Source organism: Luteococcus sp. Sow4_B9, from assembly GCF_052116585.1.
In the GTDB taxonomy this organism is placed as follows: Bacteria; Actinomycetota; Actinomycetes; order Propionibacteriales; family Propionibacteriaceae; genus Luteococcus.
This window is the reverse complement of record NZ_JBQKKT010000017.1, coordinates 1-57,054: the sequence shown is the minus strand read 5'-3', so window position 1 is coordinate 57,054 and position 57,054 is coordinate 1. Positions and strand designations below refer to the sequence as shown.

53 protein-coding genes and 2 tRNA genes (1 of these 55 only partly in view) are annotated in these 57,054 nt (G+C 67.7%); 13 read left to right on the top strand and 42 right to left on the bottom strand.

What is annotated here, in order from left to right; translation table 11 throughout:
* Positions 1–2,048: the 5' portion of a methionine synthase gene (gene metH / locus ACTQ49_RS10950; RefSeq protein ID WP_441827877.1), read on the bottom strand. The gene continues 1,468 nt to the left of window position 1, outside the view; 2,048 of the gene's 3,516 nt are visible here — the first part of the coding sequence; the start codon lies at positions 2,046–2,048; its stop codon lies off the left edge, out of view.
* Positions 2,049–2,227: 179 nt separating this feature from the next.
* Here metH and ACTQ49_RS10945 point away from each other — a divergent pair, with 179 nt between their 5' ends.
* Positions 2,228–3,064 carry a PAC2 family protein gene (locus tag ACTQ49_RS10945; protein WP_441827876.1) on the top strand — a complete coding sequence of 279 codons (837 nt, stop codon included), beginning with the start codon at positions 2,228–2,230 and terminating at the stop codon, positions 3,062–3,064.
* Positions 3,065–3,077: 13 nt separating this feature from the next.
* Here the strand turns inward: ACTQ49_RS10945 and ACTQ49_RS10940 are convergent, their stop codons facing one another.
* From ACTQ49_RS10940 to ACTQ49_RS10915, 6 genes are read right to left on the bottom strand one after another with little or no spacing between them, the layout of a single operon-like run.
* Positions 3,078–3,422, bottom strand: coding sequence for an SdpI family protein (locus ACTQ49_RS10940; protein WP_441827875.1), 345 nt, complete (start codon positions 3,420–3,422; stop codon positions 3,078–3,080).
* A 38-nt stretch (positions 3,423–3,460) separates the two neighbouring features.
* Positions 3,461–4,126: a ribulose-phosphate 3-epimerase gene (gene rpe / locus ACTQ49_RS10935; protein WP_441827874.1), complete on the bottom strand. Its 666-nt coding sequence runs from the start codon at positions 4,124–4,126 to the stop codon at positions 3,461–3,463.
* Positions 4,127–4,168: 42 nt separating this feature from the next.
* Positions 4,169–4,837, bottom strand: a complete 669-nt coding sequence (locus ACTQ49_RS10930) for a helix-turn-helix domain-containing protein (RefSeq protein WP_441827873.1) — start codon at positions 4,835–4,837, stop codon at positions 4,169–4,171.
* A gap of 3 nt (positions 4,838–4,840) precedes the next feature.
* Positions 4,841–6,211, bottom strand: coding sequence for an RsmB/NOP family class I SAM-dependent RNA methyltransferase (locus tag ACTQ49_RS10925; protein WP_441827872.1), 1,371 nt, complete (start codon positions 6,209–6,211; stop codon positions 4,841–4,843).
* Positions 6,208–7,173 carry a methionyl-tRNA formyltransferase gene (fmt, locus tag ACTQ49_RS10920; RefSeq protein ID WP_441827871.1) on the bottom strand — a complete coding sequence of 322 codons (966 nt, stop codon included), beginning with the start codon at positions 7,171–7,173 and terminating at the stop codon, positions 6,208–6,210. The genes ACTQ49_RS10925 and fmt overlap by 4 nt, the downstream gene beginning before the upstream one ends.
* Positions 7,174–7,229: 56 nt before the next feature.
* Positions 7,230–9,212, bottom strand: a complete 1,983-nt coding sequence (locus ACTQ49_RS10915; RefSeq protein ID WP_441827870.1) for a primosomal protein N' — start codon at positions 9,210–9,212, stop codon at positions 7,230–7,232.
* A 71-nt stretch (positions 9,213–9,283) separates the two neighbouring features.
* Between ACTQ49_RS10915 and ACTQ49_RS10910 the strand changes: the two genes are divergently transcribed.
* The gene (locus ACTQ49_RS10910) at positions 9,284–10,585 is read left to right on the top strand and encodes a threonine/serine ThrE exporter family protein (protein WP_441827869.1); all 1,302 of its coding nucleotides are present in this window, start codon (positions 9,284–9,286) and stop codon (positions 10,583–10,585) included.
* 117 nt (positions 10,586–10,702) lie between these two features.
* Here ACTQ49_RS10910 and metK read toward each other — a convergent pair whose 3' ends face one another.
* The 11 genes from metK to efp form a co-directional block, all read right to left on the bottom strand.
* Positions 10,703–11,890 carry a methionine adenosyltransferase gene (gene metK, locus ACTQ49_RS10905; RefSeq protein ID WP_441827868.1) on the bottom strand — a complete coding sequence of 396 codons (1,188 nt, stop codon included), beginning with the start codon at positions 11,888–11,890 and terminating at the stop codon, positions 10,703–10,705.
* A 106-nt stretch (positions 11,891–11,996) separates the two neighbouring features.
* Positions 11,997–13,259, bottom strand: coding sequence for a bifunctional phosphopantothenoylcysteine decarboxylase/phosphopantothenate--cysteine ligase CoaBC (gene coaBC, locus ACTQ49_RS10900; protein WP_441827867.1), 1,263 nt, complete (start codon positions 13,257–13,259; stop codon positions 11,997–11,999).
* A gap of 11 nt (positions 13,260–13,270) precedes the next feature.
* Complete coding sequence (rpoZ, locus tag ACTQ49_RS10895) at positions 13,271–13,615, bottom strand: DNA-directed RNA polymerase subunit omega (RefSeq protein ID WP_441827866.1); 345 nt, start codon at positions 13,613–13,615, stop codon at positions 13,271–13,273.
* Positions 13,616–13,679: 64 nt separating this feature from the next.
* Positions 13,680–14,255, bottom strand: a complete 576-nt coding sequence (gmk, locus tag ACTQ49_RS10890) for a guanylate kinase (protein ID WP_441827865.1) — start codon at positions 14,253–14,255, stop codon at positions 13,680–13,682.
* A 40-nt stretch (positions 14,256–14,295) separates the two neighbouring features.
* Positions 14,296–14,610: an integration host factor, actinobacterial type gene (gene mihF / locus ACTQ49_RS10885; protein ID WP_441827864.1), complete on the bottom strand. Its 315-nt coding sequence runs from the start codon at positions 14,608–14,610 to the stop codon at positions 14,296–14,298.
* Between the two features lie 225 nt (positions 14,611–14,835).
* The gene (pyrF, locus tag ACTQ49_RS10880; RefSeq protein ID WP_441827863.1) at positions 14,836–15,636 is read right to left on the bottom strand and encodes an orotidine-5'-phosphate decarboxylase; all 801 of its coding nucleotides are present in this window, start codon (positions 15,634–15,636) and stop codon (positions 14,836–14,838) included.
* A gap of 46 nt (positions 15,637–15,682) precedes the next feature.
* The gene (locus ACTQ49_RS10875; protein WP_441827862.1) at positions 15,683–16,792 is read right to left on the bottom strand and encodes a quinone-dependent dihydroorotate dehydrogenase; all 1,110 of its coding nucleotides are present in this window, start codon (positions 16,790–16,792) and stop codon (positions 15,683–15,685) included.
* Positions 16,789–20,157 (bottom strand): carbamoyl-phosphate synthase large subunit, encoded by a 3,369-nt coding sequence (carB, locus tag ACTQ49_RS10870; protein ID WP_441827861.1) that lies wholly within the window; start codon positions 20,155–20,157, stop codon positions 16,789–16,791. The genes ACTQ49_RS10875 and carB overlap by 4 nt, the downstream gene beginning before the upstream one ends.
* The gene (gene carA, locus ACTQ49_RS10865; RefSeq protein ID WP_441827860.1) at positions 20,157–21,383 is read right to left on the bottom strand and encodes a glutamine-hydrolyzing carbamoyl-phosphate synthase small subunit; all 1,227 of its coding nucleotides are present in this window, start codon (positions 21,381–21,383) and stop codon (positions 20,157–20,159) included. The genes carB and carA overlap by 1 nt, the downstream gene beginning before the upstream one ends.
* Before the next feature lie 277 nt (positions 21,384–21,660).
* The gene (gene nusB / locus ACTQ49_RS10860; protein ID WP_441827859.1) at positions 21,661–22,152 is read right to left on the bottom strand and encodes a transcription antitermination factor NusB; all 492 of its coding nucleotides are present in this window, start codon (positions 22,150–22,152) and stop codon (positions 21,661–21,663) included.
* Positions 22,152–22,715 carry an elongation factor P gene (gene efp / locus ACTQ49_RS10855; RefSeq protein WP_441827858.1) on the bottom strand — a complete coding sequence of 188 codons (564 nt, stop codon included), beginning with the start codon at positions 22,713–22,715 and terminating at the stop codon, positions 22,152–22,154. Before efp ends, nusB begins: the two co-directional genes overlap by 1 nt.
* Positions 22,716–22,820: 105 nt before the next feature.
* Between efp and ACTQ49_RS10850 the strand changes: the two genes are divergently transcribed.
* The gene (locus tag ACTQ49_RS10850; protein ID WP_441827857.1) at positions 22,821–23,495 is read left to right on the top strand and encodes a pentapeptide repeat-containing protein; all 675 of its coding nucleotides are present in this window, start codon (positions 22,821–22,823) and stop codon (positions 23,493–23,495) included.
* Positions 23,496–23,501: 6 nt separating this feature from the next.
* Here the strand turns inward: ACTQ49_RS10850 and ACTQ49_RS10845 are convergent, their stop codons facing one another.
* The 16 genes from ACTQ49_RS10845 to ACTQ49_RS10770 form a co-directional block, all read right to left on the bottom strand.
* Complete coding sequence (locus ACTQ49_RS10845; protein ID WP_441827856.1) at positions 23,502–23,687, bottom strand: hypothetical protein; 186 nt, start codon at positions 23,685–23,687, stop codon at positions 23,502–23,504.
* Between the two features lie 162 nt (positions 23,688–23,849).
* Positions 23,850–23,925 (bottom strand) — tRNA-Ala (locus ACTQ49_RS10840).
* Between the two features lie 102 nt (positions 23,926–24,027).
* Positions 24,028–24,103: transfer RNA gene (locus ACTQ49_RS10835), tRNA-Ala, on the bottom strand.
* Between the two features lie 75 nt (positions 24,104–24,178).
* A complete protein-coding gene (locus ACTQ49_RS10830; protein WP_441827855.1) occupies positions 24,179–24,826 on the bottom strand; it encodes a histidine phosphatase family protein in 648 nt (215 codons plus the stop codon).
* Positions 24,827–24,833: 7 nt separating this feature from the next.
* Positions 24,834–25,235, bottom strand: coding sequence for a ribosome silencing factor (gene rsfS / locus ACTQ49_RS10825; RefSeq protein ID WP_441827854.1), 402 nt, complete (start codon positions 25,233–25,235; stop codon positions 24,834–24,836).
* On the bottom strand, positions 25,232–26,002 hold the full coding sequence (gene nadD / locus ACTQ49_RS10820; protein WP_441827853.1) for a nicotinate-nucleotide adenylyltransferase: 771 nt from the start codon (positions 26,000–26,002) through the stop codon (positions 25,232–25,234). Before nadD ends, rsfS begins: the two co-directional genes overlap by 4 nt.
* 10 nt (positions 26,003–26,012) lie before the next feature.
* Complete coding sequence (locus ACTQ49_RS10815) at positions 26,013–26,135, bottom strand: hypothetical protein (protein WP_441827852.1); 123 nt, start codon at positions 26,133–26,135, stop codon at positions 26,013–26,015.
* A gap of 18 nt (positions 26,136–26,153) precedes the next feature.
* Positions 26,154–27,401, bottom strand: a complete 1,248-nt coding sequence (locus tag ACTQ49_RS10810; RefSeq protein WP_441827851.1) for a glutamate-5-semialdehyde dehydrogenase — start codon at positions 27,399–27,401, stop codon at positions 26,154–26,156.
* A 42-nt stretch (positions 27,402–27,443) separates the two neighbouring features.
* Positions 27,444–29,123 (bottom strand): vWA domain-containing protein, encoded by a 1,680-nt coding sequence (locus ACTQ49_RS10805; protein ID WP_441827850.1) that lies wholly within the window; start codon positions 29,121–29,123, stop codon positions 27,444–27,446.
* Positions 29,124–29,252: 129 nt separating this feature from the next.
* Entirely contained in the window at positions 29,253–30,380 is a 1,128-nt protein-coding gene (gene proB, locus ACTQ49_RS10800; RefSeq protein ID WP_441827849.1) for a glutamate 5-kinase, read from the bottom strand.
* 4 nt (positions 30,381–30,384) lie between these two features.
* The gene (gene obgE, locus ACTQ49_RS10795) at positions 30,385–31,986 is read right to left on the bottom strand and encodes a GTPase ObgE (RefSeq protein WP_441827848.1); all 1,602 of its coding nucleotides are present in this window, start codon (positions 31,984–31,986) and stop codon (positions 30,385–30,387) included.
* 230 nt (positions 31,987–32,216) lie between these two features.
* Entirely contained in the window at positions 32,217–33,794 is a 1,578-nt protein-coding gene (locus ACTQ49_RS10790) for a DUF3352 domain-containing protein (RefSeq protein WP_441827847.1), read from the bottom strand.
* 218 nt (positions 33,795–34,012) lie between these two features.
* Entirely contained in the window at positions 34,013–34,279 is a 267-nt protein-coding gene (gene rpmA / locus ACTQ49_RS10785) for a 50S ribosomal protein L27 (RefSeq protein WP_441827846.1), read from the bottom strand.
* Positions 34,280–34,289: 10 nt separating this feature from the next.
* The gene (gene rplU, locus ACTQ49_RS10780) at positions 34,290–34,598 is read right to left on the bottom strand and encodes a 50S ribosomal protein L21 (protein ID WP_342101151.1); all 309 of its coding nucleotides are present in this window, start codon (positions 34,596–34,598) and stop codon (positions 34,290–34,292) included.
* A gap of 178 nt (positions 34,599–34,776) precedes the next feature.
* Complete coding sequence (locus tag ACTQ49_RS10775) at positions 34,777–37,632, bottom strand: Rne/Rng family ribonuclease (protein ID WP_441827845.1); 2,856 nt, start codon at positions 37,630–37,632, stop codon at positions 34,777–34,779.
* Between the two features lie 233 nt (positions 37,633–37,865).
* On the bottom strand, positions 37,866–38,591 hold the full coding sequence (locus ACTQ49_RS10770) for a TIGR03936 family radical SAM-associated protein (RefSeq protein WP_441827844.1): 726 nt from the start codon (positions 38,589–38,591) through the stop codon (positions 37,866–37,868).
* Between the two features lie 181 nt (positions 38,592–38,772).
* On the opposite strand from ACTQ49_RS10770, the gene ACTQ49_RS10765 reads away from it, so the two are divergent.
* Entirely contained in the window at positions 38,773–39,909 is a 1,137-nt protein-coding gene (locus tag ACTQ49_RS10765) for a hypothetical protein (RefSeq protein WP_441827843.1), read from the top strand.
* A gap of 97 nt (positions 39,910–40,006) precedes the next feature.
* Here the strand turns inward: ACTQ49_RS10765 and ACTQ49_RS10760 are convergent, their stop codons facing one another.
* From ACTQ49_RS10760 to ACTQ49_RS10740, 5 genes are all read right to left on the bottom strand, one after another.
* A complete protein-coding gene (locus tag ACTQ49_RS10760; RefSeq protein WP_441827842.1) occupies positions 40,007–41,959 on the bottom strand; it encodes a TIGR03960 family B12-binding radical SAM protein in 1,953 nt (650 codons plus the stop codon).
* A gap of 83 nt (positions 41,960–42,042) precedes the next feature.
* Positions 42,043–43,170, bottom strand: a complete 1,128-nt coding sequence (locus ACTQ49_RS10755; protein ID WP_441827841.1) for a CPBP family intramembrane glutamic endopeptidase — start codon at positions 43,168–43,170, stop codon at positions 42,043–42,045.
* Positions 43,167–43,589 (bottom strand): nucleoside-diphosphate kinase, encoded by a 423-nt coding sequence (gene ndk / locus ACTQ49_RS10750; RefSeq protein WP_441827840.1) that lies wholly within the window; start codon positions 43,587–43,589, stop codon positions 43,167–43,169. The genes ACTQ49_RS10755 and ndk overlap by 4 nt, the downstream gene beginning before the upstream one ends.
* A 52-nt stretch (positions 43,590–43,641) precedes the next feature.
* On the bottom strand, positions 43,642–43,992 hold the full coding sequence (locus ACTQ49_RS10745; protein ID WP_441827839.1) for a DUF4233 domain-containing protein: 351 nt from the start codon (positions 43,990–43,992) through the stop codon (positions 43,642–43,644).
* A complete protein-coding gene (locus ACTQ49_RS10740; RefSeq protein WP_441827838.1) occupies positions 43,989–45,395 on the bottom strand; it encodes a bifunctional folylpolyglutamate synthase/dihydrofolate synthase in 1,407 nt (468 codons plus the stop codon). The genes ACTQ49_RS10745 and ACTQ49_RS10740 overlap by 4 nt, the downstream gene beginning before the upstream one ends.
* Before the next feature lie 129 nt (positions 45,396–45,524).
* Here ACTQ49_RS10740 and ACTQ49_RS10735 point away from each other — a divergent pair, with 129 nt between their 5' ends.
* The 4 genes from ACTQ49_RS10735 (at position 45,525) to ACTQ49_RS10720 (ending at position 50,585) form a co-directional block, all read left to right on the top strand.
* A complete protein-coding gene (locus ACTQ49_RS10735) occupies positions 45,525–46,112 on the top strand; it encodes a MauE/DoxX family redox-associated membrane protein (RefSeq protein WP_441827837.1) in 588 nt (195 codons plus the stop codon).
* Positions 46,109–46,921: a DsbA family protein gene (locus ACTQ49_RS10730; RefSeq protein WP_441827836.1), complete on the top strand. Its 813-nt coding sequence runs from the start codon at positions 46,109–46,111 to the stop codon at positions 46,919–46,921. Before ACTQ49_RS10735 ends, ACTQ49_RS10730 begins: the two co-directional genes overlap by 4 nt.
* Positions 46,922–47,069: 148 nt before the next feature.
* A complete protein-coding gene (gene valS / locus ACTQ49_RS10725; protein WP_441827835.1) occupies positions 47,070–49,733 on the top strand; it encodes a valine--tRNA ligase in 2,664 nt (887 codons plus the stop codon).
* A 51-nt stretch (positions 49,734–49,784) separates the two neighbouring features.
* Positions 49,785–50,585 carry a Cof-type HAD-IIB family hydrolase gene (locus ACTQ49_RS10720; protein ID WP_441827834.1) on the top strand — a complete coding sequence of 267 codons (801 nt, stop codon included), beginning with the start codon at positions 49,785–49,787 and terminating at the stop codon, positions 50,583–50,585.
* A gap of 23 nt (positions 50,586–50,608) precedes the next feature.
* Here the strand turns inward: ACTQ49_RS10720 and ACTQ49_RS10715 are convergent, their stop codons facing one another.
* Complete coding sequence (locus ACTQ49_RS10715) at positions 50,609–50,953, bottom strand: zf-HC2 domain-containing protein (protein ID WP_441827833.1); 345 nt, start codon at positions 50,951–50,953, stop codon at positions 50,609–50,611.
* A gap of 6 nt (positions 50,954–50,959) precedes the next feature.
* On the opposite strand from ACTQ49_RS10715, the gene ACTQ49_RS10710 reads away from it, so the two are divergent.
* The 3 genes from ACTQ49_RS10710 (at position 50,960) to ACTQ49_RS10700 (ending at position 53,317) form a co-directional block, all read left to right on the top strand.
* Positions 50,960–51,541, top strand: coding sequence for a sigma-70 family RNA polymerase sigma factor (locus tag ACTQ49_RS10710; RefSeq protein WP_441827832.1), 582 nt, complete (start codon positions 50,960–50,962; stop codon positions 51,539–51,541).
* Positions 51,542–51,676: 135 nt separating this feature from the next.
* Complete coding sequence (modA, locus tag ACTQ49_RS10705) at positions 51,677–52,519, top strand: molybdate ABC transporter substrate-binding protein (RefSeq protein WP_441827831.1); 843 nt, start codon at positions 51,677–51,679, stop codon at positions 52,517–52,519.
* 9 nt (positions 52,520–52,528) lie between these two features.
* Complete coding sequence (locus ACTQ49_RS10700) at positions 52,529–53,317, top strand: ABC transporter permease (protein WP_441827830.1); 789 nt, start codon at positions 52,529–52,531, stop codon at positions 53,315–53,317.
* On the opposite strand, the gene ACTQ49_RS10695 is transcribed toward ACTQ49_RS10700, so the two are convergent.
* Positions 53,314–54,507 (bottom strand): MFS transporter, encoded by a 1,194-nt coding sequence (locus ACTQ49_RS10695; RefSeq protein WP_441827829.1) that lies wholly within the window; start codon positions 54,505–54,507, stop codon positions 53,314–53,316. The two genes, ACTQ49_RS10700 and ACTQ49_RS10695, sit on opposite strands and share 4 nt — an antisense overlap.
* 66 nt (positions 54,508–54,573) lie before the next feature.
* On the opposite strand from ACTQ49_RS10695, the gene ACTQ49_RS10690 reads away from it, so the two are divergent.
* Complete coding sequence (locus ACTQ49_RS10690) at positions 54,574–54,894, top strand: hypothetical protein (RefSeq protein WP_441827828.1); 321 nt, start codon at positions 54,574–54,576, stop codon at positions 54,892–54,894.
* 48 nt (positions 54,895–54,942) lie between these two features.
* Here the strand turns inward: ACTQ49_RS10690 and ACTQ49_RS10685 are convergent, their stop codons facing one another.
* Positions 54,943–55,506 (bottom strand): hypothetical protein, encoded by a 564-nt coding sequence (locus tag ACTQ49_RS10685; protein WP_441827827.1) that lies wholly within the window; start codon positions 55,504–55,506, stop codon positions 54,943–54,945.
* Between the two features lie 309 nt (positions 55,507–55,815).
* Between ACTQ49_RS10685 and ACTQ49_RS10680 the strand changes: the two genes are divergently transcribed.
* Complete coding sequence (locus tag ACTQ49_RS10680; RefSeq protein ID WP_441827826.1) at positions 55,816–56,727, top strand: DUF2382 domain-containing protein; 912 nt, start codon at positions 55,816–55,818, stop codon at positions 56,725–56,727.
* Positions 56,728–57,054 lie beyond the last annotated feature (327 nt).

The following is a 57,054-nucleotide window of genomic DNA, read 5'->3' as shown; positions in this document are numbered from 1 at the left end:
ATGCCCGCCAGCAGGTCATCGTTGATGATGTCCAGCGCCGGCTTGGTCTGCATCGCCTCGTCCAGGTCCGCCTCCAGACCCTTGGCCTCGCCGTCGATGATGCGGCGCTGCAGGCGCTCCGCGAGCGGCAGGGCCGCCAGTTCTGCGGCGCGACTGGCCCGCATGTCTGCCGCCTTGACGCCCTCGAAGAGCTGCAGGAACCTCTGCAGCGGGTCGTAGGCCGCCTCCGTCTCGGTGGCCGGCCGACGACGGTCGTACACCAGGTCCAGCGCCACCTGCCGCTGCTCGTCGGGGATGCGGTCCATCGGGACGATCTTGGCCGAGTGCACGATGGCGGAATCGAGCCCGGCCTGGACGCACTCGTGCAGGAAGACCGAGTTGAGCACGATCCGGGCCGCCGGGTTGAGTCCGAAGGAGATGTTGCTGACACCGAGCGTCGTGCGAACCCCCGGGTAGCGCCGCTTCAGCTCGCGGATCGCCTCGATGGTCTCGATGCCATCGCGCCGGGTCTCCTCCTGACCGGTGGCGATCGGGAAGGTCAGGCAGTCGACGAGGATGTCGCCCACCTCCATGCCCCAGTTCTGGGTGAGGTCCTCGATCAGACGGCTCGCGACGCGCACCTTCCACTCGGCCGTGCGCGCCTGCCCCTCCTCGTCGATGGTCAGCGCCACCACGGCGGCGCCGTGCTCCCGCACCAATGGCATCACGCGGGCATAGCGGCTGGTGGGCCCGTCGCCGTCCTCGAAGTTCACCGAGTTGATGACACAGCGCCCCGCGAGCGTCTCCAGACCGGCCTCGATCACCTCCGGCTCGGTGGAGTCGAGCATGATCGGCAGGGTGACCGCGGTGGTGAATCGGCTGGCCAGCTCACGCATGTCCGCCGCGCCGTCGCGCCCCACGTAGTCAGTGCAGAGGTCCAGCAGGTGCGCACCGTCGCGGATCTGCGCCTTCGCGATCTCGACGCACTCGTCGATCTTGCCGGCCAGCATCGCCTCGCGGAAGGCCTTGGACCCATTCGCATTCGTGCGCTCACCGATGCTCAGGTAGCTGGCGTCCTGGGCAAAGGGCACCTCGCTGTAGAGCGAGCTGGTGGCATTCACGTGCTCCGGTGACCGTGGCGCCACCTCCCGCCCCCCGACCGTCTCGTTCAGCAGTCGGATGTGCTCGGGCGTGGTGCCGCAACAGCCGCCCACCACGCTGAGGCCGTAGTCCTGCGTGAAGCGGTCCAGTGCGGTGGCCAGGCCTTCCGCGTCCAGCGGGTAGCTGGCACCGTCGGGGCCCAGCACCGGCAGACCGGCATTGGGCATGCACCCCACCCCCACCGAGCAGAACTTGGCCAGATGGCGCAGGTGCTCGCTCATCTCCGCCGGACCCGTGGCACAGTTCAACCCGATCACGTCGACGCCCAACGGCTCGATGGCGGTCAGCGCCGCGCCGATCTCACTGCCCAGCAGCATGGTGCCGGTGGTCTCGACGGTGATGTTGACCAGGATCGGCAGGTCAACCCCGGCCGCGGCGCGGGCTCGCTTGGTGGCGATGATGGCCGCCTTGGCCTGCAGCAGGTCCTGACAGGTCTCGATCTGGACGGCGTCGATACCGCCGGCGATCATCGCCTCCACCTGACGCTGGTAGGCGTCGCGGATGGCGGCGAAGGTGATGTGGCCCAGGGTGGGCAGCTTGGTGCCGGGACCCATCGAGCCCAGCACGAAACGCGGCTTGTCCACGGTGCTGAACTCGTCGGCCACCCGACGAGCGATCCGAGCACTGGCCTCGGCCAGTTCCTCGATGCGATCGGCGATGCCGTACTCCCCCAGCGCGGCCAGATTGGTACCGAAGGTGTTGGTCTCCACCAGGTCCGCCCCCGCGGCCAGGTAGGAACGGTGGATCTCCTCGATCACGTCGGGCCGGGTCACCGAGAGCACCTCATTGCAGCCCTCGAGGTTCTCGAAGTCGTCGAGCGAGAGGTCAACTGCCTGCAGCATCGTGCCCATCGCTCCGTCGGCCACGAGAACTCGGCGGGTCAACAGGTCACGAAGAGAAGAAGTCATGGTCTCCACCCTACGGGGCTGTGAGCAAGCTCACGCTCCCCAGACGGTGGGTGGACTCGTCTGAACGGCTGGACCCTCTGAAGCATTCGAGCATCGCACGCCAGACTGCGATGGACGAGCCGCCATCGATGGAACGCGCAATCCGGACCGTGGATGCGGGACGGACTAGTCTGGTGCGCATGGCTGAATCCCTCTCGCACCTGCGCCACCCCGTGGTCGTGATGGCCTTCGAGGGCTGGAACGATGCCTCCGACGCCGCGACGAATGTGGTGGACCATCTGGGTCTCACCTACGAGGCCGACGTGATCTTCGAGATCGACGGCGAGGACTACTACGACTTCCAGATGAACCGTCCGCGCGTGAGTGGCACGGGTGAGGAGCGACGGGAGATCGAGTGGCCCTGCGTGCAGATCGCCGTCGCCGAGCTCCCGGAACGCGACGTGGTGCTGGTCAGCGGCCCCGAGCCCAATCTGCGGTGGCGCTCGTTCAGCGCCGCCCTGGTCTCCGCCCTGCGCAGTGTGCGCCCAGAACTCGTCGTGGTGCTCGGCGCCATGCTCACCGATTCACCCCACTCGCGTCCCCTGCCCGTGAGCGGAACGTCCAATGACCCGGAGCTCGCCGCCAAGCTTGGCCTGGAGCCCTCCAACTACGAAGGCCCCACCGGCATCGTCGGAGTGGTGGCCGAGGCGGCGCTTGCCGCCGGCATGCCAGTGGTCTCCCTGTGGGCCCAGGTGCCCCACTATGTATCGGACCCGCCCAATCCCAAGGCCACCCTGGCGCTGCTGGTGCGGATCGAGGACCTGCTGGAAGCTCCGCTGGAGCTGGGCGACCTGCCGGAACTGGCGCAGGCCTGGGAGCGCGGCGTCAACGAGCTGGCCAGCGAGGATCCGGACATCGCCGAATACATCTCCCGTCTGGAGGCAGCCCAGGACGAGGAGGACCTGCCGGCCGCCACGGGAGATTCCATCGCCGCGGAATTCCAGCGCTACCTGCGCCGCCGGGACCAGGGCAACTGAGCCGGGGCGGCGTTCAGTCCGTCTGCTTGCCCGCGGCCTCGTCGGCCGACTGAACGGCCCGCACGAAGCACCACGCGACCAGCCCGAACAGGGGCAGGGCGACGATGTTGACCCCCACCGGGGTGGCACCGGAGACCACCATGGCCAGCAGCACGAGACCACCCACCATCATCACGGCTGATGCGCGCCCCAACCAGCGGGAGGCCGCCTCCTGACCCGCGTGCCACGCCTCCTGCGAACGCTGGGTACGGGGCGTGCGGATGCCCAGCAACGAATTCGGACTTACTCGACGGCTGCTCCCCTGCCAGGACATCACCCACAGCAGGGTGCCCAGGACGAGCATCACGCTCGCCAGCATCACACCACTTCCCATACCGAGCAGACCTTCCGTGCCGGTCAGTGCTGGCAGGCCGCGACGGCCCGGGTGCGCAGATCATTGACCATCACGTCCGGATCATCGGCACGGTAGACGGCCGATCCGGCGACGAAGGTGTCCGCACCCGCCTCGGCGCACCGCTCGATGGTCTCCAGCGACACTCCGCCGTCCACCTGCACCCAGATGTCCTGCCCGGTCCGCTTCACCAGTTCACGGGTTCGACGGATCTTGGGCAGCACCAGGTCCAGGAACTTCTGGCCACCGAAGCCCGGCTCCACCGTCATCAGCAGCACCATGTCCAGTTCCGTGAGCATGTCCGCATAGGGCTCGATCGGGGTGGCCGGCTTGAGCGCCATCGACGCCCGCGCTCCGAGTGCCCGGATCTCGCGTGCCAGACGGATCGGGGCATTCGACGCCTCGACGTGGAAGGTGACGCTCTCGGCGCCTGCTTCGGCATAGGCCGGTGCCCAGCGGTCCGCATCGGCAATCATCAGGTGGATGTCCAGGAACTGGTCGGTCTGCTTGCGGATGCTCTCCACCACCGGGAGCCCCAGGGTGAGGTTGGGGACGAAGTGGTTGTCCATCACGTCCAGGTGAACGGCATCCGCGCTGGGGATGCGGGCGATCTCGCCGCCCAGGTTCGACAGGTCGGCGTTCAGGATGGAGGGTGTGATGCGCATGGCCATGGCATCCAGCCTATCGATCCGCTCCGGTGACCCATGACCGGGCTAGCTGGGCGACGCGTCGTCGCCCCAGCTCCACGCGACCTCGTACATCCCGGGTCCCGGATCCCTCAGGACGGCCTGCACACAGTGGGCTCCGCGGCGCAGCAGTCCCGCACGCTCCACCGGCTCCGCGTCGCCGGGCGTCTGGACGGTGGCGACGAAGTCGCGCGGCATCGTGCCTTCGAAGTCCACCTGGACCACCAGGTTCCTGATCTGCTGTTTGAGGGCATAGCCGGTTCCGGTGCTGCGCTGCCACCCATCGGATTCCACCGTCACCGTGTAGTTCACCGCGATGGTGCGCCAGTCGGCGGAGGTGGCCAGGGCATGCTCCTGGACGGCCTGCTCCAACAACTGGTGCCGGCTGATGACGCCCGCCAGGGAGTGGACCCCCTTCCCGCTGGGCAGGGCCGCGACGAGCCACCCCGGCTCCGTGCCCAGGATGATCTCCAGCGCACGCACCACTTCCAGCGAGCTCGCCCGGATCGGCCGTGACCGCCCCGTGCACCAGTAGCTCAGCGTCGCCTCGGAGACCGAGAGCCCCATCTCCTCCACACGACGGCGAATCCGCGACAGCGACAGTCCCCGCTGCTGCACGGATGCCGCCAGCCGCGCGGCGAAATCGGCCTCGCCCGGCTGGTCGGCGCCCTGCGCCTGCGTTCTCCCCTGCCCCATGGTTCAGTCCTGGCGTCGCCTCATCAGGACCAGGAACATCGCGTCGGTCCCGTGCCGGTGCGGCCAGAGTTGGACGAAGCGCTCGTCGGTCAAGGCACGGCAGTCGGGCACCTCCGTCAGGAAGGACGGCGCGTCCAGGATCTCGACGCGCTCGTCGGCCACCTGCTGCACGATGGCCGCGGTCTCCGCCCGGTGCGGCGAACAGGTCACATAGGCGAGAACGCCGCCCGGGGCCGTCGACGTGATGGCCGAGTCCAGCAGAGCGGCCTGCAACTCGTGCAGCTCGTGCACGTCCTCGGGGGTCCGGCGCCAGCGGGACTCCGGACGGCGACGCAGTGATCCCAAGCCGGAGCACGGCACATCGGCCATCACCCGGGTGAAGCTGCCGGGTTCCCACGACGGGCGGGTGCCGTCACCGGTCTGCACCTGCCAGGTGTTGACGGGGTAGCCCATCAAGGCCTTGCGGACCAGTTCGGCCCGGTGCTGGTGCGCCTCATTGGCCAGCAGCGTGGATCCCTGCTGTCCCGCCAGCCCTGCCAGCAGCGCCGCCTTGCCGCCGGGCCCGGCGCACAGGTCCAGCCAGCGGCCGGCCGGCGCGTCCACCCGCGTCAGGGCCAGCGCCACCAGCTGGGAACCCTCGTCCTGCACTCCGGCGCGACGCTGGCGCACCGCCGCCAGCTGGGCGGGATTGCCCTCCCGCACCACGCCGTGGGGCGAGTACTCGGTGGGGCGTCCACCGTCCGTGAGCAGTTCGTCGCGTTCGGCCAGCCCGGGCCGCACGACCAGGGTGGGCACGGGGGGCTCATTGTCCGCCAGGAGTGCGGCCTCCAGTTCATCGTCGGGCAGCACCGCCGCCCAGGCGTCCACGATCCACCGGGGATGCCCGGTGCGCAGCGCCAGGGCCCCGCGCTCCCCCATCCCGGCGGTCAGCTCGTCGAGCCACTCGTCGAGGGACTTCTGGGCCACCTTGCGGATGATCGCGTTGACCACGCCGGTGGTGCGCTCACCCAGCGCGATCCCGGCCAGGTCCACCGACGTGGAGACGGCCGCGTGCGTGGGGGTGCGCATGCCCAGCAGCTGGTGGGTCCCCAGGCGCAACACGTCGACGATGGCGGGTTGCAGGGTGCCGAGCGCGCGCCCGCCCGCGGCCTCGATGATCCGGTCATAAGTGCCCTCCCAACGGCAGGTGCCGTTGACGAGCTCCGTGCACAGCGCGGCCTCCTGCGCGTTGAGGTCGTGCTCGCGCTGCTGTTCGGCCAGGGCCAGATTGGCATAGGCGTCGCTGGCGTGCACGTCGCGCAGGGTGTCGAAGGCTGCCATCCGCGCCAGGTCGATGAACCGCTCCGGGGGACGGCGGACGTCACGTGGGCTCATGCTCGTGCCTCCTCGTGCTGCCCGGTGGACTGTCCCGCAGGATCGTCGAAGGCGGTGGGCAGCTCGTGCATGCCCCGCGCCCAGTCGGCCCCGGCCATCTGCTTCTTGCCGAAGGCCTGCACCTGCAGCAGTTCGACCACGCCGTCGCCCGTCCCGGCGACGAGCTGTCGCTTGGTGGCCGCCAGCTGGCCGGGGCGCAGCGGCTGCTCCCAGCCCACCGGCCGGGCCAGCAAGACCTTGAACCGCTGGCCCTCCAGGACTGTCCACGCCCCCGGGTTCGGATTGGCTCCGCGCACCAGGGCCGAGATCTCGTCGGCCGGTCTGCTCCAGTCGATCCGGGTCTCCTCCACGGTGATCTTGGGAGCGAGGCTGACACCCGTCGGTGCCTGTGCGGTGGGGCGCATGCCGCGGCCGATGTCCGTCAGGGTCTGCACCAGCAGATCGGCGCCGCGCCGGGCCAGCCTGTCCAGGAGATCGGCCGAGGTGTCCAGAGCGCCGATGGGCTCCTGGATGGTGCCGTAGACCGGGCCGGCGTCCAGCTCCGGGACCAGCTCAAAGGTGGTGGCTCCGGTGACCTGCTCCCCCGCCATGATGCTGCGCTGCACGGGGGCTGCACCGCGCCAGGCCGGCAGCAGCGAGAAGTGCAGGTTCACCCAACCATGGGTGGGAATCGCCAGCACGTGCTGCGGCACCAGGGCTCCATAGGCCACGACGGGGCACACCTCGGGCTGGCGCTCGGTCAACCAGGCCACGAACTCCTCATCGCGCGGATGATGTGGCTTGACCACCTCCAGGCCCAGCTCCTGCGCCTTGGCGGCCACGGGCGAGGCCGTCAGACGCTTGCCCCGGCCGGCGGGTGCGTCCGGTCTGGTCACCACCCCGACCACGTCGTGGCCAGCGGCGACGATCGCCTCCAGGCTGGGGACGGCGGGTTCCGGTGTGCCGGCAAAGACAACTCTCACGGCGCAAACCTATCCTGTCTGGCCTAGTGCCCCATCCCATCCGAGCGAATCCCGGCTCACGCCAGCGCCGCGGGATCCACCCGCACCCGCACAGCGCCCTCCGCCTTCTTGGCGGATCGCACCGCACTCGCTGCCTTCACCGCGGCGGTGAGCTCCCGGCCGTGGGAACCGGGCGTGCGCAGCGTCAGCCGGTGGATCTCCTCGTCCGGGTCAAGACCGCCTCCCGGACCGGAACCCCCTGCGGGCACCGGCCCCAGGACGTCCACGACCTCGGGCAGTTCACTGGCCTGGACCATCTCGTCGAGGGCGCGTGTGTTCCCCTCCAGGGTGATGAACTTCGCGGCCGGTGGGAAGCGGGCCTCGAAGCGATCCGCCAGCTCCCGTTCGGCGAAGCCACCCGGATCCGTGCGGACCAGGGCCTGGATCGTGCGGTCATCGCTGGGGCCCACCACCGCCACGCTGCCGCCGTCAGCCCCGGGCCGCACCAGCCCCAGGACATTCATCCAGCGACGCAGCGCCTCCTCGGCCACCCGCAGGTCAGGCCGGGAGAGCTGCATCACGGTGTCCAGGAGTACGGCCGCTGCATAGCCGCCCTCGGCCACCGGTTCCGCTCCCGGTGTGGCAATCACCAGCGCTGGTTCGCCCCCCACCTGGCTGCGCACGCACTCCCCCGACGAGTCGATCACCAGCGTCCCGGGAAAGGCGCGGCCGAGCTCCTCACCGGTCCGCACCGAACCGACGACCGGCGCCCGCAGCCGCCGGTCCCCGCAGGTGCCGCACTGCCATCCGACCACCAGACGCCCACACCACCGGCAGGACAACTGCTGTTCGCCGTCGCGGCGCCGCGACTGCACCGGACCGTGACAGGCAGCGCAGCGCACCGGGGTCCGGCAGGTCTGGCAGGCCAGTGCCACCAGGTAGCCGGCGCGCGGCACCTGCACCAGCACCGGACCCTGCGGCAGGGATCGCCGGATGGTCTCGAAGACCAGGTTCGGCAGGCGGACCGAGGCGGCCAGGGGATCTCGTTCCAGCGCCAGATCCGAGTCTGCGGCCACCCGCACGGCCGGTGAGAGGCGACGGATCTCGGCCGACGGCATCTCGATCGGCAGCAGCCAGCTGCGTTCGATCCAGTGCTGCACCTCACAGCTGCGTCCGCGGGCAGCATAGAGCAGGGCCGCCTTCTGCTGGGTGGCCCGCAGGGCTGCCACGTCCCGGGCGTGGAAGTAGGGAGCCCGCGGCTCGGCCCACAGGTCATCGCCGTCGTCCCACAGCGCCACCAGCCCCAGGTCACGCACCGGTGCGAAGGCCGCCGCCCTGGTGCCGATCACCACCCGGGCCTGCCCGCGGGAGGCGGCCAGGAAGTTGCGATAGCGAGCCGCTGGCCCCAGGTCATTGTGGAGGACGGCCACGCAACCGGCCCCCAGCGTCTCGCCCAGTCGTTCGCGGAGTCTCTCCAGGTCCTTGACGTCTGGCACCAACAGCAGCACGCCCCGCTGTGACCGCAGCGTGGCGGCGCAGGCCTGGACCAACCCCTGCCACGGATCCTGCGCAGCGCTGGCCACCACCTGCCAGAAGGCCCGGGGCGACTCGCCGGCTGCCAGGTGCTCCAGGAACTGGGCCCCGTGGGGATAGTCCGAAAGGGGTCCCGCCACGAATTCCGGGATGGACGGTTCGGGCCAGGGCTTGGGCTGCGCCTTCTCCGTGGCGGCATGCCGCGGTGGGATGGCCAGCCGCATCACGTCGCTGAAGGTGCCCGCACAGTGATCGGCCACCGCACGGATCAACGTCACCTGCTGTTCTCCCAGCACCGGTTCGCTGCTGATGACCTTCTCCAGCCGGGACAGCTTCACCCCGGCGTCGCTGACGGCCAACCGTTCGACGACGAAACCGTCGCGCAGGCGGCCCGCAAAGCGCACCCGCACCCGGGCCCCAGGACAGGCTGCTTCATCCAGGGCCTCGGGAACCTCGTAGTCGAAGAAGCGATCGAGGTGCGGCAGGGGCACGTCGATCGCGCAGCGGGCCACGGGCAGTTCGATCACCCTGACGATGGTAGGCGGTGCCTCCGACACTGCTGCCCCGGGCAGGGCTGGCGGCTCGCTAGTGTGTCGCCGTGACCTGTCGTGATGACGCCCCTCCCGCCCACCAGGGCCAGGCCGAAAGCCCCCGCGATGACGTCGCGACGCGTCGCCTGCTGACCTATGTGGGCGCGGGGCTGGTGGCCGGTGGGGCCACCGTGACCGACGCCGAGACCGAGGTGCGTCGGCTGGGTGCCCATCTGGGACACCAGCACATCCAGGTCTCCGCCACACCCACCGCAGTCACCCTGGCACTGGCCTCAGGGGAACCCGCCACGATCGAACGGGTCGAGGGCGGCATGCGCCTGGACCAGTCACTGCGGGTGGGCGAGGTGCGGCGGGACCTGCTGGCCGGCCGGCTGGACGTGGACCAGGGCGTGGCCGCCATGGCCGCCGCCCGCAGGATCCCCCACGCCTACGGCGCCTGGGGCTTCTACCTGGGACTGGTGATGGTCTCCATGGGCATCTGCCTCATCATGCAGCCCTCCGCGATCAACGTGCTGCTGGCCGGATTCTGCTCCCTGCTGGTGAGCTTCCTGATGCGCGCCTCCACCCGCCACGCATTGCTCGCGGCCCTGCTGCCCAGCGTGGCGGCGCTGGTGGTCTCGCTGGTGGTGATGGGGGCCGACCAGCTGGGCCTGGTGGAGGGCCCCCTGCGGACGCTGATCTGCCCGATCGCCGTGCTGCTGCCCGGCGCCCTGCTGAGCACCGGGATCGCCGAACTGGCCACGGGCGCCATCGTCTCCGGCACCGCACGCTTTTTCAACGGGCTGGTGCAGTTGCTCCTCTTCGCGCTGGGGGTGGTGGCCGCCAGCCTCCTGCTGGGGCTGCCCACCTCCGAGCTGACCAACACCCGCCTGCATGACCTGGGCATCTGGTCCTTCCCGGCAGGACTGGCCCTGATCGCGCTCGGCATCACCCTGTCCGAGTCCGTGCCCTGGCGGCTCTTCGGCTGGACGACGCTGGTGCTGGTGTGCACCTTCATCACCCAGATGACCGGCCAGACCTATGGCGGTTCGATGCCGGTGGGTGCCTTCTGCGGGGCCGTGGTGGCCAGCTTCCTCTCCACCGCCATCGAGTCCACCAGGGCCAATGTGCCCAGGCTGGTGACCTTCCTGCCCAGCTTCTGGCTGCTGGTGCCCGGGACGCTAGGTCTGATGGGCGTGACCACCGTCGGTCTGGGCACCGGACAGGCCGATGCCGTCTACGGCGTGATCACCTTCGTCACCGCCATCGCCCTGGGCCTGCTCGTCGGGTCAGCACTGGCACTGCCCCTCAAACGAATCGCGCGACGGATGCACCACCTGACCCGGCTGCGTCGCTCCACGACCACCTGATCCCCGGACCCGCCACCAACACGAACTGTGCCCAACACGAACTGTGGCCAACACGAACCGAGGGTGCCGACGCTCCCCGTGGAGCACCGACACCCTCGGTGAGGTTCTACCGCACGATCAGCGGATGGCGGCCTTCAGCGCATCCACCCGGTCAAGCTTCTCCCAGTTCATGCCGGGCAGCTGACGGCCGAAGTGCCCGTAGGCGGTGAAGGTGGAGTACTTCACGTTGAGCAGGTCCAGGTCTCGCACGATCGCGGCCGGGCGCAGGTCGAAGACCTCAAGCACGGCATCGCGGATCTGGTCCTCCCCCACGGCCCCCGTGCCAAAGGTGTCGACGTAGAAGCCCACCGGTGCGGCCTTGCCGATCGCATAGGCCACCTGCACCTCACACTTCTCGGCCAGCTCGGCGGCCACCACATTCTTGGCCACCCAGCGCAGCGCGTAGGCCGCGGAACGGTCCACCTTCGACGGATCCTTCCCGCTGAAGGCACCGCCACCGTGACGGGCCATGCCGCCATAGGTGTCGACGATGATCTTGCGGCCGGTCACTCCGGCATCACCCATCGGACCACCGATGACGAACTTGCCGGTGGGGTTCACGAAGGTTTTCAGATTGTCGGTGCGCAGGTCATAGCTCGCCAACACCGGATCGATGACGTGCTTGGCCAGGTCCGGGGTGATCGTCTGCTCGATGCTGATGCCCTCGGCGTGCTGGGTGCTCACGACGATCGTGTCGACGCCCACCGGGCGACCCTTGTCGTCGTACTCGATGGTGACCTGGGTCTTGCCGTCGGGGCGCAGGTAGTCGAGGATGCCGTCCTTGCGCACCTTCGTGAGTCGCTCGGAGAGCCGGTGGGCCAGGTCGATCGGCAGGGGCATGAAGGAGGACGTCTCGCTGCACGCATATCCGAACATCAGGCCCTGGTCACCGGCGCCCTGCAGGTCCAGCGCGTCACCGGAGCCTTCGCGGTTCTCGAAGGCCTTGTCGACGCCCTGGGCAATGTCGGGCGACTGGGAGCCGATCGCGACGCTGACGCCGCAGGAACGACCGTCGAAACCCTTGTCCGACGAGTCATAGCCAATGTCCAGCACGGTCTGGCGTGCCAGCCCGGAGATGTCTGCATAGGCCTCGGTGGTGACCTCACCGGCCACGACGACCAGACCAGTGGTCACGAGCGTCTCGACGGCCACGCGCGAGCCGCGGTCCTGTTCCAGCATCGCGTCGAGGACGGCATCGCTGATGGCGTCGGCCACCTTGTCGGGATGGCCCTCGGTGACGGATTCCGAGGTGAAGAGCCTGCTCATGGGGATACTCCATTCTGTCCGGGCGACAAGCCCGGCCCTGTGACGTGTTCAATCGTCGGGCCACATGCCCGACCACGGCCCCTGGACGTGCGGGGCACCACCCACTCTAGACGCCCTGGGACAAGCGTCCGCTGAGCGCGTCGACGATGGCGACGGCGGCCTCGGACTTGGTGCCCGCCACCTCGGCGACGGGTCCGTCTGGGCTGATCACGGTGATCTGGGTGGTGGAGTGGCCAAAGACCTTGCCACCTGAGACGTCGTTGAGCACCAGCAGGTCGCAGCCCTTGCGCGCGAGTTTGGCGGCGCCGATGCGCAACAACTCGTCGTGGTCGGGAGCCGTCTCGGCCGCAAAACCGACGATGACCTGACCCGTGCGTTCGCCATCCTGTGCGCGCGCTGCGGTGAGCGACTTCAGCACGTCGGTGGTCTGCACCAGGTGCAACGTCAGACCGCCGTGGCCGTCCTTCTTGATCTTCGAGTCGGCCTGCTGTTCGGGGGTGAAGTCCGCCGGAGCTGCGGCCATCACGATGGCATCGGCGGCCGGTGCCAGCTCCCCCATCACCCGGGCCAGGTCGGCCGTGGAGACAACGGGGCGCACTTCGACGCCGCTGGGCGGGGTGGCCTGCATGTTGGCGGCCACCAGTGTCACCCGAGCACCGCGCAGCGCCGCCTCGCGGGCGATGGCCACCCCCATCAGACCGGATGAGGAGTTGCCCAGGTAGCGCACCGGGTCGAGTGCCTCATGGGTGCCGCCCGCGGAGACGACGACGTGACGACCAGCCAGGTCCTGGCCTGCCGCAGCTGCCGAGGCCTCGGCCCCGCCGGCCATGATCCGCAGGGCGATCTCGGTGATCTCGTCGGGTTCGGGCAGCCGTCCGGGGCCGGAATCCGCACCGGTCAGCCGGCCGGACGCCGGGTCCTTGACGACCACTCCCCGACGACGCAGCGTCGCGACATTCTCCACGGTGGCGGCGTGTTGCCACATCTCGGTGTGCATCGCCGGGAACATCACCACCGGACAGTGGGCGGTGAGCAGGACATTGGTGAGGAGGTCGTCGGCGCGGCCGGTGGCGGCGCGTGAGAGGAGGTCCGCAGTGGCGGGCACCACCATCACCAGATCGGCCGTCTGTCCCAGCCGGACGTGGGGCACCTCGGTGACGTCACTCCAGACGTCGGTGTTGATCTTCTTGCCGCTGAGGGCGGCCCAGGTGGTCTCCCCCACGAACTTGAGGGCATTGGCGGTGGGCACCACCGTCACATCGCAGCCGGCATCCCGCAGGCGCCGCACCACCTCACACGCCTTGTACGCAGCAATGCCACCGGCAACGCCGAGGACTACTCGGCGGCCGGTGGCATCGGGCTGGACCACGACGGGCTGGGTCAGGCCGGGTCGATGTCGCCGAAGGGATCGGCGATCATGGCGAAGTCGGGATCGACGGCAGCCTCGGCGCGGGCAGCTGCCTCGGCCTCAGGATCGATCTCGGTGCACTCCAGGACGTCGGCCTGGATCTCACGCATGGCGATCGACAGCGGCTTCTCCTGCACGCCGGTCTCCACCAGGGGGCCGACATTCTCCAGCAGGCCCTCGCCCAGCTGCGAGTAGTAGGCGTTGATCTGGCGGGCGCGCTTGGCGGCGAACAGCACCAGGCGGTACTTGGAGTCGACCTTGTCGAGCAGCTCGTCGATCGGAGGGTTGGTGACGCCCTCGGGGATGTTTGTGGTCAAGATGAACCTTCGTTCTCGTCCGGAAGTCCGACGGCGATGACACCATCGGTTCTGTGGCCAGAGGTCACAAGCCCATCAAGCCTACCAAATCATGCACGGTTTCATCGATCTGCGTGTTGGTGACGACGTGGTCGAACTCCTCCATCCTCGCCAACTCCTCCCGGGCGGTCACCAGACGACGCTCCTGCTGCTCCGCAGTCTCGGTTCCACGGCCCACCAGTCGGCGCACCAGTTCATCCCAGCTGGGAGGCTGCAGGAAGATGTGCTGCGCCTGCGGGTAGGTCTCGCGCACCTGACGCGCACCCTGCAGGTCAATCTCCAGGATGACGGCCTGGCCCCGGGCCACGGCCTCATCCACCGGAGCGCGCAGCGTGCCGTACCGGTGCCGGCCATGCACCACGGCCCACTCAAGCAGGCCATCGCCCGCCACCAGATCGTCGAACTGCTCGTCGGTGAGGAAGTGGTAGTGCACCCCGTCCACCTCACCCACCCGAGGCGGCCGCGTGGTTGCGGAGGTGGAGACGTAGACCTGCGGGTACAGCTCGTGCAGCCGCGCCACCACCGTCCCCTTGCCCACGGCGGTGGGTCCACTGATCACGCTCACCCGCGGCGTGGCCGTTCCAGGTTCTTGCTCGGTCACGCTGCTGACTACTCCTAGCTCCTGATGACCCTTGCGGGGTCTACTGCTCGAACTCCGCCTTCAGACCGGCCACCTGGTGTCGTCCCAGGCCCCGGACCCGACGGTTGGAAGCGATCTCAAGCCGCTCCATGATCTCGGCCGCTCGCTTGTCGCCCACTCGCGGCATCGCCTTGAGCAGGTCCACCACCTTCACATGGGCCAGGACGTCGTCCTTGGCTGCGATGTCGAGTGCCTGCCCCAAGGTGAGGGTGCCTGCACGCACCTTCTCCTTCAGCTCGGCCCTGGCCCGGCGGGCCTGGGTGGCGGCCTCACGCGCCGCCTGCAGCTGTTCCGGTGACAGTGTTGGAATCGCCACGACAGGTCTCCATTCCTAGTTTCCGAACATACCCCGATGCTCGGTCCGTCAATACCACGCTACCGTCGAAAACTGCTTGCCGCAGCCGAATCTACCCTGCCCAGATGCCATTTCGGCACCCGGGGTTGCTGTGATGAAGGCAATATCGTGTCGGGCACCGCTGGCACACCCGAGATGCTTGCACGGTGCATTCTGCAAGGGGGCGCGGTCCGCACGGACAATGCATCAGACGATGCTGTGGAAGGCCGCGCGCAGACCCTCCGCCGAGGGACCTCCCTGCATCACCTGGCGGCTGGCAGACGGCAGCAGCAGGCGGGTGGCGTCACCAAAGATTGCCCGCAAGCCCTCGACCGTACCGCCCTGGGCACCAATGCCCGGAACCAGGATGGAGCCGTTGAAGGCGCTGACGTCACATCCGGGATCCGCATGGGTCCCCCCAACCACCAGGCCGATCGCATTCTGGCCCGAGCGGGTGTTCTCCTGTGCAGCCAGGTCCACCATCATCTGGGAAACCGACCCGCCGCGAGTCGCGGTGGCCAGCTGCACGTCGCCACCTTCCGGGTTGCTGGTGCGCGCCAGCAGGTACAGACCCCGCTCCGTCTGGTGGGCCAGATCAATGGCAGGACGCAGCGACTCGAAACCCAGGTAGGGGCTGAGCGTCACCGCGTCGGCCCGCAGGCTCGAGTCGTCGGACAGATAGGCACGGGCATAACCCGCCATCGTGGAGCCGATGTCGCCGCGCTTGACGTCCAGAATGCTGAGGGCGCCCGCCTGACGGATGTCCTCCAGGACGCGCTCCAGCACGGCGATGCCCGCGGAGCCGTACACCTCGTAGAAGGCGGACTGGGGCTTGAAGACCGCCACCTCGGCCCCGATGGCCTCCACCATGCCGCGGGCACAGGCCTCCAGGCCCGCCACGTCGTCGTCGAGACCCCAGGCCGCGAGGATCTGCGGATGGGGATCGATTCCGACGCACAGGGCACCACGTTCGGCGGTGAGGCGCGCGAGTCGTTCGGCGTAGGTCATGGGGAATCCTCCTGTGGCCTCGACAGGCTCGGCCGGGTGTGATGGGTCAGCGGTGGAGCTGGTTGATGCCCCGCACCAGGGCGGGACCGTTGTAGATGAAGCCGGTGTACACCTGCACCAGCTGCGCGCCGGCGTCGAACATGGCCTGGGCATCGGCGGGGGTCATGATGCCCCCCACGCCCATCACGGGCAGCGAGGACTGCTGCACGATGCGCGCCACCATCTCGCGCGAGCGAACCGTCAGGGGCGCACCGGACAGGCCACCGGCCTCGGTGGCCAACCTCGCGTCACTGCCCCGCAGCCCCTCCCGGGCCAGCGTGGTGTTGGTGGCGATCAGACCACTGATGCCGGCCTCCTCGCAGGTCTGGAGTACCTCGTCCAGGGCCTCCCAGGTCAGGTCCGGCGCCACCTTCACGAAGATCGGCACTGGATTGCCGGGGTTGAGCACCGCGGCCTCCACCACCAGCGCCCGGGTGAGCTCACGCAGGGCCTCGCCGTCCTGCAGGCTGCGCAGTCCCGGCGTATTGGGGCTGGAGATGTTGATCGCGAGGTAGTCCGCCTTGTCGGCCAGCAGACGCAGGCTGGTCAGATAGTCCTCGACGGCCCCGTCCAGCGGCGTGACCTTCGTCTTGCCGATGCTGATGCCCACCGGAATGCCCAGCGCCTGGTTGCCCCGCTCCACGCCCCAGCCGGCCAACCGATCCGCGAGCGTCTGGGCACCTTCATTGTTGAAACCCATCCGGTTGATGATCCCCCCGGACTCCTTGGCCCGGAAGAGCCTCGGCCGCGGATTGCCCGGCTGGGCCTGCGCTGTGACGGTCCCGAGCTCGGCGAAGCCAAATCCCAGACCGGCCCAGGCGCGCGCGGCCACGCCATTCTTGTCCAGCCCCGCGGCAACGCCCACCCGCCCCGGGAACCTGATCCCGGCCAGCGTCGTCCCCTGTCTGCGGCCCAGGGCCGACGCCGAGAGCCGGGCGACGGGCACGGGAACGCTCCCCGCCACGCCCAGGGCACGGATCAGATCCTCGTGGATGGCCTCCGCGTCGCCACCGTGGGCCCGGAAGAGACCCGGCCGCACCACCTGCTGGTACCCGGCGAGCAAACCGCGGGTGACCAGCTCGCTGCCCGTCGCCCGGGCCTGCTCGCCGGCGCTCATGCCCGCTTCTCCAGCGCCTCGGCGACGTCGGCAGCCCACTCCTGCAGCGACTTCACGCCGATGGCATCGGCCACCTGCTCCCCCTGAGCGGCCCGGGCCGTGCGTGCCTCCTGGGCACACAGCGCCTCCACGCCCTGGACGGCGGCGGCCAGTCCCTGCCCGGTGGTGATACAGGGGGCATTCAGCCGCACGGCGGAACTGCGGATCTCGTAGCCGTCGGCCCGCTCACTGCCTCCCGCCTGGCCCGGGGTGTTGAAGACCACGTCCACCTCACCGTCGCGGATCAGATCCACGATGGTCGGCTCGCCATTGGGACCACGGCCCTCCGAGTGCTTGCGCACCACGGTCGACTCGACGCCCTGACGGGCCAGCACCGCGGCGGTGCCCTGCGTCGCCAGGATGGTGAAGCCCAGATCGGCCAGTCGCTTCACCGGGAAGATCGCGTGACGCTTGTCCCGGTTCGCCATCGCGACGAAGAAGGTGCCCGACGTGGGAAGGAACTGCCCCGCCGCGATCTGGCCCTTGGCGAAGGCGACGCCGAAGGTATTGCTCAGGCCCATCACCTCGCCCGTCGAACGCATCTCCGGGCCCAGGATGGTGTCCACATTCTGGCCGGACTCGGTGCGGAAACGGTTGAAGGGAAGCACGGCCTCCTTCACCGCCACCGGGGCGCCGTGCCAGGTGTAGTCACCGTCCACCTCGGCTCGCAGGATGCCCTGGTCACGAAGGTCCTGGATGGAAGCCCCCATCATGATGAGCGTGGCGGCCTTGGCCAGCGGAGTGGCCGTCGCCTTGCTGACGAAGGGAACCGTGCGGCTGGCGCGCGGATTGGCCTCCAGCACGTAGAGGGTGTCGCCGCCGGCCAGGGCGAACTGGATGTTGATCAGGCCCTTCACCCCAACGCCCTTGGCAATGGCCTCGGTGGAACGGCGGATCTCGTCGATGATCTCCTGGCCCAGGGTGATCGGCGGCAGCGAGCAGGCAGAGTCACCGGAGTGCACACCCGCCTCCTCGATGTGCTCCATCACGCCGCCCAGGTAGAGCTCCTGCCCGTCGTACAGCGCGTCCACGTCGATCTCGATCGCATCCTGCAGGAAACGGTCCACCAGCACCGGCGAGGTGGGGCTGATCAGCGTCGAGCTGGCGATGTAGCGCTGCAGGCTGGCCTCGTCATAGACGATCTCCATCCCGCGACCACCCAGCACATAGCTGGGGCGCACCAGCACCGGGTAGCCAATGGACTGCGCGACGCTGCGGGCCTGCTCGAAGCTGACGGCCATGCCGTGCGCCGGAGCACGCAGGCCAGCGTCGGCCAGGACCGCCTCGAAGGCGCCGCGCTCCTCCGCCAGGTGAATCGCCTCCGGGCTGGTGCCGACGATGGGAACGCCGGCGTCCTTGAGCTGCTGGGCGAGCTTCAACGGGGTCTGGCCACCGAGCTGCACGATGACACCGGCGACGGGGCCGGCCTGGCACTCGGCGTGGTAGATCTCCAGCACGTCCTCCAGCGTCAGCGGCTCGAAGTACAGACGATCAGAGGTGTCGTAGTCGGTGGAGACCGTCTCCGGATTGCAGTTGACCATGATGGACTCGTAGCCCGCCTCGGTCAGCGCCATCGCGGCGTGCACACAGGAGTAGTCGAACTCGATGCCCTGACCGATGCGGTTCGGGCCCGAACCCAGGATCAGCACGGCCGGCTTCTCGCGCGGCGCGATCTCGGTCTCCTCGTCATAGGACGAGTAGTGGTAGGGGGTCTTGGCGGCGAATTCGGCGGCGCAGGTGTCGACGGTCTTGTACACCGGGCGGATGCCCAGCGCCCAGCGAACGCCGCGCACCACGTCGGTGCTCATGTTGCAGGCGGCGGCGATCTGGGCGTCCGAGAAGCCGTGCCGCTTGGCCTTGCGCAGCAGTTCCGGCGTGAGCTCGCTGGCCTCGGCCACTTCGCGGGCCACCTCCACCAGGATCACCAGCTGGTCGATGAACCACGGGTCGATCTTGGTGGCGTCGAAGACCTCCTGCGGCGTGGCGCCTGCCATCAGGGCCTGGAAGACCTCTCCCAGACGCCCGTCGTGCGGGCGCTTGACGAGCTCGAGCAGCTCCTCCTTGCTACGTTCCGGCATGGTCAGCACGAAGGGTGCCTTGGGGTCCTCCAGCGAGCGCAGGGCCTTGCCCAGCGCCTCGGTGAAGTTGCGGCCCAGGCTCATCGCCTCGCCGACGCTCTTCATGTGCGTGGTCAGGGTGTCGTCGGCCTGCGGGAACTTCTCGAAGGCGAAGCGGGGCACCTTCACCACGACGTAGTCCAGGGCCGGCTCGAAGCTGGCCGGCGTCTCCTCGGTGATGTCATTGGTGATCTCGTCCAGCGTGTAGCCGGTGGCCACCTTGGCGGCGATCTTGGCGATCGGGAAACCAGTCGCCTTCGACGCCAGCGCCGACGATCGGGAAACGCGGGGGTTCATCTCGATCACGACCATCCGGCCGTTCTCGGGATTGATCGCGAACTGGATGTTGCAGCCGCCGGTGTCCACGCCCACGCGCCGGATGATCTCGATGCCGACGTCGCGCATGAACTGGTATTCACGGTCCGTCAGGGTCATCGCCGGGGCGACGGTGATCGAGTCACCGGTGTGCACGCCCATCGGGTCGAGGTTCTCGATCGAGCAGATGATGACGACATTGTCCGCCTTGTCGCGCATCAGCTCCAGCTCGTATTCCTTCCAGCCCAGGATGGACTCCTCGATGAGGACCTCGGTGGACGGGCTGAGGTCCAGGCCAGTGCCGGCGATGCGGCGCAGCTCCTCCTCGTCGTGGGCGAAACCAGAACCGGCGCCACCCATGGTGAAGCTGGGGCGCACGACCACCGGGTAACCCAGGTGGTTCGCCGCGGCAACCACCTCGTCGATCGTGTGACAGATCTCCGAACGGGCCACCTCGGCCACGCCACCGGGCACGTCGAGCGAGGTGACGATGTCATTGAACTTCTGACGGTCCTCACCGCGCTGGATGGCATCGAAGTTGGCGCCGATCATCTCCACGCCGTACTTCTCCAGCACGCCGTTCTCGTGCAGGGCGACGGCAGTGTTCAGTGCGGTCTGGCCGCCCAGGGTGGGCAGGATCGCGTCGGGACGCTCCTTGGCGATCACCTTCTCCACGAATTCCGGGGTGATCGGCTCGACATAGGTGGCGTCGGCGAATTCCGGATCGGTCATGATCGTGGCCGGGTTGGAGTTGACCAGGATCACCCGGTAGCCCTCGTCGCGCAGGACGCGGCAGGCCTGGGTTCCGGAGTAGTCGAACTCGGCGGCCTGGCCGATGACGATCGGGCCGGATCCGATGACCAGGATCGAGGAGATGTCAGTGCGCTTGGGCATCAGTTGGTGCCTTCCTGGTTCTGCTGGTTGGCCTGGTTCTGCTGGTTGGCCTGGTTCTGCTGGTTGGCCGGGTTCTGCTGCGCGGTGGCGGCGTCGAGCATCTCGACGAAACGGTCGAACAGGTAGCTCGAGTCATGGGGGCCGGCCGCGGCCTCCGGGTGGTACTGCACGCTGAAGCCCACCAGCTTGCCGTCGCGGCGCAGCTCAAGGCCCTCCACGACATTGTCGTTCAGGCAGACATGGCTCACGGTGGCGGTGCCGAACTCAGTCTCGGTGGGCTGGTCCACCGGCGCGTCCACGGCGAAGCCATGGTTCTGGGCAGTGATCTCCACCTTGCCCGTGGTGCGATCCATCACCGGCTGGTTGGCACCTCGGTGGCCGTACTTGAGCTTGTAGGTGCCAAAACCCAGGGCTCGTCCAAAGAGCTGGTTGCCGAAGCAGATGCCGAAATAGGGGTAGCCGGCGCGTAGCACCTGCTGCAGCACCTCCACTGGGCCATCCGCGGTGGAGGGGTCGCCGGGACCATTGGAGAAGAAGACCCCGTCCGGCTTGATCCGCTCGATCTCCTCGAAGCTCGCCGTGGCCGGCAGGATGTGCTGCTCGATGCCGCGGGCCGCCAGCCGCACCGGCGTACTGGCCTTGATGCCCATGTCCATCACCACGACGGTGAACTTCTTCTCACCGTCGGGCTGGACGACGTGCGCCTCGGGGGTGGTCACGTCGTCGACGAGGCTGAGGCCAGCCATGGAGGGCTGTTCGAGCACCTGCTGGCGCAGCGCCTCCGGATCCAGAACCTCGGTGCTGATGGCGACGCGCATCACCCCGCACTCGCGCAGGTGACGGGTCAGGGCTCGGGTGTCGATCCCGCTGATCCCCACGATGCCCTGCTTGACCAGTTCCTCGTCGAGGCTGCGTCGGCTGCGCCAGTTGGAGGAGATCCGCGCAGGATCGCGCACGACATAGCCGGCGGCCCAGATGCGCTCCGACTCGCTGTCCTCGTCATTCCATCCGGTGTTGCCGATGTGTGGCGATGTGGCCACGATCACCTGACGGTGGAAGCTGGGATCGGTGAGGGTCTCCTGGTATCCGGACATTCCGGTGGTGAAGACTGCCTCACCGAAGGTGGTTCCGGCGGCACCGTAGGAGGTGCCGCGGAAATGGCGGCCATCCTCCAGAACCAGAATCGCGGGAACCGACGATTGCGAGACGAACTGGGACGAGGTCATGGCCATCCTCCCCTGCCCGAGCCGGGCAAGGCCTTGCGGGTGAGTGATCGTCGGGAACCCTATCAGGACCGACCGGTGTCACTGACCACGACCAGAATTTTTGGCACACGTTCACTGATCACCCTGCGGTGCGCGCACCCGTGCCGCGATGGCATCGATGGCATCCCGGCAGAGGATTCGCACCGCGCCCCTGACAGAGCGAAGACGCAACGAGGGGCCCGTCTCCGGACCCCTCGTCGAGGATGGTGGGTTCACCGCACGGCAACCGTCGCAGTTGTCACTTCTTGGTCCGGACCGCCTGGGCCAGCAAACCATTCAGGAAGGCGGCCGAGTCCTCCGTGGAGAACTCCGTCGCCAGCGACACCGCTTCACCGATGATGGCCTCGTCGGCCACGTCGGTGTGGTCGATCTCCCAGACGGCCACCCGCGCCAGATTGCGATCAACCCGGGGCATCCGCTCCAGCGTCCACTGGGCGCTGCAGCACTCCTCGATGCGCTCGTCGATGCGGGCCATGTGCTCGTCGACGCCGCGGATGATCTCCTGGGCGAAGGGGCGCACGGCGGGCTCACCCTCGGCGATGTGCTCATCGAGGGTGATCAGCAGGTCCCGGTCACGCAATTCCGCCTCGAAGAGGATGTCGAGCGCCTGCTTGCGTGCCTTGGTGCGGCTGCTGTGGTGCGGGTTGGGCACCACGGGCACCGGCTCGGCCGAGATCTTGAGCAGATCCGGCCGGCCGGGAACCGGGGTGCCAACGATGTCGTCGGTCATCAGTTGGTGACGCGCGAGAGGTACTCGCCCGTGCGGGTGTCCACCTTGATCTTCTCGCCGGTGGTGATGAACAGCGGGACCTGCACCTGCTTGCCGGTCTCCAGCGTCGCGGGCTTGGTGCCACCCGTGGAACGATCGCCCTGCAGACCGGGCTCGGTGTAGGTGATCTCGAGCTCGACCGAGGCCGGCATCTCGAGGAAGAGCGGGTTGCCCTCGTGGATGGCAACCGTGGCCACGGTGTTCTCGAGGAGGTAGTCCTTGGCGTCGCCGACGGTCTCCTCGGGCAGGGTCATCTGGTCGTAGGTGGTCACGTCCATGAAGACGAAGCCGTCACCGTCGTGGTACAGGTACTGCATGTCCCGACGGTCGACCGTCGCGGTGTCGACCTTGGTGTCCGAGTTGAAGGTCTTGTCGACGACCTTGCCCGTCAGCACGTGCTTCAGCTTGGACCGCACGACGGTGTTGCCCTTGCCGGGCTTGTGGTGCTGGAACCAGATGACCTGCCAGAGCTGTCCGTCGAGGTCCAGGACCAAGCCGTTCTTGAAATCGTTGGTGGAAACCACGTACTTCCCTTTCAAAGCCTTGTGCCGAAAGTCCGGCACGTCAGTTTAACCCACACGACGTGGACACCCCACCGGGTCGACACGGCCACCACTAGGGTGGCGCGCATGCAGGCGCTTCCCAAGGTGGCCACCGAGCCCAAGACCTCGTCCCAGCACGTCACGCTGAGCCCACGCTCGTCGCTGGGCAGCAGTGACGTGACCGACGACAGTCTGGTCACCGAGCTGGTCATCGGGGAGCTGGCCCTCGAGCAGCACAGCAGCGAGTTCGTGGAACTCGCGAGCGTGCTGGTGCAAGCCGGCGGACTGGCATCCTCCGACTGGTACCGCACCAACTGGGTCGACGTGGAACTGCACGACGTGGATGCGGCCAATGCGTCCTTCACGGAGTCCGGCCTCAAGCGTGTGCTCTGGTCTCGGGCGCGGCTGGTGGGTCTGCAGGCCAGCGGCTGCACCCTGCACGACGTGATCCACCGGGAGTGTCCGATGGCCATGAGCTCCCTGCGCTTCGCCAACATGACCCGGGTCACCTTCGTGGACTGCGACCTGTCCGGTGTCGACTTCACGCATGCACGCCTGGCCGATGTCACCTTCCTGAACTGTCGCCTGGACGGCGCCCAGTTCTCCCAGGCCCAGTGCGAACGTGTGCTGGTACGCGGCGGAAGCCTCGAGGCGATCCAGGGGCTCGATGGGCTGCGCGGCGCGGTCTTCGACGACGTGGACCTGGCCGACCTGGCCCATCAGATGGCCAGCCTGCTGGGCCTGCAGCTGATGGTGGGCTGACTCGGTTCAGCTGCGCCGGCCAGCGTCATACGGGACGATGTCCTGTGCAGCGAGGTCCTCCTCTGTCACCGGGGATCGGCCATGGAGATCCTGGGCCAACTCGCTCAGCTCGGAACGATCCTCCGCTGCCTGCAATTCCTGTTCCAGTTCCTGGTCGGCAAGCTCAGGGATGTCCTTGTTCTCCTCGTCCATGCACCCCACTGTGCTGACAGGAGTGGACACCGAACAAGCGTTTTCGCTGGGAACGTACAGACTCCCCCGCGCCTCTCGGCCCCCGGACAGACGACGATCCCGGACAGACGAAGATCCGGACAGACGAAGATCCCCGCACCCTGAGGTGCGGGGATCGTTGTGTGGTGGAGCTAAGGGGATTCGAACCCCTGGCCTCTTCCATGCCATGGAAGCGCGCTACCAACTGCGCCATAGCCCCGTGTCGAGCGTCCCTCTGGCGAACGCCTGCCAGTGGGCAATTTGCAAAAATCCCGATCCACGAGGAACCGGGATTCTGAAGCGGCCCGACGAACGGGCCACCTGGTGGAGCTAAGGGGATTCGAACCCCTGGCCTCTTCCATGCCATGGAAGCGCGCTACCAACTGCGCCATAGCCCCAGATGGGCGTCTCAGCGAGCGTTTCCGCTCTTTGCGACTTCGAGAACATTACACGTCTGTGATTGATGGTGCAAATCACTCGGCACGATCCGCGACGCGGTTGTACGCCTCCAGTCGCCACGGCCGGTCTGACGTGCGAACCAGACTCGACCAACCGCAGTTGGCCACCGGCCCCAGTTGCCAGCTGTGCGCAAAGTCCCACCCCAGCAGGTAGCCGCACGCCATCCGAATGGCCAGTCCGTGCGAGACGACGACAACGGTGCGTCCTTCGTGCTGTCCGGCGATGTCGGTCAGGGCAAGGCGCATGCGGATCCCGACCTCGTCGGCGGTCTCACCCTCGGGTGAGCGACGAAAGTCACGGCCACTGCGCAGGGCGTCGGCGAAAGTGGGATCCCGCTCAGCCATCTCAAGACCGGTCAGCCCACCCCACGATCCGACATTGATCTCCTGGACCCGGGGATCCGTGGCCACCGGCAGGCCAGTCAGTGCGGACACGAAGGAGGCGGTCTCGGCAGCACGGGAGAGGTTCGACGAGATCAACACCTCCGGCCCCAGGGCCGCCACGTGGGGCGCGGCGGCCCGGGCCTGCTGACGCCCGACGTCGTTCAGCCCGACGTCGAGCTGGCCCTGGAAACGACCCTCCACATTCCAGTCGGTCTGCCCATGACGCAACAGCACCAGCCGGGTGGCTGGTGCTGATGACTGTGCGACGAGACTGCTCACGTCCTGTTCACTCCTGCTCGGGTGACTCGTTCTCGGGATTCGCTGCGGGCTCGTCGAGCTCCAGCTCGATGCGCGGGCAATCCTTCCAGAGACGCTCCAACGAGTACATCTCGCGCTCCTCCGTGTGCTGGACGTGCACGACGACGTCGATGTAGTCCAGCAGGACCCAACGGTTCTCCCGGTCGCCCTCGCGCCGGACCGGCTTGGTCTGGTTCTTGAGCAGCTCCTCCTCGATGCCGTCCACCACGGCGCCCACCTGGCGCTCATTGCCCGCCGAGACCACCAGGAAGATGTCGGTGATGGCGAGCTGTTCGCTGACGTCAAAGGCGACGATATTGGTACCGAGCTTGTCGGCAGCAGCCTGTGCCGCGATCCTGGCGATGTTGATGGCGTTCTCGGTTGCGCTCACGCACTGTCCTTCGGGTTGTCACTCGGGTTGGAACGAAGACGTTCATTCTCCATGGCGGCGATCTCGGCCAGCTGGTCTGGCGTCACTGACGGATCGACGGGTTCTGGTGTCACCTGCGCAGCACCGTAGAGGCCACGCTTGGCGATGTACTGCACGATGCCTTCCGGAACCAGATACCAGATGGGAAGCCCCTCCTTGGTCCGGTTGCGGCAGTCCGTCGACGAGATGGCCATGGCGGGCACCTCGAGCAGCGTCACCTTGTCATCGGGGAGGTGGGTGATGTCCTCCTCCCCCAGCGGCACCCCGGGACGGCTGACGCCGATGAAGTGGGCCAGGTCGAAGAGTTCCTCGGCGCCGCGCCAGGTCAGGATCTTGGCGAGCGCATCCGCACCGGTGATGAAGAACAGGTCCACGTCCTCGCCGCGATTGCGGCGCAGGTCCTTCAGGGTGTCGACGGTGTAGGTGTCCCCGGGCCGGTCGATGTCAACCCTGGAGACACTGAACCTCGGGTTCGAGGCCGTGGCGATCACGGTCATCAGGTACCGGTCCTCGGCCATGGACACCTTGCGGCCGGCCTTCTGCCACGGCACGCCCGTCGGCACGAAGACGACCTCGTCCAGACCAAACCGGGCTGCGACCTCGCTGGCCGCCACCAGGTGTCCGTGGTGGATCGGGTCAAAGGTGCCGCCCATGACACCCAGACGCCACCGCCGACCGTTGTCGGAGTGGACGATCCCCATCGCCGACTCGTCGGAGCCGGAAGTCATCGCAGCTCGCTCAGCTGTGCGGGCGGTTGCCGCCGACGTTCATGACGGCAAGCAGGGCCAGCAGCATCGCGGCCAGCGCGATCAGGGCGTAGACGATCGTGGGCACGGAGGATTCAAGAAGCACCAGAGACATGGCCGCAGCCTAGCGGAATCAGGCGCGGATGTGCCCGTCTCCCACGACGATGTACTTCGACGAGGTCATCTCGGGCAGAGCCATCGGGCCGCGGGCGTGCAGCTTCTGCGTCGAGATGCCGATCTCCGCACCGAAGCCGAACTCCCCGCCGTCCACGAAGCGGCTCGAGGCGTTGACCAGGACGGCGGCCGCGTCCACCTCCGCCGTGAAGCGATTGGCGGTGGCCAGGTTGGTGGTGATGATGGTCTCCGAGTGGCCCGAGCTGTGGGCCCGGATGTGCTCGATCGCCTCGTCGACCCCGGCCACGAGACGGGCCGCGAGGTCAAGGGAGAGGTACTCCGCATCGAACTCGTCCACCCGTGCCGGGAGAGCCCCCGGGGCGACGCTGGTGAAGGACTCGTCCCCGTGCACCGTCACACCTGCGCCATTCAGCGCAGACATCACCCGGGGGACGAACTGTTCGGCGATCTGCTCGTGCACCAGCAGCGTCTCCAGGGCATTGCACACGCTCGGTCGCTGCGTCTTGGCATTCAGGATGATCTGCAGCGCCATGTCCTGATCGGCATCCACGTCGACGAACAGGTGGCAGTTGCCGGTACCAGTCTCGATCACCGGGACGGTGGAGCCGTTCACGACGGCATTGATCAAGCCTGCCCCACCACGGGGGATCAGCACGTCCACCAGTCCCCGAGCCGTCATCATCTCACCAGTGACCTCTCGGCCCCCCTCCACCAAGCAGACCGCGTCGGGATTCAGCCCCTGGCCTTCCAGCCCGGTGCGCAGCGCGGCCACCACGGCACGATTCGAGTTCAGAGCGGACGACGAACCGCGCAGCAGGGCGGCATTGCCGGACTTCAGGCAGATGCCCGCAGCATCGGCGGTGACATTGGGACGCGCCTCGTAGATGATCCCAACGACGCCGAAGGGCACCCGGACCTGGGTGATGCGCACCCCGGCAGCCGTGGTGAAGCCTCGCAGCACGTCTCCCACGGGATCGGCCAGGGCCGCCAGGTCCCGCAGGCCCTGGACCATGCCCGCGATCCGCTCACCGGTCAGGGTGAGCCGGTCCACCATCGCATCCGCAGTGCCTGCCTCGCGGGCCGCCTCGACGTCCAACCGGTTGGCGGCGAGGACGTCCTGTTCGGCGGCGGCCAGGGCGTCAGCCATGGCGTGCAGGGCTGCATCCTTGCGGCCTCGGGGCAGGGTGGCGAGCTCGCGGGCAGCGGTGCGGGCGGCAGAGGCCTGGGTGGTGAAGGGCGTCGTCATGGCCCCAGCCTATGCGCTCGCAACCGCTGCCCCGACGCGCGTTCAGTTGGTGATGAAGCGGGCGATCACGGCCGCCAGCTCGTCCTGGGTGCTCACCCCGAGCGCCTGTTGCCCGGTGTCCTGGGCGATCTTCTGGAGGCTTGGCATGTCCGCATCCGGGCCGAGCCCCACGTACAGCACCCGCACCGGACGCTGTGGATCGGCGCTGGCGTTCAGCTCCTTCACCAGACTGTCCAGGGTGTGCTTCTCCTGCGCGTCCGAGGCCTTGCCGTCGGTGACCACCACGATGCGGTTGTCCGCCTCCTGCTGGTAGTCCTCGTGGGCGGTGCGCCATGCCTGGGCGATCGCGTCGTACAGGGGTGTTCCCCCACCGATGGGCGGGTTCGCGAAGAGCTTCTTCGTCTGTGTCGAATTCTTCTGGAAAGTGGGCGACGAGACGACGTCGAGAGGCACCGGGTACTCGATCACCGGCTTCAGGTCGTCGTCGGCACGGAAGGTCATCACGCCCGTACTCATGGACGGCGGCCACACCCCCCACAGCTGCAGCACCATCTTGCTGAGCACCTCCATGCGTGTCTGACCTCCGGCGCCGCCCATCGGCTGCGCCATCGATCCGGACAGGTCGAGTGCCAACAGGACGGAGTAGCGGCGCGCGTACTGACGCGACAGTGTCTGAGCGGCCTCGAACCGGTCGGCGCTCACCGGCACCGGCGCTGGCGCCGCGGCATCGAGCCAGACCCGGTTGAGCTTGTCCCCGGGAATCTGCGCGGAGGCAGTGCGCACCCCCGCCTCGGCCAGCGCCTTCGAGCCCGCCTGCTCCTTGAGCCACTGCGCGAACTGCGCCGGCACGGTCTCCTCGCCACCAGGCGCCAGGACGGCCATCTGGATGGCCGACCCCTTGCCGAGCGGAGTGCCACCGATGCCGTCCGGGTTGGCCAGCACCAGGTGTTCGGTGGTGATACCGGTGCGCGGACCGGCCGCCTGGGCAATCGCGGCGTCGGCCCGGTGCGACTCCAGGACCTGGGTGACCTTGTCCACGGATGGCCGCTCCACGATGCGGTGCTGCATCACGGCCATCGACTGCTGCACGGCCGTCCCACCGAAGGGGTTGCCATTGGGCGCTTCACCCTGGCCCACCTGCGCCAGGAGATCGGAGAAGCCCACGGCACCGACGACGCTCTCCTCGGCCGGTGGGACGACCAGTTTCACCTGCCCCCACTCCGGCCTGCCAAAGGTTCCCCAGTTGCCGCGGATCGGCGAGAGCATCTGCAGAGTGCGAGCGTCCATGGGCCCCTTGAGGGCGTCGAAGACCTCGGCGCGGTTCGCCACCACGATGGGGCTCCAGCCCACCACGCTGGCGGTCAACTGGTCACCACCATGGGCCGCGCGTGACGTCCAGACCGGATCCTCGGGGATCCAGGCATCCTCCTGCAGTCCTTGTTCGGCCACCTCGCGGGAAGACTTCTCCACCAGTTGGGGAGCGGCACAGCCCGATCTGTGCCAGGCCTCGCCCGCGGCTCGTGCCGCCGGCAGCCATGCCGGATCGACGGCAATGGTGATCTGGTCCTGGCATTGTGCGGGTGAGTCCCCACGCATCTGTTTTGTCGCCGCGTAGGCGCCGGCCGAGACCACCATCACCCCCGCCACGGCAGCTGCGGCCATCTTCTTGCCGCCCCAGGATCGCTTGTCAGTGGGCTCCACGAGAGCACGACGCGGTTGCATACAACTTCCCCCCCCGAAAGTGTGTGTACGCATCCACCGTAGCCGTACCGGTGTCGATCGGCGAGAGCGGCTCCCAGATGGACAGCAGCCCCTCACCCTGCAAGGGAGCGTCGGGGGCGTGACGGCGCTTCAGCGCCGCCTGCGGCCAGAGCTGGGCAGGACCACCATCGCGTCGCGGTGCACGATCGCGCTGGCAAAGTGTGGCCCCAGTTGCTCGCCCAGGTCATGGGTATTGCGTCCCAGCATCCGGGGCAAGTCGTCGGACCCGAAACCCACCAGCCCCCGCGCGACCACCGTTCCGGACGGCGCCACCAGGTCCACCGGGTCTCCCGCGACGAAATCCCCCTCGACGGCGGTGATTCCGGCAGCCAGCAGCGACGCACTCGTCTCCACCATGGCGCGCACGGCTCCCTCGTCGAGAAGCAGCCTGCCCTTCGCATCCGTCGCATGGACCATCCAGAGCAGGCGCCGGGGGCGCTTCTTGCCGTTGGGTTCGAAGCTGGTCCCCACCTCCGCGCCGGCCATGGCCTCCTTGGCCTGGTCCGCCCGAGCCAGCACGACCGCAATCCCAGCCCCCGTGGCCAGTTCCGCTGCCTGCAGCTTGGTGGTCATCCCACCGCTGCCGATCGACGTGCCGGCCTTGTGGGTGTCCACCTCCAGGTCGTGAACATCGCTGACGTGCTCGATGCGCCGCGAATCCGGATCGTCAGGATGGGCCGTGTACAGCCCGTCGACGTCGCTCAACAGGACCAGCGCGTCTGCGCGGACCATCTGCGCCACCAGCGCCGCGAGGCGGTCATTGTCACCGAAACGGATCTCCTGGGTGGCCACCGTGTCGTTCTCGTTGACGATCGGCACGGCCTGGAGGCTCAACAGCTTGGCGATGGTGCGCAGGGCATTGCGGTAGCTCTTGCGTCGCTTGACGTCGTCAACGGTCAACAGGATCTGCCCGACCCGCAGGCCGTGCATTCCGAAGCGCTCCGTGTACTCCTGGATCAGCAGTCCCTGGCCGACGGAGGCCGCGGCCTGCTGGGTGGCCAGGTCCGACGGCCTGCGGGCCAGACCAAGGGGCGCCAGACCAGCCGCGATGGCGCCCGAGCTGATCAGCACCACCTGCGTGCCGTGCGCGCGAACATCCGCGATGGCATCCACCAGCTGGTGCAGGCGCTGGGTGTCGATGCCCCCCTCGACCGTGGTCAAGGAGGACGATCCGACCTTGACGACGATCCGGTTGGCCTGCCGCAGTGCCTCCCTCATGGATTCAGTCGTCCTCGCCGTCGTCGTGGACGAGGTACTCGGTCTCCACCTCGTCGTCAGGCGACTCCCCCACCGCGGCATAGTCGGCCTCGAAGCCGTTGTCATCCTCCTCATCGGGGTCATAGCCAGCTGTGGTGGCGTTGATGACGCGCCAGGCGTCCCGGTGCATCCCCCCGCGCCGCTCCTGGTACTCCGCATCCTTCTCGCGGCGACGCGCCACGGCCGGACGCTGCTCGTCCAGACGCTGGTCCTCACCGCGACGCGACAGCAGCTCGGCTCCCGACTCCATCTGCGGGGCGAAGTCGAAGACGACGGGATCGTCACCCGCACCGATGGCCACCGCATCCCCCGCCCGCGCACCGATCTCCAACAACTTGTCCTCAACGCCCAGGCGGTTCAGTCGGTCAGCCAGGTAGCCGACGGCCTCACCATTGTTGAAGTCGGTCTGCCGGACCCAACGCTCCGGCTTCTCGCCGCGCACCCGCCACACGAATCCACCCTCACCGTCGCCCATCCTCTTGATGGTGAAGGGATTCTTCTCGGCCACGGCCTTGGGCTGGATGACGATCTTCTTGGGCGCAGGCGGAGGCAGGAGCTTGCGCCGCTGCTCCACCAGATCAGCCATCGCAAAGGTCAGCCCGTTGAGGCCCTCGCCGGACTTGGTGGAGATGACGAAGGTCTTCAGACCACGGGCCTCCACGTCCGCCCGGACCATCTCCGCGATGTCAGCGGCATCCGGGATGTCCACCTTGTTGAGTGCCACCAGGCGCGGCCGATCCTCCAGACCGCCATGGGCGGTCAGTTCCGCCTCGATGATGTCCAGGTCAGTGAGTGGATCGCGTCCCGGCTCGAAGGTGGCGCAGTCCACGACGTGCACGATGGCCTGGCAGCGTTCGATGTGGCGCAGGAAATCGAAGCCCAGACCCTTGCCCATGCTCGCGCCCTCGATGAGGCCGGGCACATCCGCCACGGTGTAGGTGGTCTCCCCCGCAACGACGACCCCCAGGTTCGGGACGAGCGTGGTGAAGGGATAGTCGGCGATCTTGGGACGCGCACGGCTGATCGCCGCGATCAGGGAGCTCTTGCCGGCACTGGGGAATCCCACCAGGCCCACATCGGCCACCACCTTGAGCTCGAGCATGATCTTGCGGCTCTCGCCCTCCTCGCCCAGCAGGGCGAAGCCGGGGGCCTTGCGAGCGGTGCTGGCCAATGCGGCATTGCCCAGGCCACCCCGTCCACCAGCGGCGACGACGGCCTCGACATTGTCGCCGGTGAGGTCAGCGAGCACCTCGCCGGTGTCCGCGTCGGTGATGATGGTGCCCTCGGGAACCCCCAGCACGGCATCCTCGCCTCGGGAACCGTTCTTGTGGTCGCCCATGCCGGGCTGGCCATTGCTGGCCTTGCGAACGCTCTGGCGGTGGAACTCCACCAGCGTGGTGACCTGGGGATCCACCCTGAGCACCACGGAGCCACCGTCGCCGCCATTGCCACCGTCGGGGCCACCGAGCGGCTTGAACTTCTCACGATGCACCGAGGCGCAACCGTGTCCGCCATTTCCGGCGATGACGTTGAGCGTCACGCGGTCGACGAAGGAGGGAATGGCCATGGATACAACTCTCTTGAAGACATCGGGGTGCTAGCCAACGGGGATGGATTCCCCGCCAGCCTGACAAGTCTAGCTGGCAGGCCCACCGCGACCCTGCTGCGCCGAACCACCGGAAACCAGAGCGGACCGGAAACCAGAGCGGACCGGAAACCAGGGCGGGGGGCGCCAGCCGTTCGGCTGCCGCACCCCGCAGGTCTGGTGTCCTTCAGTGGCTCATCTGTCTTCAGGGCTCACTTGGCAGTGACCCTCAGCGTTGCCACGGCGTAGTTGGCGTCCTCATTGTGTGACGTGAGACCGATGGCCTGCAGCGGCTCCACATTCTCGCGGTCGGCCTGCTTCATGCCGTCGATGAAGAGCGGCTTGAGGGCATCCAGATTCACGAAGACGCCACCCTGGGCTTGTTCCGGCTTGGCGAAGGCGGCCTTGAAGGCGCCATTCTTCTCCAACGGGTCATCATTCTTGGCGACCTTGGTGGACCACGCCGTGTCCAGACCGACGACGGTCAGCTTGTCCGAGCCCTCGACGGTGGCACCAGCCTGGCCGAGTCCAGCCTTGTCCACCAGCTCGGTGATGCGCGCCTTGTCGCCCGTGCTCGCGATGGACAACGGCAATTGCGACGGATCCTGCATCTGCTCCAGCTTCTGCTTGTCGAGCGGGCCGACCGCAACGCGGAAGTCGTCGCCCAGCAGGGCCTTCAGATCATCGGGCAGCTTGACCTGCGCCTGCTGCTCGATCTCGGCGATCGACGTGCCGCTGGACTCGATGGCCTTCTTGATCGCATCCCAGTTGTCGTCCACCAGCTGCTGGCCACCGGCAAGACCGATGGCCACCGTGGTGTCAGCGGGCAGTTCGTCCACGGCGCTGAAAGTGGTGCTGGACTTCAGGTCCTCGGTGGACTTCATGACCACCTTGAACTCGGGGTTGCCGTCGGTGAAGCGCAGGGTGCCGGCCCCACTGCGCATCGGGCTCTGCTCCAGCTGCTTGTTGAGCTCATCGGTGGACTGTCCGGAGGCCTGCTGCAGCTCGTCGCCGACCGCGCCATCCTTGGAGAGCTGCGTCAGCCCCTCCTTGGTTCCCCAGAAGTTGACGATGCCCTGCTGACCCAACTTGTCGAAGTCCTCGGTGAACTCGGCCTTCTTGCTCAGCGGGGCGTTGGCGGCGTCGGTCACGGCCTTGTCTGCCTCGCCCTGGTCTTCGGCGAGCATGAGGTAGCCCTCCGCGTAGGCGACGCCCATCTCCTTGTTCGAGTCGGAGCACTCCTCCAGCTTTTTGATGCCGTCACGGGCAGGCTGCTCGTCGGAGACCTCCACGGCGACGATCGGGTCCTTGGCGCCTTCGCGCACGGCCACGCCCATCCGGTCACCGAGCCAGGGCTTGATGTCGGCCTCGTAGTTGATCGACGAGCACGAGGAGTCCTTGCTCATCGACTCCCAGAGCTCCTGCTTCAGGTCGCCCTGTTCGGTGAGGTTGATCTTCTCGCGGAAGGCAGGGAACTTCATCGCGAAGCGCACCATCTCGGCCTTCTGGCTGAGATCGGGATTGGCATTGAGCTCGGTGAAACCGATCACGTCGGCCGGCATCACCGCGGCCGACGACTCGGCTCCGCTCTTGCGCAGGTCAAAGGGGTCGGCAATCGCGACGCCACCGCCCACGGCAAGCAGCGCTGCCAGACCAGCCAGACCAGCCTTCGCCCCGGTGCTCATGGACTTCTTGGCAGGCTCGGTCTCGAACTGCCCTGGGGCGGGGCTGACGGCAGCATCGGCGGGCATCTGCGGGGGAACGAACTCGGGGGGACGATTCTCGGTCATCGCGGTTCCTTGCTGTAGTTGGGTGACGCCCCCAGCGTAGGCAGCGCGGTGTCAGCCACCGGGGCACGGTCACCGGACGGCTCGTCATTCTCAGAAGGTGTCAAGGTACTGACACGAGCGGGAATGACACGAGCGGTAATGACACCAGAGACAATGACGCGAGGGCGGCCCCCAGCTGGGGACCGCCCTCGCGTCAGTACTGGGACCAGTTGGTCTCGTCAGCTCGCTGCAACCTCGGCGGGCAGGATGTTGACGACGCGGCGACCACGACGGGTGCCGAACTGGACATTGCCCTCCACCAGGGCGAACAGGGTGTCGTCGCCACCGCGACCGACGCCGTCACCGGGGTGGAAGTGGGTTCCACGCTGGCGGACGATGATCTCGCCAGCGTTCACCAGCTCGCCGCCGAAGCGCTTCACGCCGAGGCGCTGCGCGTTCGAGTCGCGGCCGTTCTTGGACGAAGATGCGCCCTTCTTGTGTGCCATGTCAGCTCCCTCAGGCCTTGATACCGGTGATCTTCACCTGGGTGTACTTCTGACGGTGCCCCTGGCGCTTCTTGTAACCGGTCTTGTTCTTGTACTTCATGATGCGGATCTTGGGACCCTTGGTCTCAGCCAGCACCTCGGCCGAAACCGAGGCCTTCTCAAGGGCGCCCTTGTCAGAGGTGACGGTCTCGCCGTCAACCAACAGCAGGGGGGTCAGCTCGACGCTGTCGCCCACCTTGTCAGTCACCTTGTCGATCTCGACAACGTCGCCAACGGCAACCTTGTGCTGGCGGCCGCCACTGCGCACGATCGCGTACACGCCTGACCTACTCTCGTTCGATGTCTTGAGGAAAAATCCAGCCGGCTCCAGGCCGGTTGAAAGTCATTCGGTGGGCACTTGGCGACTGCAGCGACTGCAACACGCCCGCAACCCGGACCGACCGCCAACTTTACCGTTCCGAGCGGACACGGTCAAACTGACGGCCAGCCAGTCGTGATCAGTGCTTGCGACCCCGGCGGCCGCCCCCGTGGTGACGATCCCCGCCGTCGGCCGGAGCCTGGCTCTCCACCGGATGGTCGTGGCGCACATAGCCACGCCCACCGCAGTGGTCACATTCCTCCGTGAAGGCCTCCGCCAGACCGGTGCCGATCTTCTTGCGGGTCATCTGCACCAGACCCAGGCTGGTCACCTCGGCCACCTGATGACGGGTGCGGTCCCGCCCCAGGCACTCCACCAGACGGCGCAGCAGCAGCTCACGGTTGCTGGGCAGCACCATGTCAATGAAGTCGATGACGATGATGCCGCCAATGTCACGCAGCCGCAGCTGGCGCACGACCTCCTCGGCCGCCTCCAGGTTGTTGCTGGTGACCGTGGCCTCCAGGTTGCCGCCGGTGCCGGTGAACTTGCCGGTGTTGACGTCGATCACCGTCATGGCCTCGGTGCGGTCGATCACCAGGGAACCACCGGAAGGCAGGAAGACCTTGCGCTCCAGTGCCTTGGCGATCTGCTCGTCGATCTTGTGCTTGGTGAACAGGTCTCCCTGGCTCTGGGTGTCCCAGCGGGTCAAGCGGTCGGCCAGATGCGGCGCCACGTGGCTGACATAACCGTTGATCGCCTCATAGGCATCCTCGGAGCCCCCATTGCCGGCCACGACCAGTTCACTGAAGTCCTCCGTGAACAGGTCACGCACGATCCGCACCGTCAGGTCCGGCTCGGCGTACAGCTGCTGGGGAGCGCTGCCCTGCTTGGACTTCTTCTCGATGATCTCCCACTGCGCCTTGAGGCGGTTCACGTCGCGCACCAGCTCCTCCTCGCTGGCACCCTCGGCGGCGGTCCGGACGATGACCGACGAGCTGTCGTCGATCAGGTCGCCCAGGATCTCCTTGAGACGGTGTCGCTCGGAATCGGCCAGCTTGCGGCTGATGCCCGACAAGTGGCCACCCGGCGAGTAGACCACATAGCGGCCGGGCAGCGAGATGTGCCCGGTCAGCCGGGCTCCCTTGGCACCCACGGGATCCTTGGAGACCTGGACCAGAACGGTCTGCCCGCTCTTGAGGACCTGCTCCACCTTCTTCTGCTCACCGGCGGCACCGTACTGGGACCAGTCGATCTCACCGGCGTAGAGCACGGCATTGCGGCCCCGGCCAATGTCGATGAAGGCGGCCTCCATGCTGGGCAGGACATTCTGTACCCGTCCCAGGTAGATGTTGCCGATCAGGCTGGTGGCAGAGGCGCGGTCCACATAGTGCTCGACGAGGATGTTGTCCTCCAGCACGGCCAGCTGCGTGTACTCCTCGCCCTGGCGGATCACCATCCGACGGTCCACGGACTCCCGACGGGCCAGGAACTCGGCCTCGGACAGGATCGGCGCGCGGCGGCGGCCGGCGGCGCGACCCTCACGACGACGCTGCTTCTTGGCCTCCATGCGGGTGGAGCCGTCGATACCAGTGACCTCATCGGCGGCCTGGGCGGCGGTACGGATGCGGCGGGGCTCGCGGACGCGCACGACGACATCGCTGGGGTCGTCCTCGGCCCCACCAGTGTCCTCGCCACGGCGGCGACGGCGGCGACGACGACGGCGACCATTGCTGCTGCCCTGATCGTCCTGCTCGTCGTTGTTGTCGTCCTGCTCGTCGGAGGAGTCGTCCGCACCATCCTTCGAGTCGGAGTCTGCAGAGCCGGCTTCGTCCTCGTCATCCTCGGAATCGGAGTCCTCGGAACCGTTCGAGTCGGCGGAGCGGCGACGACGGCGACCACCACGACGGCGGCGACGACGGCGGGTGCCCCCCTCTTGTTCTTCCTGGGCGGCGTCCTCGTCGTCCTGATCCGAGTCGTCATCGGAGTCAGTACCCTCGACGGTGGTCTCCTCGTCCGTCGTCGGCAGGGCCTCCTCACCCTCGGCGGCCTCATCGGCTGCCTGCTCGTCCTGCTCCACGGCCTCGGGGTCCTGGGCCAGCAGTTCTGCCTCGGGAGCGGAGCCCTCGGCTGCCGGATCGTCCATCCGGGCAATCGACTCGGCCAGCGAGTTCAGGACAGCTTGGGCGTCCACCTCACCGTTCTCGTCCACCGGAAGGGTGCGGCTCACGAAGGGATTGGCAACGGCCTTGGCCACCTTGCGGGTGCGACGCGGGCGCTCGGCGCTGGCAGCGGTCACGGCCGCCAACCGGGCATCGACGTCGCCGGACTCCTCGGCCGGCTGCTCCTGCGTCGCCGCCTGCTTGCGGCTGCGACGACGACGGGCCGGCGCCGGAGCCTCCTGCGGCTCATCGCCCTGGACAGCATCAGTGGACTGCTCGAGGGCGGCGGCCTGGTGTGCCTCGTCGGATGTGGTTTCCTGGGCGGACGTGGCTTCCTCGGCGGATGCCGGGCTCGTGGTGGGCTCGGCGGTCTTGCGACTGCGGGTGCGACGGGCACGGGTGGACCGGGCCGGCGCGGCCTGGGGGCTCTCAGACTCACTGACCTGGGGGGCCTCGGCCACCGGAGCCTGCGCATCGCTGGTCACGTCGGGCTCGTCGACCGGGCTCTGGGCCTCACGGGCGGCGGCCTCGAAGGCGGGGACGGTCTGCGCGGTGACGGCGGGCGCTTCGACGGGAGCCGGGGCCGCGGCCTGGCGGGTCGCCCGACGACGCTTGGGCTTCTCGGCAGCGTCCTCGGCTGGGGCCTCGGGCTGCGCGACGACGCTTGCCGTGCCTGCGGCCTTGGTCACCGGGACGACGGCCTCGGCCACCTCGACGGTCTTGGGCGGTCCGGCCGGACGTCCAGCGGCGCGCCGGCGACGAACCGGCTGCGTCTCCGTGACCTCGGACTGCGTTCCCTCGGACGGGGTTGCATCGGACATTGATTCATCGAGCATGTGTGCTCCTCAGCACCACGTGGGTGCAGTACGTCAGCCGAGACCTGACACGGTCTCGGCCGAAAAGCTGGCGGATGTCGGACCAGCCGACACCACCCCGCGGTCGAGTACGTCGTCGCGGTTGGCAGTGCCCGTAGATCCGAGTGAGCAGCCAGGGGACTGACTGCTTACCTGCCCGTCAGTATGACACACACGCGCGTCGCCCACCCCATTCCACACCGGGAACACACAGGTCAGGCGTCGACGCCCATGACACTGCGCAGCTCGGAGCCGTCCAGGGTGCCCTGCTCCAAACGCGTCAGCATGGGCGGCCGGGCACTGTCCAGTCCAGGCTCCAGCTGGCGTAGGGCCCGCACGACGTCATCCGGACGCACCAGTGGCGTCGTGTGTCTGCTCAGGATTTCCAGCGTCGCCGGTCCGGTGACCGACATCTCCACGATGGCTTCTCGCACGTCGAAGGTTCGAAGGCCCGTCTTCGTCATCCGACTCACCTCGTGCGAGGGCGATGTCATCAGTGCCTCCACGGCCCGTTCCAGGCTCGCCTGGTCGATGTCACCCTCGCCGACGGGGTCCAGCTCAACCCGCCACCGTGATGCGGTCAGCACCTCCGTCAGGGAGCTCCGGTCAGACTTCACCACCTCGACGATCTCCAGCCCCGGAGGCATCGCAGCGCGGAGACGGTCACGAATCTCCGCGGCTTCCACCACCTGGTTCAGACCGATCTCCAGGTACTCACCATGGGTGGCGGCGCCCGTCGGCGAGGCATTCGCATAGGAGATGCGTGGATGTGGGTTGAAACCGGACGAGTAGGCCATCGGCACGTGCGCGCGCCTCAGGGCGCGCTCGAACGCGCGACCGAAGTCACGGGTGCTCGTGAAGCGGGCCGGTCCACTCTTCGAGTACTGGACTCGGAGCCACAGGGCCGGCGGAGCCTGCTGTTCGGGTTGCTGTCGTGCCACCCCACGACGATACCCGGTGCCACTCCTCCAGCGGAAAACCCACCTTCTGGCATGCCAAGAATCCCTTGGCGAAAACAGCGGGAAGTCTCAGTGGAAGGGGGCAACCCTGCCGGCCTCCCCCAGCGTAGACCGAGTGACACGACGCAGACAGCGCCGTTGACCCACTCACCCGGAGGTCATCATGAACACCACTCGTCGACTCGCCGCCACCCTGTCCACCCTGGCCATCGCCGCCTCTTGCCCGGCCCTGGGCACCAGCGGACCCGCGCTCGCATCGCCCATCTCCGGCGCCAACGTCGCACGGCAGCCTGCCGTCACCACTGCGACCCCCGGCCCCGGATGGACCGTCATCACCATGGGCCCCACCGCCAAGCCCGCGGCGGCCCAGCAGATGGTTCTGGTCTCCCCCACCGGCAAGCAGCAGGTCGTCGCTCGCGTCAGCTCCCGGGCTGCTGTTGTGGACGTCAGCAATGACGGGCGCCGTGTGCTCTACGTCGACGTGGTGAACCAGAAGACGGTCTACCGCGTCTTCGACCTGCGCACCCGTCGAGCGAGCGTCGTGGGCGGTCCGGCCAGCGACGCGGCCCATGTGCGTTTCACCCAGCCCAGTGGCACCGCACTGCTGGTGCGCACCATGGACCAGGGCGTGCCCAACACTGGTTGGATCAAGCGAACCACTCTCACCGGTACGGTCAAGGCCACCTATGCCCGCACCGCGAATGCCAACTACATGTCCCCCTCGCCCGACGGGCTCTTCCTTGTCTCCCAGAACTCCCGGGCACAACTGCAGGTCAACGGCAATGGCGGTGCCTTCGTCCGAACGCTCGCGAATCCCGCGGGCTACCGGATGTGCTCGGCCCAGCACTGGACCAGCACCCGGCAGTTCACCGCCGTGTGCATGTCCAGTCGTGCCCCCTATTCGGCCCAGGTCTTCCGCTATGACCTGCGCGGCGGCAAGCCAGTCTTGCTGACCGGTAAGCTGCCCATCAAGGGTGTGGCCCACGAGCTCGGCTACCAAGATCTCTGGGGCACTCCGAAGGGACAGGTGGTGGCCAGGGTGAGCGGCTGCGGCACCCCCGCGCTGGCCAGGGTCAACGGCACCCGGCTCAGCAGCCTCCCGGTTGGGGGTCAGGGATCGGGAGCCCTGGCAGTCACCGGCACCCGGATTCCCTACTGGACCGGTGACGGGTGTGAGGGCGGCATGCGAGACCTGCGCAGCCATGACCTGGCGACGGGCAGGTCCACGGTACTGGCGGGTGGCACCGTCAACCGCGGCCAGCAGGTGCGCTCGGCCGTCGCCCTGGATCGCATGCGCTGACCCCAACTCCTCAGAGCTGAGCGACCAACTCTGCCGAACCACCAACGAAACGGTCGGGCCCCAGTCACGGGGCCCGACCGTTCTCGTGTCGGATTCGTCAGACGACGCTGAGCGGGATCAGATTGCGCCCGGTGGGGCCGATCTGGATCTCGGTGTCCATCTGGGGGCAGACGCCGCAGTCATAGCAGGGAGTCCAGCGGCAGTCCTCGACGTCTCCGCCGTCCAGGGCATCCTGCCAGTCCTCCCAGAGCCAGTCGCGGTCCAGGCCGGAATCCAGGTGGTCCCAGGGCAGCACCTCGTCGTAGTCGCGCTCGCGGGTGGTGTACCAGGCCAGATCGACGGGATCGTCGGCCAGGGCGCTCTCGGCGCACGCAACCCAGCGGTCGTAGCTGAAGTGCTCGCTCCACCCGTCGAAGTGGCCACCGTCACGCCAGACGGCCTCGATGATCTTGCCGACGCGACGATCGCCGCGGCTCAGCAGACCCTCGATCTGGCCCGGCTTTCCGTCGTGGTAGCGCATGCCGATCGCCTTGCCGAACTGCTTGTCGGCCCGCACCGCCTCGCGCAGCAGCTGCAGGCGGTGGTCGATGGTCTCCGGGGAGGCCTGGCCGGCCCACTGGAAGGGAGTGTGGCTCTTGGGGACGAAGCCACCGATCGAGATCGTGCAGCGGATGTCCCGGGTACCGGCCACCTTGCGGCCGGTCTCGATCACCCGACGGGCCATGCCCGCGATCGCCAGCACGTCCTCGTCGGTCTCGGTGGGAAGACCGCACATGAAGTACAGCTTCACCTGGCGCCAGCCATTGCCGAAGGCCGTGGCCACGGTGTTGATCAGGTCGTCCTCGCTGACCTGCTTGTTGATGACCTGACGCATCCGCTCGCTGCCGCCCTCGGGGGCGAAGGTCAGGCCCGAGCGCCGCCCATTGCGGGACAGCTCATTGGCCAGGTCGATGTTGAAGGCGTCGACGCGCGTGCTCGGAAGTGAGAGCGAGACATTGCTGCCCTCATAGCGGTCGGCCAGCTGCTTGGTGACCTCCGCGATCTCGGAGTGGTCAGCCGAGCTGAGGCTCAGCAGTCCGACCTCCTCCAGACCCGTCGCCTCCAGACCACCGGCCACCATCTCCCCGATGGTCTCGATATTGCGCTCACGCACCGGGCGGGTGATCATGCCAGCCTGGCAGAAGCGGCAGCCACGCGTGCAGCCGCGGAAGATCTCCACCGAGTAGCGCTCGTGCACCGTCTCGGCGAGCGGCACCAGAGGCTTCTTCGGGTAGGGCCACTGGTCCAGGTCCATCAACGTGTGCTTGCGCACCTGGAAGGGCACGCCTGGGCGGTTGGGAGCGACGCGCTGGATCCGCCCGTCGGGCAGGTAGGTCACGTCATAGAACTTGGGGACGTAGACGGCCCCGGTGGAGGCCAGCCGCATCAGCAGCCCGTCGCGACCGTCGGGGCGACCCTCCTGCTTCCACTCGCGGATGATGTCACTGACCAGCAGCGAGGCCTCCTCACCGTCGCCCAGGATGGCCGCGTCGATGAAGTCCGCGATCGGTTCCGGGTTGAAGGCCGCATGCCCACCCGCCAGGACGATCGGGTCATGCTCGCGCCGCTCGGTGTTGTGCACGGGAATCCCGGCCAGATCCAGCGAGTTGAGCATGTTGGTGTAGGTGAGCTCGGTGGAGAAGCTCAGGCCCAGGACATCGAAGGAGCCGACCGGGCGGTGCGCGTCGAGCGTGAACTGCGGAATTTCCCGCTCACGCATCAGCTTCTCCAGGTCCGGCCAGATGGCGTAGCTGCGCTCGGCCAGGATCCAGTCGCGCTCGTTGAGGATCTCGTACAAGATGGCGACGCCCTGGTTCGGCTGGCCCACCTCGTAGGCGTCGGGGTACATCAGGCACCAGCGCACGGCCGCGGCGTCCCAGTCCTTGACGACGCTGTTGTGCTCGCCGCCGACGTACTGGATGGGCTTGTTCACCTGGGCCAGGAGTGGCTCGAGGAGGTTGAAGAGGCTCTCGGGTGCTCCGGGCTCGCTGCTGCTGAGGTCATTCGTCATGGTGCAACAAGCGTAGTTGAGCTGTACACCGCAGGAAGAATTCAGACCGCACCGCTCGCCCGCCCCGCCTCAGATGGCGCTGCTCACACCGTCCCGGGCCCGGGTGCATGCCGCTGCGCCTGCTGCTGCTCCCAGGCCATCACCTGCTGTTGCCAGGTGGCCAACTGCTGGTCCAGTTGCTGCTGGTGGTCGCGCCCCGGAGCGGCACTGACCTGCACCTGCTGGCGCCGAGCCATCCGCTCCACCAGGAACCAGCCGATGAGCGGCACGATGACTCCCACCAGGACGGTGGCGTCGGCAGTTCCCGCCTGACGGTCGAAGATGCCCGAGATGTCACTGAATGGCATGACGAGTTCGCTGAGCACATTGTTGATCACGTGCATGGCGATGGCAGCCTCGATGCCGCCGGTGCGCCAGGTCATGCCGCAGGCGATCATGCCGAAGCAGAAGTAGAAGATGTTGAGCCACACGTCGCCGGCGCCATGGGCAAGCATGAACAGCCCCGAGCTGAAGACGGCGCCCACCACCAGGGCCACGGTGCGGTGCGGCACCAGGCTGGCGGCGCTGCGGTTGAGCAGGCCGCGAAAGGCGTACTCCTCCCCGGCGGCCTGGAAGGGCGTGGTGAGCAGGATCCCCACCAACAGCAGCCAGGTGTCCTTGTTCACGTGCAGACCCAGATCTTGACCGGAGCGCACCGTCATCCACAGGTCGAAGCCCAGATAGAGCACCCACAATGGCGTCAGCGCCAGGAAGCAGCGCCCCATCCAGCCCCAGCGCATCCGGCCGGTGACGCTCGCCAGCCAGCCACGGCGCTGCTTGAACAGCCAGGCGGACAGCAGCATCGACAGCGGGATCAGCAGGGCCAAGGAGATGTTGTTGGCCAGGAAGAGCGCCGGGGTGACCGTGATGCTGTCCGACGAGGTCTGCAGGTCCGAGACGTCCGTGCGCCCCGTGGCCATGTCCAGCCCCACGGCGACCATGCTCGCCAGGACGGTCAGTACCAGGAAGATGAACACTCCCAGCACGACGGCCAGCACCGGGCGCCACCAGCGCAGCAGCGGCGTGCGCCAGAAGTGGTGGTACTCCCTCTCCTGGACGGGCAGCGCCACGCGCGGCATGGGGACCGACGGCATGGGCAGCCGGGACGCAGCGGGGCCAGCCGCACCGGAGGTGGTGGGCTGGCCCATCGGCTCGTCGACGGGGTACGTCACTGGGCCGCTGCGAGCTCGGGGAACCAGATCGCGATCTCCTTCGCGGCGCTCTCCGGCGCATCCGAGGCGTGCACCAGGTTGCGGTTCTTGAAGAGCGAAAGGTCGCCGCGGATGGTGCCGGGAGCGGCCACGGCGCTGTCGGTGGTGCCATTGATGCTGCGGACGGCCTCGATGGCCCGCTCGCCTTCCAGGACCAGTGCCACCAGCGGACCGGAGGTGATGAACTCCTCCAGGCCCGGGTAGTACTCGCGCCCGACGTGCTCGGCGTAGTGCTGCTGTGCGGTCTCGGCGTCGGCGATGCGAAGCTCCATCGCGGCGACGGTCAGCCCCTTCGCCTCGTAGCGGCGAATGATCTCGCCGATCAGGCCACGGGCCACGGCGTCGGGCTTGAGCAGGACCAGAGTGCGTTCAGTCGTCATGCCCTGAGCCTACAAGCAGACGAGGGCCTACAAGCAGACGAGGGTTGACGGTTCAGACGGCTGTCTGGCTCGTCTCGATCTTGCGCCCCATCAGGAAGGAGACCACCCAGATGGCGGCGAAGATACCGCCCATGGCATACATCCAAGGAGTCAGGAGACCCAACAGGATGCCCGCCAGCTGCGTCAGCCAGCCCAGAGGGTAGCCGATCGGACGACGCAGGGTGGCGGCCGCGCCGATGGCCAACAGGCTCGCGACGATCGTCGCCGCCAGGGAGATGCCCAGCGGTGACTTGGTGATCATGATCATGCCGGGAAAGCCCAGCCCGAAGACGATCACCTCGAAGGCGAGGATCATCACCATCGTCTTGTTCATCGGGTTCTGTGGCCCGAGCCGCAGGTTCACCACTGGTTGTCTCCGTCCAGATCAAAGGGGGTGCGAAGGCTGGCCCGGTCGAGCTCCGTCTCCCGGGGCTCGTGGGACTTGAGGATGGTACGGGCTTCACCGGCCAGGATCACCGAACCGGCCACCAGCACGCCGCCACCTGGTTCCTCGTCGGCCAGCGCGACGGCCAGCTCCAGCGCGCTCGCGACATCGGGGGCCGTACGAACCCGATCCTCCCCCACGATCCCGCCGGCGCGTTCGGCCAGGGCCTCGACGCCCAGTCCACGATCGGTCGAGGACACCGTCGTGCACACCAGGGTCGTCAGGTGCTCGCCAAGGATGCGCAGCACCTCGTCCACGTCCTTGTCCCCCATCATCGCCACCACGCCGATGGCCGGGGTGAAGCTGAAGTTCTCGGCGAAGGCGGCCATCGTGGCCCGGGCACCGTGCGGATTGTGGCAGGTGTCCAGGAGCACCGGCGGAGAGGTGCGCACCAGCTCCAGGCGGGCGGGTGCCTCGACGGCCGCAAAACCGTCCACCACCACTTCCGGGTTGAGGGCGCGGCCTCCCAGGAGCGCCTCCACTGCGGCCATCGCCAGTGCGGCGTTCTGGGCCATGTGAACACCGTGCAGCGGCAGGTGCACGTCGCCCACCGGCCCCTCCGCGCCCTGCAGGCGCAGCAGCTGACCGCCCACCGCCCGCACCCGCTCCAGCAGCGCGAAGTCGCGCCCCTCCAGCACCATCCGGGCACCCACGTCCGAAGCGCGCTCGGTGAGCACCTCGGCGGCGTCCGGGTGCTGCGCGGCGAGCACCGCCGTCGTGCCCGGCTTGATGATCCCGGCCTTCTCCGTGGCGATGTCGCGGATCGTGTCGCCCAAGATGTGGGTGTGGTCCAGATCCACCGGGCAGACGACGCTCACCTGTGGCTCGCAGACGCTGGTGGCATCCCAGGTGCCGCCCAGACCGACCTCGATCACCATCACGTCGACAGGTGCGTCGGCAAAGGCTGCATAGGCCAGGCAGGTGATGACCTCGAAGAAGGTCATGGTGACCCCGTCGATCTGCTGCGCGTCGACCATCTCCACATAGGGACGGATGTCGGCCCACAGCTCGTCGAAACGCTCATGGCTGATGGGCTCGCCGTCGATGCAGATCCGCTCGGTGACGTCCATCAGGTGGGGACTGCTGAAGCGCCCCGTCCGCAGCCCGTCCGCCCTCAGCAGGGCGTCGATCATGATCGCCGTGCTGCCCTTGCCATTGGTGCCCGCGATCTGGATGACCGGGGCGGACTTCTCGGGGCTGCCGAGCAGGTCGCACAGGGCCTGGACACGGCCCAACGAGGGGGCGATCCGATGTTCGGGCCAACGGCCCATCAGCTGCTCGACGATCTGTTCGTGGCTGCTCGGGGTGTGGGGCATGTTCATGGTGCGGCAAGCCTACCGGGTGGCACCCCGCGGCCCTTGGGCACACATGGCAGGCTAGGGGTGCGCAGAGCAGGTCTCTCGACCGCGTCATTCAACGGCAGCACGATTCCCCAAAGGTATGATGACCAGGTGATTGAAAATGGAACCACCGACGCCACGGTCGGCAACGGCTGGAAGGACTGGGTCGGCCTCGTCTGCCGCCTCATCCTCGGCGGCGCGCTCCTCTACGCAGGACTCACCAAGGTGGGCAACCTGGAGGGCAATGTGCTCTCGGTTCGCGCGTACCGCATCGAGTGGCTCCCCTACTCCGTGGAGCGAGTGATCGGCTATTCGCTACCCTTCTTCGAGATCATCCTGGGCCTGCTGTTGATCGTCGGACTGTTCACCCGGATCAGCGGTCTGATCGGCGCCCTGACCATGGCCGTCTTCATCGCAGCCATCGCGAGTGCCTGGGCACGCGGCCTCAGCATCGACTGCGGCTGTTTCAGCCAGGGCGGCGAGACGGAGAACCCCAAGTACCTGCAGGAGATCATTCGAGACCTGGGCTTCCTGGCCTGCGGCGCCTGGCTCACCTGGCGCCCGCGCACGCCCTTCTCGCTGGATGGCCGGCTCTTCGGGCCACTGGCACCCCTGACCTTTGACCACACCGAGAACTTCGACGAGACCGACTTCGACACTGACGAGGCTGACCTCGTCAGAGAGGACAAGACCCGATGAGCAAGAAGAAGAGCACCGGCGCCAGCGCGGCCAACGGCAGCGCGAGCCGCCGGGAGATGCTGCGCCAGCAGCAGGAGGCCGAGGCCAAGCGCCAGAAGACCATGAAGGCCATCGGCATCGCGGCCGCGGTCCTGGCGCTGGCGCTGGTGGCCGTGGTCGCTACGGTGCTGATCAGGGACAGGCAGGCCAAGACCGAGCAGCTGTCCGGAGCAGGTCGCCCCGTCAACGCCGCGACGGACAACACCGGCATCGTCATGAACCCGGGCAAGGCCAAGGAGGGCGCACCGGTGCTCGAGGTCTACCAAGACTACCAGTGTCCCTATTGCAAGTCGGTCGCTGGGGCTTTGGCCCCGCTGCTGGATCCGCTCGTCGAGAAGGGCGAGGTCAGCCTGGAATACCGCACCATGACCTTCATGGAGAGCAACCTGCTCAATGACGACTCCACCAAGTCCGCCGTGGCTGCCGCGTGTGCCGACAATGCCGGTGCCTACAAGGCCTTCCACGACGCGATCTACGAAAAGCAGCCCAAGACGGAGACGCGCGGCGAGGACGCGTACCCCGATGCCCTGCTGCGCGACCAGCTCCCCCAGCAGGTGGGGATCACCGGTGACAAGCTGACCGCCTTCCAGAAGTGCTTCGACGACAAGACCACCGAGGCCTTCGTCGAGACGGTCAACACCAAGGCAGCCGAGGCCAATGTGGACAGCACCCCCACCTACCGCGTCAACGGCAAGGACCTGGACCTTCAGACCATCGGCCAGAGCTCTGAGTCTCTGCTGGAGGCGATCAAGAAGCTGGCCGCCAGCTGACCCGCTGACACCCCCCAGCCCAGTGGCTGGACCTGAACGCTGATGCCCCGTGGACCCCGTCCACGGGGCATCATCATTCCCCCGGGAAGGCGAGCGCCCCCGCTCGTCGGTTCGCAGAGTGTCGGTGGCACTCACTAGAATCGCGGCCATGACTACAGATCCCTCCAGCACCGTGTCCGCAGCTGTCCCGACGCCGGGTCAGGTACCGGACAAGCCCGTCCTGGAGGGCCTCGAGAAGAAGTGGGCCGCGCAGTGGGCTCAGGACAAGACCTACGCCTTCCAGCGCCCCACGTGCGATGACTGGGCCAACCCTGCAAGCAGGGTGGCCGCCCGTGCCCAGGTCTTCTCGATCGACACCCCGCCGCCCACCGTCTCGGGTTCGCTGCACGTGGGCCACGTGTTCAGCTACACCCACACGGACACCATCGCCCGCTACCAGCGGATGACCGGCAAGCAGGTCTTCTACCCGATGGGCTGGGATGACAACGGCCTGCCCACCGAGCGCCGCGTGCAGAACTACTACGGCGTGCGCTGCGACCCGTCGATCGCCTACGACCCCGACTTCACTCCCCCGGCCAAGCCGGATCCGAAGAAGCAGGTGCCGATCAGCCGCCGCAACTTCATCGAGCTGTGCCACGAGCTGACCCAGGTGGACGAGAAGGTCTTCGAGGACCTGTGGCGCACCCTGGGCCTGTCGGTGGACTGGGACACCCTCTACGCCACCATCAGCGACGAGTCCCAGCGCACCGCGCAGCTGGCCTTCCTGAAGAACCTGGAGCGGGGCGAGGCCTACCTGTCCGAGGCCCCCACCATGTGGGACGTCACCTTCCAGACCGCCGTCGCCCAGGCCGAGCTGGAGGCCCGTGACTACCCCGGCGCCTACCACCGGATCGGCTTCGACTTGGCCAGCACCGAGGGCCTGGACGCCGAACTCTTCGCCAATGGCAAGGTCTGGATCGAGACCACCCGCCCGGAGCTGCTGCCGTCGGTCTGCGCCCTGATCGCGCACCCGGACGACGAGCGCTACCAGCCACTGTTCGGCAAGACCGTCACCTCCCCCGTCTTCGGCGTGGAGATCCCGGTCCTGGCCCACGCGGCGGCCGAAAAGGACAAGGGCGCTGGCATCGCCATGTGCTGCACCTTCGGTGACCTGACCGACGTGATCTGGTGGCGCGAGCTGCAGCTGCCGATGCGCACCATCATCAACCGCGATGGTCGGCTGCAGGCCGAGACCCCCGAATGGTTGGTCAACACCGCCTTCTACGCCGAGCAGATGGCCACGAAGACCACCTTCACGGCGCGCAAGAACATCGTCGAGAAGCTGGCCGAGACCGGTGACATGGACGGCGAGCCCAAGCCGACCCAGCGCATGGCGAACTTCTACGAGAAGGGCGACAAGCCGCTCGAGATCGTCTCCACCCGCCAGTGGTACATCACCAATGGCGGGCGCGACGAGGACCTGAAGAAGGTGCTGCTGGAGCGCGGCGAGCAGCTGGCGTGGACGCCGGAGCACATGAAGCACCGCTACTCCAACTGGGTCAACGGCCTCAACGGCGACTGGTTGGTCAGCCGCCAGCGCTTCTTCGGGGTCCCCTTCCCGGTCTGGTACAAGCTGGACGGGGAGGGCGAGCCGATGACCGACGAGCCGATCGTCGCCGACGCGGCCAGCCTGCCGGTGGACCCTGCCAGCCAGTGCCCCCCGGGCTTCGACGAGTCCCAGCGTGGAGTGCCGGGCGGCTTCATCGCCGATCCCGACGTGATGGACACCTGGGCCACCAGCTCGCTGAGCCCGCAGATCGTCTGCGGTTGGGAGCGTGACGAGGAGCTGTTCAACCTCACCTTCCCGATGGACATGGCTCCCCAGGCCCACGACATCATTCGCACCTGGCTGTTCAGCCGCGTGGTGCGCTCGCAGCTGGAGCACGGCGAGCTCCCCTGGAAGCGCGCCACCATCTCGGGCTTCGTCACGGACCCCGATCGCAAGAAGATGAGCAAGTCCAAGGGCAATGTCGTGGTGCCCACCGAGATCCTGGACAAGTTCGGCGCCGACGCGGTGCGCTGGCGCGCGGCCATGGCCCGTCCCGGCATGGACTCTCCCTTCGACGAGACCCAGATGAAGGTGGGTCGCCGTCTGGCCATGAAGGTCCTCAACGCCTCCAAGTTCGTACTGGGCATGAGTGGTGACGGCAAGGGTGAGATCACGAACGCCCTGGACCTGGCGATGCTCGCCAGTCTGGCCCAGGTGGTGACCACAGCCACCGAGAGCTTCGAAAGGTTCGACTACACCGGAGCCCTCGAAGCCACGGAGGCCTTCTTCTGGGGCTTCTGCGACGACTACCTGGAGACCGTCAAGGAGCGTGCCTACGGCGCGCAGGGCGACGAGGCCGCGGCCTCCGCCCAGGCAGCGCTGCGCCTCGCGCTCGACGTGATGCTGCGTCTGTTCGCCCCCTTCCTGCCCTTCGTCACCGAAGAGGTGTGGAGCTGGTTCGCCGAGGGCTCGGTGCACCAGGCCGCGTGGCCCACCGTCGACGAGCTTCCCGAGGGCGGCCAGCCCGAGCTGCTCGACGAACTTGCCACGGTCCTCATCGCCCTGCGTGGGGCCAAGAGCGAAGCGAAGGTCAGCATGAAGACCGAGATCGAGCGAGCCCAGTTCTGTGGCCAGCAGTCGGCGATCGAGGGTCTGCAGGCGGCCGAGGGCGATCTGCGTGCCGTCGGCCGGATCACCGGAGAGGTGTTGTGGGTCAAGAATGACGGCCCCACCACCGTCGCGGTGGAACTGGGTGAGCCTGCGGTCAAGCAGCCGAAGAGCTGACCGCCCGGTAGGCTCGAGTCACACAGTCGCGTACCAGCAGGGAGCCGTCCAGTGAATGACATCACCACCGTTGCCATCGATCTGGACGGCACCCTGTTCACCCCGCAACTCGACTACGACCGCCCCCGCTTCGCACGGATGCTCGCCGCCTGCGAGGAACGCGACATCCGCGTCGTGATCGCCAGCGGACGGCAATACCTGAGCATGCGCACCATGTTCGACGCGCCGGAACGCCTCGCCTTCGTCGGGGACAACGGCTCAATGGTCGTGGACCGCAATCACCAGCAGGTCTACGCCGCCATCCTCGACGACGACGTGGTCCAGAAGGTCGTCGCCTTGATCGACGACCACCCGGAGATCCGCGCCGTCGCCAGCGGCCCCCAAGGTGGCTGGATGGCGGGCGAGGTACCAGACCGAATGCGGGTGCTGATGAGCAGCGCCTACGAGAACCTGGTCAGTGTCGGCAGCCTGCACGAGATCGACGGGCCGGTCAGCAAGTTTGCCCTGGTCACCCGCGACGGGCAGGCCGACCGGATCGCCGCCGAGCTGTCCGAACGGCTCGACGGTGCGCTGGTGCCCGTCACCACCGGGCACCAGGGCATGGACCTCATCGTCCCGGGCCGGCACAAGGCCTTTGGCCTGTCCCACCTGCTCGAGCGTTGGGGCCGCAGCTTCGACGAGCTGGTCGCCTTTGGCGACTCCGGCAATGATGTCGAGATGCTGGCGGCAGCGGGCCACAGCTACGCGATGGGCGGCGCCCAGCAGCAGGCCATCGATGCGGCCCGGTACCGAGCCCCGAGCGGTGCCGAGTCCGGAGTGATGCAGGTGGTGGAGCAACTGCTGGGGTTGTGACCCCGCAGACGCCTGGCGCTGGGTCAGCTGGCGACGTCGTGGCAGGTGCACGTCGGGCAGGCACAGTTGGTGCATTCGCACTGGCCGCCGGTGTGGCAGGAGCAGATGTGCGCCTCGGTGACTCCGATGAGCATGTCGGTCAGGTCGTGGCGAGGCCCGGGCAGGGCACGAACGCCGACGGCCTGCTGCTGGGCGCGGTCGAACCACTCGGAGCACGCAGCACACTGGGCCAGGTGCTCGTCCACCTGCACGCGGGGAATCGCGGGATCCTCCCCGTCGATGATCGCCGACAGGGCTGCCCGCCACTGTTCCGTCTGGCAGCACTCCATGGCGGCAGCGTAACCCACCCGTCGCCGTGGCGATAACATCGCCCCATGGTCCAGCGCGTGAAGCCCGCAGGACGCGCCGAACTCGACGAGCGCGTCTCCGCGTTGGCACTCCGCGCGGGGGCAGGCGACCGTCCCGCATTGGGCGAGTTCATCCGCCTCACCCAGGCCGACGTGTGGCGTTTCATTGCCCACCTGGCGAGCGTCGACGTGGCCGATGACCTGACCCAGGACACCTATCTGCGCGCCATGGACTCCCTGCCCTCCTACCAGGGCCGTGCCCCGGCCCGCGCCTGGTTGCTGACCATCGCCCGACGCGTCGTTGCCGACCAGGTGCGCCACGAGATGTCGCGGCCACAGACCCCCCGCCCCCCGGAGTGGATGAGCGGCCACGGGTCGGCGACTGACGACATCAGCAATCAGGTGGAGCTGGAGGCCCTCATCGCCATGCTCGGGCCCGATCGTCGCGAGGCCTTCGTGCTGACGCAGGTGCTGGGCGTGACCTATGAGCAGGCAGCCGAGATCTGCGGGGTGCGGATCGGCACCATTCGTTCGAGGGTTGCCCGGGCCCGTGCAGAGCTCGTCCAGGCCTGCACCGAGACGGACGAGGCGACCACCCTGGCGGGCTGATCCTCGCGTGATCCCCAGGGCGGGCCTTCGCCCAGTGCCCGGCGGAAGTGAACTTCACCACAGCGGGGGAACTCTTTGCCCCTGCGGGCCGACCTGTCCTGTGACGCACATTTCACCCTGACAGGAGCCACCCACATGTCGAACCGCCGCGCAGCGCTCGCCGCACTCGCCGTCCTGCCCCTTGTTGCCTGCAGCAGCACCGGAGCGGGCGATGCCACCACGCCGAGCCCGAGCTCGCCGGCCGCCTCCGGCGCTGCCCCCACGAAGGGTGACGTGCTCGTCTATGCGCCCGGCGCTCTGGCCGCACTGACCAAGCCCATCGCCGCTGCCTACGAACAGGCTGGGCTCGGAACGGTGACCTTCGAGGTGGGCCACACCCCGATCCAGCGTGAGCAGCTGGCCAAGGGTGCCACCCCCGACGTGTGGATCGCCGCCAATCCCGATGACATGGCCACCACGGCGGACAAGGGCCTGGTGGACGGCACCACCGTCACCCAGCTCGGACGAACGGCCCTGACCATCGTCGTCGCCCCCAAGAATCCCGCTGGCGTGACAGCCGTCACGGACCTCACCAAGCCGGGAACCAAGGTCCTGCTGGGCGCCGAGACCCTCCCCATCTGGAAGGTCACCGACAAGGCCTTCGCGAAGATCGAGAAGCAGCAGCCCGGGTTCACCGCCAAGGTGATGGCCAATGTCGCCTCCCGTGAGATGGGCGTGCAGCCGATCGTCACCAAGGTCTCCATGGGTGAGGCCGATGCCGGCATCGTCTTCGCCACCGACGTGACGAAGGCCGCGAAGGACAAGGGGCTGACGACGGTTGCCATTCCGGAGGAGCAGAACGCGATGCTGCCCATCTCCACGGCCGTGGTCACCGCAGGCAAGAATCCGACGGCTGCCCAGGGCTTCGTCGACTTCCTGTCCAGCGGCGAGGGGCATGACGTGCTGACCGAGGCCGGCTTCCTGCCTCCCGCCAAGTAGTCTCTGGCGGTGACCCGACCCCGTGACCTGTGGCCCTTCTGGGCCCCCGCTACCCTGCTGCTGGGTCTGCTGGCCATCCCGCTGGCGGGCCTGGCCTGGGTGGCGCTGACGGGCGACCTCTGGACGACGCTGCGCGAACCGTCCGTACGCCAGGCGATCCGCCTGTCCGTGGTAACGACCCTGGTCAGCATGCTCGCCATCATCGTCACCGGAACTCCACTCGCCTACCTGCTCGCCTGCCTCCCCGGGCGGTGGGCCCGTGCCATCAATCTCCTGGTGGACCTGCCGATCGTCCTGCCGCCGATGGTGGCGGGCATCGCGCTGCTGGAGGTCTTCGGCCGCAATGGACTGTTGGGCCAACCGTTGGAGCTGCTCGGCATCACCATTCCATTCACCACCACCGCGGTCGTGCTGAGTCAGGTCTTCGTCGCCGGGCCCTTCTTCGTCCGCGCCGCACGGGTGGGCTTCACCGCCATCGCCCGCGAGATCCGGGAGGCAGCCCGGGTTGACGGCGCCAACGAACCTCAGCTCTTCCGGCACATCATGGTGCCCGCCGCTGGCCCAGCACTGGTGAGCGGCCTCGTGCTGGCCTGGGCCCGGGCACTCGGCGAGTTCGGGGCCACCATCTTCTTCGCCGGCAACCGTGAGGGCGTCACGCAGACCATGCCCTTGGCCATCTTCATCGGCTTCGAGAGCAATGTGGACATCGCGGTGGCATTGGCCTTCGTGCTGATGGCCACCAGCATCCTGGTCCTGGCAGCGCTGGCCTGGGTGGACCGGGCCGTCGAGGACTCCTAGAGCGCCCGAGCGGGGTGCTGTTCGGGCGCTGTTGCCGGGGCGACGAAGAAGGCGAGCACGAGCATCGCACCCACTGCCAGCAGCGCACGCAGCACGCCCACGTGGTCACCCAACCAGCCCAGCAGTGGCGGCCCCGCCAGGAAGGACAGGTAGCCGATCGTCGAGACGACGCTGATCCGCTGCGGAGCTCGGGCGGGATCGTCGGCCGCGGCGGACATGCCGACGGGGAAGCCGAGGCTGGCACCCAGCCCCCACAGCACTGCACCGACGAAGGCACCCCACACTCCCCCGAAGACCACCAGCAGGCAGCCTGCGGCGGCCAGGGCAAGCAGGGACCGAAGTACCGCCACGCGGCCGTGCCGGTCCAGCAGACCAGTGCCCAGGATGCGCCCCGCGGTCATCGAGCTGAGGAAGACCGCCAGTGCCAGGACACCGGCCCAGTGCGGGAGGTGGTGCCCCTCCACGAAAGCCACGGCCATCCAGTCGTTCGCCGTGCCCTCGGTGAAGCCTGCCGCCAACGTGACGACGCCGATCAGCACGGTGCGCGGCTCGGTCCACGCCGAGCCACGGGGCGTTGGCGACGGCGCCGGGTCGTCGACGACACGTTCGGCTTCCGGGGCGGGGGTCAGGAATTTCCGCACCTGACCGAGGCAGACCGCCGCCACGAGCACCTGCACCACCGCCAGGTGGGCCAGGATCGGGATGCCTGCCGCAGAGACCGCGGCCCCCATCAGGGCGGCCAGGACCGTGCCGCCGCTGAAGGCCGCGTGGAACCACGGCATGATCGCACGCCCTCCGTGGTGCTCCACCACCGTGCCCTGCAGGTTCATCGCCACATCCCAGATGCCCATCCCCAGTCCGACGAGGAACAGGCCGAGCATCAGCACCGGCACGGATGCCCACACGTCGACTGCCAGGGCCGCTGTGAGCACCCCGGCCACGGAGAAGACCACCCCGGTCATGACGGCCTTGGCCGCCCCGACGCGGTGGGTGAGGTGTCCGCTGGCGGGTAGACCGAGCATGGATCCGGCGGAGATGGCCAGCAGGACCGTGCCCAGCTCACCGGCCGTGAGCCCCAAGCCGTCCTTGACCTCTGGGATACGGGAGGCCCAGGAGGCAAAGTTGACGCCGTTCATCGCAAAGACCAGGAGAGTGGCGTTGCGGGCCTTCCTGGTGGCGGGAGAAATCACTGGATGATGTTATACCGCTCGGTAGGAAAGCAGTTTCTGTCAGGTGCTCCCCCTAGAGTCTGCTGCGTGCCCAGTTACAGAGTGCAGATGGAGATCCTCGGCCTGAGGCCAGGCCACCGGCCAGAGGCTGTCTTGGACGGCGCCGTCGAGGCGATCGGTGAGAACTTCCACGTCGATGACCGCCAGATCGACGTCATTGCGCAGACGCCGCGGATCACGGTTCGCTTCACCGTGCCGGACAGCTCCGACGCGGAAGAGGTCGAACTGGCGCGGATGGCCACGGCCGCCGCCCACGAAGCCGTCGACCGCGTGGCGCTGATCGGCCGTGAGTGGATCCTGCGACGCCAGGGCGGCCGGTGGCTGGCACTGCCAGACCCCGCTCGCTGACCTCGGGGGCTCAGGCGTGGGCCGGCCCGGCCAGCGATGCCGCTTTGGTCAGTCGCAGTTGTCGCAGACGCCCGTCAGCGACATCTGCATGAAACACGACGGGCAGGTATTGCCCTGCAGCGGTTCCTTCTTGGCGGCAGTCTTGCGTGCGGCGGTCTTCCTGGCGGCGGGCACCTTGCCGACGACGGTGGTGGTCCGGGCCGGCGCAGCCGACTGCACCGGGCTTCCGCCCCACTTCTGATAACAGAGCCGCCGCTGCTCGAGGGCGTGCTCCTCCCGGTCCTCGAAGACCACCGGGATCTTGGCGAATCGGAGGATCTCGTCATGGGCGAGACCCACCGAGCCATCGCGACGCACGGCCAGCGCCGTCAAGAGCGGCAGCCCCTCCGCATGGCACTTGCGCGCGATCATGCCCAGGAGCGGGCCGATCCACTTGGACGTGGGTTGCTTGGTCAAGATACCGGAACGCTGCTGGACCTGGCGGGCCAGCGCTGCGTACTCCACCGTGGTCTGACGGGCCGCGGCCTCCATCAACACCTCGTGGGCGGCCTGGGCCCAGGCCTTGACGGCGCTCACCTGATCGACGAAGTCCCCGCTGTCCCGTACCGGCATCTGCTCCCCCTGCATCCCCTGCGCCTCTGTGCCCCAACGGCTACGGGGCCAGATGATCCTACCTCCACCGGGACGAGTGACGAACCCACACGTTCCGGCCGCACACAACACATCCTCGTTCCACGCACCACCCCCTTCTGGGTGTGATCGACGCATCTTCAGGACGGTGAATTTCGCCGCCAGCGCAGCGTGCACTCTCTGGGCGAAATCTGTTGGCACGGGGAATTTCGAGTGGCTAGCGTCGTTGGTGTCCGGAGCACAGACGATCAACCCAGTTCAGGCCTTCCGGGGCCGGAAAAGGAAGTAATCATGACTGACAGCACCAACACCACGTACGACTACGACCGCTACTACGGCGTCGTCGTCGATTCGCAGGGCAACAAGGTGGGCGATGTGGGCCAGGTCTACCTGGATGACGCCACCGGCCGCCCCGAGTGGGTCACCGTGCGCACCGGCCTGTTCGGCATGAAGGAGACCTTCGTGCCGCTGCGAGGCGAGAATGTCCAGAACGGCGAGATCCACGTGCCGTACACCAAGGACCAGATCAAGGGTGCCCCGAGCATCGATCCCGAGGGCCACATCACCGAGGCCGAGGAGCAGGAGCTCTACCGCTACTACTCCATCGAGCAGAACCTCACCGCCTACCAGGGCCGTGACCGCGTGGAGACCGAGCGTACCGACGTTGATCGCACGCAGGCCGCCGCGGCTGGCACCGCCGCCGCCGGCGACATTGATCGCGACCGTGTCGGCGTTGATCGCGACGCCAACCTGGCCGAGGGCGACATCGTGCGTCACGAGGAGCGCCTCAATGTCGGCAAGGAGCAGGTCGAGACCGGCCGCGTCCACATCCGCAAGCACGTCGTGCACGAGCAGCAGAGCGTGCAGGTGCCGGTGAGCCGCGAGGAGCTGCGCGTCGAGCGCACCCCGATCGCCGACGGCGAGGCCGTTGACGGCGCCCGCCTCGAGGAGGGCGAGACCGAGGTCGTCCTGCACGAAGAGCGCCCCGTCGTCTCCAAGGAGACCGTTGGCGTGGAGAAGGTCAGCGTCGGCAAGGAGACCGTGACCGAGAACCAGACCGTGACCGACGATGTCGCCAAGGAGCGCATCGAGGTCGAGGGTGACGTGCGTGACGAGCGCACCGTCGCCGGCCGCGATGATCGCAGCGTGGCCGACAAGGTCAAGGACGGCCTGGACCGCGACAATGACGGCAAGATCGGTTGATCCAACCGTCGCAGCAGCATTGGTTGCAGCAACACTGAGCGCGTGAGCGTTCGATGAGTGTTTCCACGTGGGGTGGACGAGGCCCCGAGCCTGACGGCTCGGGGCCTCGTGCTGTGCCCGCACCCAGGATCTGCCCGCACCCAGGATCTGCCCGCACCCAGGATTTCGGCACAGCAGGCGGCCGAGGAACGGTTTGGTCCTGCCACTAGGGTGGAACTCAGTGTCAGGGTGGTGGCACCGCGATGTGTCGCGGTGGTTGGATCCTGATCACCAGTCGTCTGACTCGTAGGGTGTTTGCCTTCGTGGCGTTCATGCGTTTTGTCGGCG

Excerpts from the sequence above, each read along its gene's own strand:
- rpmA (WP_441827846.1), bottom strand. The coding sequence starts at position 34,279 with ATGGCACACAAGAAGGGCGCATCTTCGTCCAAGAACGGCCGCGACTCG.
- ACTQ49_RS10740 (WP_441827838.1), bottom strand. The coding sequence starts at position 45,395 with ATGAACATGCCCCACACCCCGAGCAGCCACGAACAGATCGTCGAGCAG.
- proB (WP_441827849.1), bottom strand. The coding sequence starts at position 30,380 with ATGAGGGAGGCACTGCGGCAGGCCAACCGGATCGTCGTCAAGGTCGGA.
- modA (WP_441827831.1), top strand. The coding sequence starts at position 51,677 with ATGTCGAACCGCCGCGCAGCGCTCGCCGCACTCGCCGTCCTGCCCCTT.
- ACTQ49_RS10875 (WP_441827862.1), bottom strand. The coding sequence starts at position 16,792 with ATGAGCGCCGGCGAGCAGGCCCGGGCGACGGGCAGCGAGCTGGTCACC.
- nadD (WP_441827853.1), bottom strand. The coding sequence starts at position 26,002 with ATGACTTCCGGCTCCGACGAGTCGGCGATGGGGATCGTCCACTCCGAC.
- ACTQ49_RS10810 (WP_441827851.1), bottom strand. The coding sequence starts at position 27,401 with ATGACGACGCCCTTCACCACCCAGGCCTCTGCCGCCCGCACCGCTGCC.
- carB (WP_441827861.1), bottom strand. The coding sequence starts at position 20,157 with ATGCCCAAGCGCACTGACATCTCCTCGATCCTGGTCATCGGATCCGGC.
- rpe (WP_441827874.1), bottom strand. The coding sequence starts at position 4,126 with ATGGCCATGCGCATCACACCCTCCATCCTGAACGCCGACCTGTCGAAC.
- ACTQ49_RS10760 (WP_441827842.1), bottom strand. The coding sequence starts at position 41,959 with ATGACGAATGACCTCAGCAGCAGCGAGCCCGGAGCACCCGAGAGCCTC.
- ACTQ49_RS10685 (WP_441827827.1), bottom strand. The coding sequence starts at position 55,506 with ATGCCGGTACGGGACAGCGGGGACTTCGTCGATCAGGTGAGCGCCGTC.
- nusB (WP_441827859.1), bottom strand. The coding sequence starts at position 22,152 with ATGACCGACGACATCGTTGGCACCCCGGTTCCCGGCCGGCCGGATCTG.
- ACTQ49_RS10765 (WP_441827843.1), top strand. The coding sequence starts at position 38,773 with ATGAACACCACTCGTCGACTCGCCGCCACCCTGTCCACCCTGGCCATC.
- ACTQ49_RS10790 (WP_441827847.1), bottom strand. The coding sequence starts at position 33,794 with ATGACCGAGAATCGTCCCCCCGAGTTCGTTCCCCCGCAGATGCCCGCC.
- ACTQ49_RS10925 (WP_441827872.1), bottom strand. The coding sequence starts at position 6,211 with ATGAGCCCACGTGACGTCCGCCGTCCCCCGGAGCGGTTCATCGACCTG.
- ACTQ49_RS10710 (WP_441827832.1), top strand. The coding sequence starts at position 50,960 with ATGGTCCAGCGCGTGAAGCCCGCAGGACGCGCCGAACTCGACGAGCGC.
- ACTQ49_RS10815 (WP_441827852.1), bottom strand. The coding sequence starts at position 26,135 with ATGTCTCTGGTGCTTCTTGAATCCTCCGTGCCCACGATCGTCTACGCC.
- ACTQ49_RS10775 (WP_441827845.1), bottom strand. The coding sequence starts at position 37,632 with ATGCTCGATGAATCAATGTCCGATGCAACCCCGTCCGAGGGAACGCAG.
- ACTQ49_RS10940 (WP_441827875.1), bottom strand. The coding sequence starts at position 3,422 with ATGCTGGCGAGCGTGATGCTCGTCCTGGGCACCCTGCTGTGGGTGATG.
- obgE (WP_441827848.1), bottom strand. The coding sequence starts at position 31,986 with ATGGCCATTCCCTCCTTCGTCGACCGCGTGACGCTCAACGTCATCGCC.
- ndk (WP_441827840.1), bottom strand. The coding sequence starts at position 43,589 with ATGACGACTGAACGCACTCTGGTCCTGCTCAAGCCCGACGCCGTGGCC.
- ACTQ49_RS10850 (WP_441827857.1), top strand. The coding sequence starts at position 22,821 with ATGCAGGCGCTTCCCAAGGTGGCCACCGAGCCCAAGACCTCGTCCCAG.
- ACTQ49_RS10805 (WP_441827850.1), bottom strand. The coding sequence starts at position 29,123 with ATGCAACCGCGTCGTGCTCTCGTGGAGCCCACTGACAAGCGATCCTGG.
- metK (WP_441827868.1), bottom strand. The coding sequence starts at position 11,890 with ATGAGCAGGCTCTTCACCTCGGAATCCGTCACCGAGGGCCATCCCGAC.
- pyrF (WP_441827863.1), bottom strand. The coding sequence starts at position 15,636 with ATGACCTACGCCGAACGACTCGCGCGCCTCACCGCCGAACGTGGTGCC.
- ACTQ49_RS10680 (WP_441827826.1), top strand. The coding sequence starts at position 55,816 with ATGACTGACAGCACCAACACCACGTACGACTACGACCGCTACTACGGC.
- ACTQ49_RS10845 (WP_441827856.1), bottom strand. The coding sequence starts at position 23,687 with ATGGACGAGGAGAACAAGGACATCCCTGAGCTTGCCGACCAGGAACTG.
- ACTQ49_RS10930 (WP_441827873.1), bottom strand. The coding sequence starts at position 4,837 with ATGGGGCAGGGGAGAACGCAGGCGCAGGGCGCCGACCAGCCGGGCGAG.
- ACTQ49_RS10730 (WP_441827836.1), top strand. The coding sequence starts at position 46,109 with ATGAGCAAGAAGAAGAGCACCGGCGCCAGCGCGGCCAACGGCAGCGCG.
- ACTQ49_RS10715 (WP_441827833.1), bottom strand. The coding sequence starts at position 50,953 with ATGTTATCGCCACGGCGACGGGTGGGTTACGCTGCCGCCATGGAGTGC.
- valS (WP_441827835.1), top strand. The coding sequence starts at position 47,070 with ATGACTACAGATCCCTCCAGCACCGTGTCCGCAGCTGTCCCGACGCCG.
- carA (WP_441827860.1), bottom strand. The coding sequence starts at position 21,383 with ATGACCTCGTCCCAGTTCGTCTCGCAATCGTCGGTTCCCGCGATTCTG.
- ACTQ49_RS10945 (WP_441827876.1), top strand. The coding sequence starts at position 2,228 with ATGGCTGAATCCCTCTCGCACCTGCGCCACCCCGTGGTCGTGATGGCC.